The organism is Nostoc sp. CCY 9925, from assembly GCF_963920935.1.
GTDB lineage: Bacteria > Cyanobacteriota > Cyanobacteriia > Cyanobacteriales > Nostocaceae > Nostoc.
Genome location: NZ_CAWUDO010000048.1, coordinates 1 through 57,671, shown reverse-complemented (window position 1 = coordinate 57,671; position 57,671 = coordinate 1). Strand labels below are relative to the sequence as shown.

Sequence of the window (57,671 nt, the reverse complement as noted above, 5' to 3'; positions counted from 1 at the left end):
AGATCAGATACACAAGCAAAAGGTTGGATATATGACTATGTTGGTTACCTTGCGCCTGCTTGGCCGAATGGTATCGATGAGAAACAAGCAATTGTGGGTTCGGTGATTAGAACTGTTCCACATGATGGCAGGCCTGCTGGTGTAGTTGCTTCCTTCATTGCTGTTAAGAAGAGTTAACAACATTTACGCGAGAATATACAGCACAACAGATGCACAAAACAATTTTGCAGAAAAATATGAGATAAGTATCGCCTCGTTCCCAACTCATTCAAGGCGATAGGAGGAAACAAAATGGCACACATTGACGAGATCCAAACCAAAGTCAACGACATCCTGTCAGGTCACAGCAAGGGACAGCATCAGGACACACAGCCATCGCAACGCCGCTTCAGTTCGTATGTGAATGAGGACGTAGAAAAAGCTACTGCCTTAGCTTCTAGACTAATGCAAATTGCAGATAAAAAAGGTGGCGAAGCAGGCCTAACTGATGCAATTGAGGAAACCGAGAGAACACTCGGTACAGAAATTCCTGGACTAGTGCAGTATGCTCTCAAGCTCTTTATCACTCATTATCCGGAAGCACGAGCCAAGTTAAAACTTAGGCCTCTTGAGCAACGCCAACCGAACCTCGTGCGCCCCTCGAATCCAGCAAAAGACCAACAATCTAACCAAGAGGAATCAAAATGACACAGAGTAGCGATTTACAAACAAGAGTGAATGATATTTTATCAGGTCGCGGCAAGCACAAAGGAGTTCCTGTGCCAGTTCCTTTGGAGACAGCAGCTTTGCAACGCCATTTCAGCCCTTTTGTGAATGAGGATTTGGAAAGAGCAGTTACCTTAGCTTCCAGACTGATGCAGATTGCTGAAAATAAGGGTGGTGAGGCAGGAATAGTTAGTGCTTTAGAGGAAATTGAGCAACAAAGTGCGACTGAGATACCAGGACTGGTGCAGTATGCAGTCAAACTATTCATCACTCATTACCCGCAAGCACGCGCCCTGATTAAAGTTAAGCCACTTGAGGAGCGCCAGCCCAACCTCATAGCTCCATCGAAGGCGCTAAAGTTTGCTGGTAAAAAACCAGAGACAACCGCAGAGATTGAAGAAGCTGGTTCTACACCACCTGAAGACAAACTCGACTTCTGGCGAGAAGATCCACTGATCAATGAACACCACGAACACTGGCACATAGTCTATCCTACTAGTGGTCGCCCCACTTCCAGTGGTGGTTATGAACTAGGCGATCGCCACGGCGAACTCTTTGCCTACATGCACGAGCAGATGATCGCTCGCTACGACGCTGAACGCCTTGCTGTTGGTCTGTCACGGGTAGATAGGTTTTCTGACTACCGAGCAACCATTCCTCAGGGTTACAATCCAGGAGACCTGAAACTCCGGCAAGAAGATGGGACGTGGTATCAGTTTCGTGCCCGGCCCACAGGAGCGACAATTAGCGACCTGACAGGTGATTTTGCTGGGCGTCCTGGTGCTAAACTTAGCAATCAAGAAGCATTCCGCGATCGCTTATTTGAAGCTGCCAAAAGTGGGATATTCCAACAACTGCCGTCTCAGGAGCCAGTCAAAATTGATAATCTTGGCAACACAGAAGAGGCAAATATTAACTCTGTTGACTATTACGGGTCGGGGAATTCCAGCAATAATCAAATCTACGGCAATCATCACAATGATGGTCATATCCACCTGATGCTGTTTGATAATGTCTTACCCTTCGGCGTCATGGCAGACACAGCTACGGCTGTGCGAGATCCGATTTTCTGGCGCTGGCACAAGCATATTGATTCTATCTTCCACACCTGGAAAGAGCAGCAACCGCCTAATAATTTTTCCGATGCACCACCAGTCAAAATCCGCAAGTCTACTACAAACGGAAAGGGCACAAGTCTCGACATCATCCTCTGTCGCCAAGACGGACTCCCAACTGAGTTCAACGGAGAGCAAATCGCATCTGAAGCATTCGGTTATTCAGAGAATCCAGATCAGAACAACTGGAACAGTGACTTTGCAAACACGACGGTAAAACTTTCTAATGGCGAAACGGTGACCACAATCGATGAACTGCTCACACAGATGGAACAACGCCAGATTCAACTAGACGACCCTTCTCAGACAGTGACCATCGATTACTTGTCCCACGATGACTTTTACTATTTCATCCGAGTCGAAAATAGCTCCGATCAAATTCAAAGGTTAACCGTCCGGATCTTTCTTGCACCAGAGACTGAGCTTGAGGATTGGGCTAGCTGGATTGAGATGGATAAGTTCCTTTATCGGTTAGATGGTTTACAACGCGCCGTTATCTTCCGTCGTGCAGATCTTTCATCTGTGATTCGCAAACCTGCACTCAGACCACAGGATCTTGCTGACCCCAGTTCATCCTTAAGAGACCAACAACCTTGGTGTGATTGTGGCTGGCCTTACACCATGTTGCTACCCCGTGGTACAACCGAAGGTATGGAATTCCGGCTATTCGTCATGTTTTCGAGTGGAGACGACTTAAATTTGCCCGAACAACCTGAATGTTGTACCTCCATTAGTTACTGCGGTCTACAGGACACAGATTATCCCGACAAGCGCGATATGGGCTATCCTTTCAACCGACCGTTTCCCAACGGCATCTCGTCTGCGATCGCCCAGTACGATAATATGGCTTCAAGGACGATCAAGATCCGTTGCAAGAATCTTTAGGCATCATGTAAACGACACCTTTATTTCAACGTTAGGTCTCTCACCGACTGTAATTAAATCCCATCCTAACTACCAAAACCTACGAGCTTACGGCGTTATGGCTGCCTAATTTTGTCCGAAGTATTGATTAGTACGAATTCGAGTCATGTCGTCCTCTGTTTTTACCCCATCTTGTTCTGGCGGCAAACGCATCCCCGCATGAATTGTAGTGCGGGATAGCCCAGTTGCGATGCCTACGGCGGGCTACGGCTACGCAACCTGACTGATACCTCCCCGTCCCAGGCTTCGGGCTTCGATTGCTGCCCAAATACGCCGTGTTTTCTCGTTCAACTAGGGCAATAATGAATCATGCTTGTCTTGAATGCTTTCGACTACCTGGTTATCAGACATATAAGGCTTTAATTCCGTTGCATTTTAATACTCTAACTATTCGGCCAATTGTTCAAGTTATTTTTACATGAGTCCTAAACAACAGTCGATGCGATCGCTTTACCATAGGGCTGTCGCATTAATAATACCGGAAATTCACCATCAGCATCTGGGCGATAGATGTCTGCATCCAGGCGAACACCGTCGCGGGTGTGCATGGAGGCTGTTTGTTTGGGGAGAATTTTCAGCATGAATCTGATAATTTCGGACTTACAACCGGAGTCGGGGTTTAAATCCCCGACTCAAAATGTCTTTAATTTTGAATTTTGTTAGCGTAGCGTTAGCGAGTCCGCGAGCGTCATTTTGAATTTTGAATTGTTATCTCCCTACTTCCTTAAAACGTAAAAGTAGTCCGCAGGACACCTACCGTTGTTGTTTCGTTTCTGCTGTCACCCTCTGGGTTAAACAGAACAAATGCACCAGGGGTAATGCTAATGTTATCGCTGAGCTTGACGCGATAATACCCTTCTAAATGGTAAGGGGTAGCTCGGTTTGAACCAAGTACAGCCGCACCACTAGCATCACTACGGTAAAGCGGTTGACCAAAAATTATTCCCGCATTGTTTCCTGATTTGAATAAGTCAGTGAAGTGAACTCCCACCATCCAACTTGTGAAGGTAGTGGAAGCATCAACATCTCCAGAAGAATCATCAACAAACAGTGCTGCACCGTAGCCAGATAAGGCTATCTTGGGAGAAAATCGCCATGTCGCAGTACCGCCAACAGAGTTGAGCTTGACTGGTGTGCCAGCTGCTACACCACCTAAAGCACCGATGTCGCTGCTAATTAATCCTGTACCTAAAATATTGATTTCGTGGTAGCTGTTAGCATAGGTCAGACCAATATCAAGGTCACGGCTGGGCTTGAAGGTTAACTGTGCGGCTGCAACACTACTACCACTGAAAAAACCTCCTCCTAATGGTGTAGTGGAAACCCCTGGTAATGCTTCATTCGGAGATTTTTCAGGAAGGTTAGCATTGACGCTACCATATAAAGCTCTGAAATCCAGGTTTGGGGAAATAGTATAAATAAATCCCGCCGCCGATGCTAAACCAGAACCAGAAGTCCCACCAGACACACGCAACACAGGATTCAAACCTGCAAAACGAGAAATTGATTCTTGTCCCTCACCATAAAAAGGTGTAATTGTTGGAAAAGCATCTGATGTTTCCGCCGCAGTTCCCGCAAATAAGGTTAATTTATCAGCAACGGGAAAAATATACAGCAATTTGTAAAGCTGGACGCTATTTGCCCCAAAGGTAGACAAAGTATTGACGTTAAGCCCAGGAAATTGCGGTTCAAAACTGGTACGAGCGCTACTAGAACTCAGTATAGGCGAAGCTAATCCTAAACTTTGTTGCAGGCTACCACTACCATCTGTTCCACCTAAAAAGTTGTAAGCTTGCAAACCAGTAATTAATAAATCTTTACCTGTAAAGCTAGTGGTCAGATTTAACCGCACTCTATTAACTAGGATGATATTAGGATCGTCCGTATCAGGAGCGCCACCGGTAGCACCAATAGCAGCGATAATTGCCTCACCATTGAGTTTAGTAGTAGTAGAAAACTGATTTGCTTCTATTTCTGCTGTCCGCGCTTCTACAGCATCTGTGCGACTACGCAATGTTGTCAATTCCGCAGCAAATTGTTCTTGTAATTTTTGTAAGGTCGCTAAATCTTCTTTGCTCACCAAATCACCGGTTGCTGTAGCAATTAGCTCGTTGATTCTGTCTAGGCAAGCATTTAACCCAGCTGCAAATTCGTAGCGAGTCAGTGCCCGATTGCCGCGATAGGTAAGATTGGGATAACCGGCGATACAACCATAGCGCTCTACCACAGATTGTAGTGCTTGAAAAGCCCAATCATTGGGTTGTACATCAGATAATTGTGTTACAGATGTTACTTGTGCAAGTTTCTCTGATGATGGAGATGAATTTGCAGATTTTGGTACGATTTGCTGCAAATAATTAGCAGTATTATCTAAGCCTAAATTTTGATTTTTTTGTTCTTGATTGATTGAGGATAAATCTTTTGAAGTCAATTCCTGAGCTACAAAATAATCAGTTCCATCGTAGCTGACCGGATGGCGATCGATTAGTGCATTTCCGTCCGAAATATTTAATTTAGTAAGGGCTTGTGCAGGTAATAATCCGCCAATTATCCACAAAAAACCTGCTCCACCAGCAGAGGCTAGTAGATATTTCCTCATGAAATCTCCCAAAATATATGAAATGTGAAAAATTTTATTGCAATATTTTAATATGACTGATAAGTAAATTTAAAGTGTCTTTAGCAAGCTAATATTTTGAACTTTAAATATCAGGAATTTAGTTCGCTGATACGACTTATCAATACATAAATATTTATCGCAACCATTAAATAATAGTAAATACTATTTCAGAGAGAAAATTACAAAATTTACTATAGATAAATCTTATAATTAATATTAAAAATTATCAATGGTAATCGTATTGAAAATAATTCGTAATTAATAAGGTAGGGGATTTAGATCCCAACTAATTCTAGACCGCTAATTTTCAAAAAATTTAGCGGTGAATTCAACCCTTTTAATTACGAATTACATAGCTTGCTTGCCTATGCAGCGGGTATTACCAATTAGTAATTATTCTTGAAACTCCTCACCCACTCGCACTTTATTAGACCTTTTGCAAAAGTATTTTTTGCACTCTTGTGGGAAAAGGTTAAAGGGGAAAGGAAAATACCAAACCTTTCCCCCTTTCCCTTTCCCCTTTCCCCGACTTCTGCAAGAAGTCTATTGTTTAGCGATGGACAGAAACTCGCTTACCGGGGTCTTGCTTTCTTACCCAAGCCAAGAATTTTTGCATTTGCGGCTCATTGCTAAGCTTGTCTATTGTGTTGAGTTCTTTGGCAAGTAGTTTATTGTCGAATAAAGCATGAATCTGACGATGGCAGGCAGAACAGATATTGATTGTTGGGCCTGGGTCTTGTTTTTTGCGTTTGGTATTTTGCCGTGGAACTAAGTGATGGATAGTTAAATTTTCCATCTCTCTTTGACACAGTTCGCATTGCTGTTGTTGAATCTTAGACACCTTATTTTGCTAAAATCCTATCTAACTTATTTCTAATTCCTGAATTCTTTTAAAATCGATTTTCATACTCGACTAACAATGAACTATCATTATCCAAATTACTTGAGCCGCGTACAAGAACTTCGTCATTGAGACGGTAAAGCACATTGTAACGGAAAGACTCATTGGTAGAAAAAGCCCGTGATAAAGAAACAGAAAAATTCCGATTGACATTAAACACACCCTCCGCTGACAAATCAAGAACCGAAGATCTTCTTGCTTCTTCATTGGTGGTAGGGGTCGGAAATATGCGAAACTCATTAAAACCAACAGCCTGTCCGATCGCAGTTATAGTTCCTTGCAGACTACCTAAAATAGTAGAACTTGCGAAATTAGTCAATCCTTGGGTTAAATCTCCTGGTTGACTCAAAGAATTCAAAATCGAGCCACCCAGCAAAGCTACAATTTCTCCTCTACTCCGGCCAGGTTCGCTCGTCAGTTCGATATTATCTGCTAATTCACTAGCTGGGCCTGTCGCCCTTGCTTGGACGCGAACGGTACGTAAAGTACCAAAATTATTCACAGAAGCATCACTGATTTCCGCAGACAAAGGTGATTCCAAAATTCGATTGCTCGTTGCCGATGCTTCAGGTACAATTGCCACCAGTCGGACATCGAGGGTAGGGTCAAGTCCTTGACTGGGAGTAAATCGCGCAGTGTGTTCGTAGCCGCGCGCCAAGGTAAACTCTGTTGTAAATAAGCTCAGCCGTCCTCCTGTTAAACGGATGACTCCTTGAGGGAGGGGTTTGGCTAAGGTACCATTGATGGTCAAGTCGCCTTCGGCGTCAAAGCTGAGTAAAGGTTGACTCAACGCTGCTCCTCCTGGTACAAAGCCAAGTAGAGACTCAGTAGTAACTCGAACATCGTCGCCCAAAATCAACCGTAAATCTGCAAACTCTACAGGTAAGTTGGGTGTAGTTGGGGCGGTCGTGCTAGTTTGTGGTGTTGTTGCTGTATCAGTGTTAGTCTCTGGTGTATTTGTTTGTGATGTAGTTTCTGTATTAGTGTTAGCGTCTGGTTTATTGAGAGTAATAGTAGTAGTCTCTGGTGTAGTTGCTGATTTTGAAGTATCTGTGGCGGATTTTCCGATAATGACTTGACCATTACTCAGTTCAATTTCTCCACCAATTATCGGTTTTAGTGCTGTTCCCCGAATTACGGCATCACCGCTGACACCGCCTTCATATAATGCTGGAACTTTAAAATTGAGTTGTTTTTCTATCGATACAGTTAGAGGATTAGATGCACCTTGCTCAGGATTAAAAATCGGCAAGATTCCTGATGCAGCCACTAGCCCTTGATTATAATTGCCTTGAATATTCTCTACATTTAACGTATTGCCATCAAATACCAATCTACCTGTAACATTTGTTAGAGGTTCCGATAAAGCTTGAGCAGTAAAAGTAGCATTGTTAACTCTGACAATTCCATTGATAATTGGCTGGCTTAAAGTACCTTGAACGTTGACATCGACTTCACCTTCACCGTTTACCCAACTCACTTGATTGTTAGTAAATACATTTAACAGTGCCAAGCCTTCATTATTCACCTTGGCATTAACACTAATTTGATTACTATCTGGTTTGACTGCGACAAAAGGTAAAGGAGCAGGTATGCTACCTGTAATCGCAATGGGTTGTGTTCCCGTTAACAGCAAGGTACTATCAAAATTTGCGCGAGCATTGTTGTAGTCAAATTTTAGCTGTGCTGTTTGTACAGGTTGCTGATTTAAAGTGGCATTAGCTAGGGATGCCGAGCCATTAACTCTAGGGTCTTTTAAATTGCCTTGCAAATTAGCCGTAGCATTGAGTTGACCAGTAACATCTATAGGATATTTTTCAATAAACGGCTGTAAAAGTGATAGGGGTAAACTTGCTATATTCAAATTTCCAGATAGTTGTTCGGTTCCCAACTGTCCGGAAAAAGCAATTAATCCTTCATTTATTCCTACACTTAATGGTGAGAGTGTGACCACACCATCTGCAAAATTGCCTCTAGCAATAACTTGATTAATCGAGTATTGGCCCCATTGCCAATTATCACCTTGGATATTAAAGTCGGCATTGAGTCCAGATTTTAAGGAACCACTAGCTGAAATTCCCCCATTCAATGCACCTGTTAGTTGTGCAAGGGTCGGTAAAGGTGCTGGTTGTTGGGTATCTGCTTGCTGTTGTTGTGCTACCGATGTTTCTATCTTGGAGAAATATTCTAACTGGGTTTGTAAATCTGCATTTGGTAAACTAACAGGTGTAGTGTTGAGTGCTTCTGCTCCCGCTAAGGTCGGAGACTCTAACCCGCTACCAAGGTCTTGAAAGTCGTAGATATTAAATGCTTGTAAGAGTTGCTGGACTTGAATTTGGTTTACATTAGCTTTTACTTGAAATTTGGGGTCATTTCCAGTTTGTAAATTGCCACTTAAGGCTATATTGCCACTTCCTAACCGCAATACACCGTTAGTTAAGCTAGCAGCACCATCGGCATAGTTGATATTACCGCGAAATTCGTCTGCGGAAACTCTAGCAACACGCGGCTTGGCGATCGCTACGTCTCCACTCACTGCATAATTATTAAGATTAACGACTAAATTTCCCGATAATTGCCCTGCTAGAGGCTTCAATCTGTTATCAGGTAAAAAACCGCCAACCAGCGCTATGGGAAACTGTTGGGCGTTGATAATTAAGTTATCTCCCTGGGTTCTTCCTGTGGTCACCGCCTCATCGCGCTTGACTAAAAATGAGGTTGGGCGATAATCTGCACCCAGGTTTACCGCTATCCTGTCTTGCGTGCCAGCAAGTTGCAAGCTTGCTCCTTGTCCGCCTTGAAAATTCACATTTCCAGTTAAAACTGGGTCGAATGCCAAATTACTGACATTAAAATTCCGCAGCCGGATATTGCCAGTAGCCTGAGGAGTGTTAGGAGTGCCTGTAATTTGTCCATTAAAATCTAGTAACCCTGCTAGTGCTAAATCTCCAGGAACAAGAGCGCCTGTATTTTTGAGGTTGAAATTCTGGGCTTGGACGTTTAAATTAATGCCAGCAATTTCAGGTGTACCCGATTGGGGTAATTGTACAGCGATCGCACCACGAGCGCTCACTCCTGGTGTGGTTGCCCGTTCAACTATAATTTGCTGTCCATTCCACTGAAATTGCGCCGTCAGCGGTTGCCCTAACTGTGCTAATTGTGAAGCCCGAATTTGTCCAGCTGCGCGAATATCTGCAAGCTGGAAGGAGTTTGTTGTACCCGTCAACTTGACGTTAGTACTCAGTCGTCCCCGCAGTTGTGGTGAGAAACGACTCAGTTGAATTTGGGAAGCGTTAGCAACTGCTTGCCAACGACCGGCATTGAGGTTAATATCCCTGACGTTAAGCGTACCTCCCGCCACATTCAAGTTTACTCGTCCTGTGGCTTGAATGGTTGAGGGTTGAAAAGAAGCAGTGCTTCCTGATAAATTCAACGTCGCATTGCTGAGAACTCCCTGGAACTGCGGTGGTATCTGCCCAAAACGATTTAATTGCAATCTTTGGGCGTTGACAAAAGCTTGCCAGCGTTGTTGTACAACTCGTCCGGTGGCTGTGATTCTACCACCTGCGACGTTAAAAACAGCACTTGGTAATAGGATATTCTGCCCTTGTTGAGCGATCGCAACTTGTCCCGTAGTAGGATAGCTAGCAGTAGGCGCTTGCAGTTGCACCACTGTCCGCAGATTCCCAAGAGTACCGAAAACTCTGGCATTTGCCGATATTGCACCAAATTTGATGGGGGAGGAAGTATTATTTGTGTTGGCGAGGACATCTCCTGGTAAATTTTGGGCTTGAATGTTAAATAAAACGTTGCCTTGAGGCGCTAGCTGAATTTGACCGCTTCCCAGGATTTGCCCGCCAGCTGGTGGCTGCACTTGAACGCTGGAAACATTAAGTGCTAAGGGTTGTTTACCCAGTGAGCCAGTAATTTCTGCCCTTGCTGAGACATTGCCAACATTAATTGGGGGAGTGAAGCCGTAGCTGCGTGCCAGTACATCTCCGGAAACACCGTCAGCTATAATATTAAATTTTACGCGATCGTTGAGTGTGGCTTGACCGCTGCCAGTAATTTCACCACCTGCTGCGGGGACTAATTTCAGGTTCGAGACGGCAATTTGAGATGTCTTTTTCGATACACTTAAACGAAAATCAGTGTTGACACTTTTAAATTGAACGCGGTCAACTTGAACCGGCTTGGTGTTGCTTGCAGTACCGCTGAGAACAGGCTGCTGGAATGGTCCCTGCAACTTAATATTTGCTTGCACTTCACCGATAGCCACCACCGGCGAACTTATTTTCAGCGTGTCTAAGATATTTCTGGCACTGACTGGTTTTATCTGGGCCGAGAGATTAAAACCTGTTTGAGTATTAAGTGCTCCATTTGCGATGATGGGGACTTTGCCAAAGTTTGTGGTTAAATTATTTAAAGCGATGCTTTGACCTTGAAATATTAATCTGCCATTGGCATTAGCAAACTTTTGGGGCAGATTTTCAATTTGAGCAGTAACTTGATTAGGAGTAGCTGTACCAGTAATAGCTATTTCTGAGACATTTGATGGAATTGCAACTCCTAAATCAGCGTCTATTTGCCCAGCTTGCAAAACAATTGGCAACTCAATTAAACGACTGACATCAGATGCTTGTAAACTTTGCGCTACAACTTTAAGATTAGTTTGTTCGGTTTTAAATTGTGTTTCACCAGAGATTTTAACAGCACCGCCTCTAGTGAGTTGACCATTTATTTCATAACCAACCCCTTGGTTTCTTGGTAAAAATTTGGCAACACCACCAAATTGATTTATGACTACAGAACCTTTCGGTTTATTTGGTGCGGAGGCTGGTGATAACTCTACATTTCCATCAACAATCTGGAGTGTTTGTAACTCCGTTTGAATGGGGCCTGCGCCTTCTCCACTTTTAACTTGTGCCGTCACCCAGCGATCATCTCGATCCTGTTCAATGTAGACATTGGGCTGGACTAATGTGACATTTAATGGTAGTTTTCTAGTTAAAATAACTTGTAAAGGCGAAAACTCCACATCTACAGCTTTTGCTGTCAATTCGTCTGCATCGGTAGAAGTTGCGGGTATTGACAGCGAAGAAAATCTCAAAGTTGAAAGTGAAAAACGTTCAACTTTGCCTAATTTGATGGGACGCCCAAGTAATTGTTCGAGATTTTGCTCGACTAAAGGTGCCAGATCTTTATATACATAGTTTCTAGTCCACCAAACACCAGCTGCAATTCCTCCAAGCAAGATAAATCCTAACACCAAACTGGCACGTTTTAAAAGCAGGAGATTTAAACGAGGATTCCTTGGTTCTTGGTCATTTCCTTGATTTGGAGAGCTAGTCATTTTCGTTACTAGTACCGCTATTGAGTAACAAACAATTTATTACCCGACAATACCATAGTTGTTTTTAACAATTTCTTAAAACTTTCTCTAGATAGATTAATAATTCATTCTTGTGAGTGTTGACATTTGGCCTTCTAAAAGCTTGTGTGGTAAATCAACGTAGAGCGTATATAGCTATTACTAATTTTGTTAATTATATTCAATAGATGAATCTGCTGTAGGGTGTACAGTTGTACGCCGATAATGGCATCAGTGTCGCGTTGTGGCTGTTGTTCGGCTATAGTTTTAGCGATCGCTAAAAAAATTTCACATACTACTGCATAATAAGTAACGATTAACCTGATGTATTCAACGAGGGTTTAACCTCAAGCATCATCCCATACATAATTGGGAACTGAGCTATATAAAAAATGCTAACTCAGCCTTAGCGCCTAGTACCGCAAGGCGGAAGTCAAAAGTGTTTGTTATAGAATAAGCCCTTTAGGGATTTTCAATGGTTGCTCTATTTACGCGGCCTTGTACTAGATGAAAGTCTTAAAGTCCGGGTGTTGTTTCCGTTCGAGTTATTCAACAATAGTTTTGAGCAATGCAAATCCCAAAATTAAAGTTAATCAGCCACGAACTTTGTCCCTACGTTCAACGGGCAGTAATTGTGATGCTGGAAAAAAACATTCCTCATGAAAGGGAATACATCGACCTTGCAAACAGACCAGCTTGGTTTTTGGAAATTTCACCTTTAGGCAAAGTTCCGGCTTTGCTAGTTGATAACGAAGTATTATTCGAGTCAGTCGTTATTTGTGACTATCTTGATGAAATTACTCCTGGATCTCTTTATCCTGATAATCCGCTGACAAAAGCAAAATATCGTTCTTGGATAGAATTTGGCTCTAGCATTCTTAACAGTATTGGAAGTTTTTATAGTGCAAAAGAAGAAAGCTTGTTTGAAGCTAAAACCCAGGAACTAATTCAGAAATTTCAAACCTTAGAAGGGCAATTACAGGAAAGCCCTTTTTTTGGTGGTGATAAGTTTTCGTTAGTTGATGCAGTTTACGGGCCGATTTTCAGATATTTCGTGGTATTCGATCAATATAAAGACTGGAGCTTCTTTTCCCAAACTCCTAAAGTTAGGACTTGGCAAAATAACTTACTAAAACATCCCTCTGTTATTGATGCAGTGTTACCAAACTATCCTGAGCTTTTACATCAATTCTTGTTAAAAAGAGATTCTTACCTTTCCCAAATTATTCAAGTGGCGTAATTGTAGAATTTTTCTTCATTTGTAGGTGTAGGGTGTGTTATGCCGTAGGCTAACGCACCTGAAATTGTTGATATTTCGCTAATCTAGACAATCTAAGCTAGGAAAATTTAGTTTTAGTTCAATAGCTTTAAGCATTATTATACATCTATTTAGTGAAGACGCAATAACCAAAATAATTTACGGTTTTGCATAAATATTCTAATTAAATCTGATAAGTTTACAGAAAGCATTGCTTTAGTTTATTGAGCATATTAGGTTACTTAATTTTTTAGATTAAACACCTCATATTTTGTAAATTTCAAGAGTATTCTCTATGACACTAAATACTAGTTTGCTTAGCAATTATCAATCAGAAGAAGTCTGGTTACCTTTTTCAGAAAGTATCTTAGAATGGGATATAGATTTTCATGAATTAATGCTTGGCGATCGCATCAGAATGGCTGCTTATAAAAAAGCTATCCAAGAAGTAGTAAAACCAGGAATGGTAGTTTTAGACCTTGGTACTGGAACAGGAATTTTAGGATTGTGGGCTTTACAAGCAGGTGCAAAACATTTGTATGCCATTGATGTTAATAAAGACATACTTGCCATTGCCAGCGAAAATTTTGCACAAAACGGTTTTACCGGAAAATATGATATTTTTCACGGTATGTCCTATGACATAGATCTGCCAACACAGGTTGATTTGATTATTTCCGAAATTATGGGAAATATCGCAGATAATGAAGATTTTGTCCCAATTTTAACGGATGCATATAAGCGTTTTCTCAAACAATCAGGAATAATGTTGCCGTCTAAAGTGTGCAGTAAGTTAGTACCAATAAGCTCACTCAAAGCTCATCAGCAAGTTCAATCTCAAAAAGTCAAAAGAATAAATGCAAACTACAGTATAGAAAAACTTTTGCAAAGACTAGCAAGTCAAAGTCCGTTTGATACTTATTACGATGCGATTATTCCAGGTACAAGTTATTTGAGTACTCCTCAGGTAGCTAAACAATTCAAAATGGATGGAAATGATAAAGCTGTTTATGAAACTAATCTGACTTTTATTGTAGAAGTAGATGGTATTTTTACAGGATTTAAAGGAAGCTTTAGTGCTAGCCTTTCTGATTCAGTTACTTTAGATATATCAGGCTCTGATATTGCGTCTCATACCACATCAGACAGTTGGAAACACTGCTATTTACCTGTAAAAAGTCCAGTAAAAGTCAAGCAAGGAGATGAAATTTCTCTAGTTTTTAGCCGTTCTTATCCCGAACAGAAAGATTCACAATTTCGTCAATGTTATAAGTGGAATGGAACTATTAAAAGCCAAGGTAAAATCATCAATGCGTTTTATCAAAGTATGGAAAATGAAAATTCAATAAACTAGCGATCGCCCCAATGAAATTCAGCTTCAATAGACAATACAGTTCAGTGAGTGCCAAAAACCTTGCGTAGGTTGGGTTGAGGAAGGAAACCCAACATTTGCGGGGTTTGTTGGGTTTCACTTCAGTTCTACAATTATCCTTAACTGAACCGTATTGCTTCAATAGATAATTTACGCTGTTATCTATTAAATAAAATAATTTTGTACATTTTAATTAATAAAGGAGCTTGTTTATGAATATCTCTCAAACAGAATTAATTGATTCATCATTGTTTTTAGGAATGCATAGTATTGATGAACGAACTAGAATTGTATGTAAAAATTACTTTATTGAGCGTTTACAGACAACAATAAGCATGAGCTTAGAACATGTAGGAGGCTGCGACAATATTATCTGGCTGTATCCACGAGAATTACAAGATGCTTACTATCCTTTCATGGATACGCTACATACAATTATGAATATCAAAAGGCTTCCCTATGATGAAAACGACATCATAATAGCCCTGACAGATTCAGAATTACAAGCTTTATCTATGTATGATAAACTATTAATGGGATTTGCCAAAAATCGCAAAAAATTAGTCTATACAGTTAACAAAAAGCTTCTTAATAGCGGTAATTTACCAATTCATAATCCCCAGCTTTCTGAAGAAAAAAGTTTTCCTGAATCATTAGAGAAGTTGTACCAAGTATCTTTGCAATTAAGAATACCAGACATTCAACTTACTAGCGATTATTACAGCAATTATAATAGCTAGTGAAATATATAGGATTGATATTTGATTTTTGCAAAAATTAAGTAAAATTACAAGAGACTTTTTTACTATTGCCTGTTGCTAAGCAAATTCAGAAATCAAAGTACATTCTTATATCAGCAATACTCTTCTATTTAAATATTAAGGAAATGCAACATGAAGAACGGTAAAGAACTATTTCTATATAACCGCAGCATTTTAGATGCAGATGCTTATAAAAAAATGCTGGAAATTGAAAATTCATGGATAGATGAAATTTTTGATTCTATTGAAAACAAGATAAAAATCATTAAATCAAGAGCAGAGTTTAAAGAAACATTTAATAATTTTCTCCTGGAAGAACGTAATGCATCTCCAGATGATTATGATTACATATCAACACAGATAAGTCTGAAGGAGTTTCAGGTAATTGTCCAAGAGTTTGCTATTGATGGCTTAACTGAAGCTCAATCCTTCTTATCAATAATTGGTAGACTTCCACTAACAGCCCAAATGCCTATATTAAGAGTATTAATTGATGAATTTGGTTGTGGAAATTATGAATATTCACATTCTCATCTCTACCATAAATTACTATGTGAATTAGGAATGCCTACTAGTATCGAAAATTATTTAGATATTACCAATCCTGAAAGTTATGCATTTTTAAATATATTCTATTGGTTAACAATGAGGGCACCATGTGTTGAATATTTTTTAGGAGCTTTAGCATATTTAGAAAGTATGATTCCTTTTACCTTTAAATGCTTTGCGGATGCGTGCGAAAGACTGAATATTACGAATAGTAAATACTATACGGAACACATCCATATTGACAATTTTCATGCAAAGGATATGTTACGTACATTATGGGAAGTAGAGTCTGCTGTTGGTATTGACTATACAAAAGTATGGACAGGTATTCAGATAGCAAGTTTAATTATTGCACAAGCTTTTGATGCGGCTCTTAAAAAAGCAAAAAGAGCAGTTGTAGAAACTATAGAAAGTAAGAATAAAAATTTGATCCCAGCTTCAGAATTTATTTCTGCTGATGTAGATAATTATTCTGAATATTTTGCTATTAACCTCAAAGATAAAAAATATCTACTTCCCAAAAAATGTCCTCATAGAGAAGGGAGAATGTATTGCGGTTCTATTAATGAAAATGGTGGTACTATTATTTGTCCTTTACACTTTTCTAAATTTGATATTGCCACAGGGCAAGTATTATCAGGGCCTACATCTGAACATCTTGATATTATTGAGGTAAGTAGCTAGGCTAAAACTTACGCAAAAACTCTCTGAAACTCTTATTTCTACCGAAGTTCAGAGCGGCGGAAGCCGCCGCTCCGACTTCTCTCCGTGCCCTCTGTCTTGAAAAGTGACGCTCCTACGTCGCTAACGCTGCGCTAACAGAGCGCCGGAAATCGGCGCTCCGACGCAAGGCGACAGGAACGCACTGGCTCGACTTTTCGCTGCGTCGCGCCAGTTGCTACCCTGCGGGAACGCTAAGAGCGAACAAGTCGGGGAACCGCAAGGGCGCACTGGCTTCTCTGTGGTATCCTTCGGGAAGCTGCTTCGCGTCTACGATTTTCCGTTACCTGTGCGTATAAAGTGATGTATAGCCGTAGTCACACAGGTTAGGACATTTTAAAAGCATGGAAGCTAGGAATAGTAATACTTTTACCTCCTGCCTCCTGCCTTCTGCCTTCTGCCTTCTGCTATATCTACTTCAAAGTAGAGTTTAAAAAATTTAGTTAACATAAAAAATCTGTTTTTCACATATTTTCTACAGATATGTGAAAAACAGATTTTTTCGTCAATTATTAAAAATAAAATTGTTAATATCCATTTAAAAAAAATACTAAAACTATTAGTGAGTTTGCATAAATCTCTAATTAATGGTGATAAGTATATACAAGCTATTAATCAAGCATAAAGCCTTGTAAATTCAACAATCATAAATAGTGTGATATCTATGCAATCTTTCGATATTACTTGGGCACGTGCCCAATTTCCAGCACTTGCACAACAAACCAAAGGACAAGCAAATATTTTCTTTGACGGCCCTGGTGGAACACAGATACCTCAACAGGTTCTTGATGCGATTACCAATTATTTGATATATGCAAATGCTAATACTCACGGTGCCTTTGGTAGAAGTATGCAAACTGATGAAACAATAATTGCAGCTCGCACTGCAATGGCTCAGTTTTTGGGATGTGATAAAGATGAGATTGTATTTGGTTCTAATATGACTTCCCTAACATTTGCCCTCAGTCGGGCGATTGGTCGTCAGTTAAATTCAGGAGATGAAATTATTGTCACTAAACTAGATCATGATGCTAATTTTGCACCTTGGTTGGCCTTAGAAGAACGTGGTGTTGTTGTACGTGTTGTAGATATCAATATCGAAGATTGCACACTCGATATGACTAGCCTGATAGAACAAATTAATGAAAATACTCGACTAGTTGCAGTAGGCTATGCTTCTAATGCTGTAGGAACTATAAATGATGTAGCTGAAATAGCGCGAGTAGCCCATAATTTTGGTGCATTAGTGTTTGTTGATGCTGTGCATTATGCTCCTCATGGCCCTATTGATGTGCAGACGATTAACTGCGATTTCTTGGCTTGTTCACCATACAAGTTTTTCGGGCCACACATAGGTGTTCTTTACGGAAAACGCGAACATCTTGGTCGTTTTCGTCCTTATAAAGTTCGACCGGCTTCAGACAATATTCCTGATTGTTGGGAAACTGGTACACAAAATCATGAAGCAATGGCTGGCACAATAGCAGCTGTTAATTATATTGCTGAACTTGGTCGTCGGATTGCTCCAAATGCTTTAGGCTATCGCAAACAGATACTAACAGCAATGAGAGCAATCTGTAGTTACGAAAGAGAGCTTGCTGAGCAACTGGTCGCTGGATTACTCAAAATTCCTAATTTAACCTTTTATGGTATCCGTGATTTAGAAAATTTTGATTGGCGTACCCCAACAATTGGAATTCGTTTAGCAGGTTATACTCCGGGTGAATTAGCCCAAATATTATGTGAGCGTGGTATTTCCACTTGGGATGGCAATCATTATGCCATTAACTTAACTGAACGCTTAGGTATTGAGACAAGTGGAGGCCTATTACGTATTGGCCTGGTTCACTACAACACGTCTGAGGAAATTGAGTTTTTACTAGAACAGTTGAATGAAATTAGCACTGCCAAATTAGTCCCAAGTTTAGTGTCTAGATAATTGAGTAGTATTTAGCTAGTTTAACAGGTTATCAATGCAAGTTTAAGAGTTGATTGAATTCAAACTGATAACCTGTGGCAGCTTAAATAACTAAAAATACTAAGCTTAAGTAAATTATTAACAAATACAACTAGGAGAAATGTCATGCGTAAATTAATACTTACTGAGCCTAAAATTAGTAGTGATGAAGAACTTAATATAGCTTATCAAATTATTTGGAGCATAGAGCATAAAAAATTGAATGATGCCATACTATTACTCGATCGCCTTAGTGAAGGAAGACAGTTTCCTCAATCTTGGATTCAAGCAACCAAATATGCTTTAAAAAATGAAGATTGGTCTGTTTTGTCTGAAGGTTTTATTAAGAAAGAGTTTATTGGGACAGATGGCTACTTTCTTTTAATTGCTCCCCATCAACTTTCTTCTGATAAATGCGAAGTTATTAAGCTGAGCGCTATTTTGGGTAAGGTGATGTCTATAGACTGTGTACCACTTAAAGATATAGAGGAGCAAGCATTAAATATTTTTGGAAAATTATTACAACCAATTACAGAGATTATTCCCATTACATGTGTTTTTGCTTGTAACCGCTTTTATGGTGAAAATAGCGAAGCTTTTATTTTACCGGAATCATGGATGATTCCTGGTAGTTTGGAAGGGCCAGTTATTAACAACATGGCACGTCATCGACAACGATTTCATCAAGTTGTCCGTAGAAATATTCCCCGTATATTTGAGCCGGACACAGCTAATCTCTTGTTAGATTCTCTAGCAGATGAAACTATAGGTTTACAGCGTCAACACATTGAATATCAATATCATGATGCTGGTCATGCAACAGGTTTAGGTATTAAACGTAAAATACAAGATAACTTATTATCTACATATTGGTTTGCTGGGATTGAAGAATGGAGAGCGGATAGCGTAGAATTTGAATTAGCAATTCGGACACTCCCAAATGCAGAAGTTGGCAAATTAATAGCTGCTAATTTTTGTCTGCGTTTTGGTATAGATGCTCAACGCTGGGGAGGTTATGATTACGATACTCATGCAACTTCTAGTTTGTTTAATCTAGAATATCTTTTTAGAAGTTCAGCTTTGTGCATTAAAAAAGATAAGCTTGCACTTCGGAATCCAGATTATCAAAGCTTAGTTAAGGCTATAGAAATGCAGCGTGCAGAGGCTGTATCCATTACAAGAGAAGAGTTATCTCTTGAACATCCTACAGGAATCTTAGGTTGTTATCATTCGATTCAAGTACATCACTCAACTAAAGAGATTTTTCGGAAATTCATAGTAGGAGCGTCAGAAGATATGCAAGAAAATTGATTGTGGGCGGCAAAATTTATTTAGCGATCGCTCCATCTAAATATCCTCCAAAATCAACAATTTACGAGCTATAGTAGTGTACTCTATCCAGACAAAAACTGTTGTCAACTTTATTCCCATTTCCTAATAAATTACAGTACAAATGAAGCTATAGGACTAGTATTTGATTTTTGAAATTACTCGTAGAGTCAGGGAACAGGCAATAGTGAAGAAGGGGATTAGAAGTGTACGGATTTTTTTCAGAAATAATATCGGATTCCTATAAATATGTTAAGTATATAAAAAAAGACAAAATAAGGATATTTTATGCAAAGAATCGTTTCCGCAAGGCAATTAGAATCTCCCAAAAATCTCAATTGGGTCAGTTTGATTGCTGACATTATGCTAGCGGGGATGGTTGTTGGCCCTGTAACTGCTCCTTTTTTGGCTGCATCTGGGGTGTCTTTGCTTGGGGCGATCGCCAATATCATTTACTTTATGGGTAATCATGTATGTCCCCAACCAACTTTGGGCTTAGATTTGGCATCGCCGTATATTATGGCTGTGTGTATGCGCTGCTACGGCACTGTTACAGGTTTACTGATTACTCGTCTGTTGTATGGGGTTACAGGTGGTAAAGGTTTTTACTGGTTAAGTCAGTATGGCTGGAGTGGTGTAGCATTAGCTAGTGTGCTAATGATGGCTTATCCGTTGGAATTAGCAGCAGAGGTTTTCGGTTTGTGGAGTTTTAATAATTATCTGGTTACGCCTTTTGGGTTGATTACGGGTTTGGCGTGGGGATTGTTTACCATGCCGATTTTACACGGATGGCAGGCTGCTAAAACCAGCTGAGATCAATTGTACAGATGTAGAGCGATCGCTTGAGATAAAAATGCAGCGATCGCCATTTTTCATCAACATGTCAAGAGTCTAAATAGCAAAGCTAGCGGATTGTTGAAAAAGGTTGTAAAAAATCGAGTCTCGCCGCATGACGGATTTTACTAACCTAGAAGGTATACAGGGATCGCATCCTAGTTGCAAACTCGGAAAATAGAAGTATAATCAATTGCTATCTCTCTACTAAAAAAACCTCCTGTTTGGGAAATAAATAAATGTAAAAGATACAAGGTAAAAAACTCAAAGATTTTACTTTGATTTTTTGTCACTTGTTTTTCCAGAATCTGTGAGTCTAAGATAACAATTTATTTCATGGTATATATTACAGGTAAATTGCTTCAAGTATCCAGGTTCTTTGAAAACATCATTCCCCTACTAAGCCTTAGAGAAAATTAACCTGAATTGACAACCTAGTTGTAGGACAATTGCATGAAGAAACTGTTAATAAATTTGACTACCAAAACCGCAGCGTTTATGTCTTTGGCTTCAATGCTAATGACCAGTAAAGTTACCACAGCCGGCGAACCAGTAAATACGCAACCAGTAGACCGTCCTGACGCCGCTACTACACCAGTATCAGCAGAAGACCAAAAAGCTTGTGTCAGACATCCGAAACTCGGCCAATTTTTCTGCGCTGGTGCTAAAGAATTATCTCATTTGCAGAAGGGTGCAGCAGAGATTGATGTTACTGATGCTGACCTGGAGAAAGCTTTACTTGGGGTTACAGATGCAGAAAGTGATGCAGCAGTAGCTTTATTTGGCTGTGATTGTGCTGCATCAATAAATTGTTTGCGTCGTCTGCGGAATATTCTTCCTTAGAAAATATTTGTCAAGTCTACCGTTGTATCAAAATCCCGCTAGCCTGCTCTTTAAAAAGGGAGAATAACCTTCTCAAAGTCCTCTTTAAAATCGAGGACTTTGAGAAGAATAGGACTTACGCAAAAACTCTATGAAATTCTTATTTCTTTGCATCCTTGGCGGTTCGTTTTTTCATAATTTTGCGTAAGTCCTGAATAAGCTAAAATTTTGGATACCTCAGCCACTAGTTTTAAAATATCAATACTATTATGCCAGATGGTGAAGTCGTAACTTAACCAAATCAGTATGACTGAGCAATAGAGATAAAAAGCATTGGCTCAATATTTTTCGACTCTGCCATTAAAAGACGGTAGTTTGACAGACTGTCTTTTGACGATATCAGCTAGGAACCAGAAAATTGGAATTGGTAAAGCACTTAAAGCTTTATATTAAACTGGGGAATTGATGAGAATCCTTCTTTGTGAACAGAATTGAGGAGGATTTAAAGGTTTTAATACATCAACCACTACTTTTAACATATCCCGATGGAGTTCGCTTAATTACTGATAGTTGGAAACTCTGCGTACATTAGACCTAATTATAGGTTTTGATCCGAACTTGATATTACGTACTATTTTGGTTCTGTTAGCAATGCGAGATATCATTATGAGTCGCTTTTACCGATTCATGCTCAATTTTGGTATTGCCTTCGCACTCGTCTGTATTTTTATCGCTTCACCTGGGTACTCGCTACCCAATGCCAGTACAGAAATTACAGTCAAAGATTTTTTCAAGTTAGGAATTGAAAAAATGCAGCATGGCAGTTATGGGGAAGCTATTGAAAATTTTACTGAGGCAATTAAGCTCAGAAATGATTTTACTTGGGCTTATAACCATCGCTGTCTTGCTTATCTCAAAGTAAAAGATTATCAAAATGCGATCGCCGATTGCAACCAAGCTCTAAATTTTACACCCAACAATGTGGAAGCATACCTCAATCGGGGATTAGCATACTACAGACAAGGGAATTATCAAGCAGCGATCGCAGATTATAATCAAGCCATCGCCCTCAAACCTAATAATTTTAGATCTTACTACAACCGAGGCGTGGCCCGTTCTATGTTGGGTAATCACCAACAAGCAATATCAGATTACCAACTGGCACTAACCAATATTCCCGAAACATCTAATGTATTGAAAGCAGATATCTACAACGAACGAGGAATCGCTCGTTTTGGGTTATCGGATTTAACAGCAGCTATGCTCGATTTCTCAAAGGCAATTGCTGTCAATCCCAATGATTACAGAGCTTATTATAATCGGGGTTGTGCTTGCGCCAGAAGTGGCGATCGCTCTTGTGCTGTTAGGGATTTTACTGAGTCACTCAAATTTAAGCCAACTAATGCCCAAGCTTACCTGAATCGGGGTATAGCTTACCATCAGCTTGGTCACGAACAAGCCGCAATTGCAGACTTACGAAGGGCGCTGGAATATTTTGCCCAACAGGGAGAAATTACAACCTATGAACTAACTTTAGGTTTACTGAAAAATTTACAGCAGCAACTCTCATCCATATCAGAAATTGCTCTGCTGAAAGAAGAACGGCAATCATTCCTCCCAGTTTGAAGCAAAATTAGTTTTGTCAACAGTAATTAAGCTGCAAATGAACTAAGTTACTAGTACAAGGCGGCGTAAATAGAGCAACCATTGAAAATCCCTAAAGGGCTTATTCCATAACACTTTTGACTTTTGACTTTTGACTTCCGCCTTGCGGTACTAGGTATCTAATTTAGCTGATTAATCAGTTATCGAGGTTTGGGCTGATTTATGTTTACGCTTTAGCCGTAAGCCTACACTTAAGACTCCACAACTCAATGCACCCAATACAAAATTAGGTTCGGGAACACTGGTAAAAGTAGACTTATTTTCGTTTGTGATCCCATTCCAAGCACCAAACTCGTACAACTCTAAGGCATAGCTAAACAAACCATCTGAATCACCAACAAGTTGCAGAGGGGCTGAGAATTTGAGGACAGTACCATCAAGAGTGTATGGTACTGAACCCCGAATATTACCCCAGCCTCCTGAATTTGGTTCCTCCGATCCTATTGGGAAGACATTACGTATCCGCACATCACCTCCAACGTTGATTTCTTCTCCTCGAATAATTGTCTCAAGGCTGGCATAGAAAGGCGATGTTTCACTAAAAACAGGAAATTTCCCATCTATGTTGATAAAGTATTGAAAAGAGTCGGCTTGCCTATCAAACTCATCAACTGAAAAAAAGTCTGGAACCCTATTAAAATCTATAGTAAATAAAACTTCTTTAGTATCAATATTTACAACTGCTGACTCTGATTCTATAAATAGTTCTGCTTGGGCTATTGGCCCTGTCCCCAAAGCAATTAAAGCTGCTCCTGCGATAGATACTGATAAATTTCTGGAATGGGCCATAATTATTACTTCAATAACCCTAATATCGCTATATATAATACAGCAGATAACGTGTTATCAGAAAAAGATTACAGTAATTTCACGTAAAATTTATGAAAATTTACATTAATAATCATAGTTATTCACCTATGTCAAGATGTTGACTGGAAAAAGTGCGTTAGCACGCAACAATTAGCGATCGCTAGTATCCACAATACTAGCGATCGCATGAGGATATGTTTGCGATCCCTATAGTTTTATAGCGCCTGTACTTACCTCCAGATTCTTCGATCCTTCAACAATTTGGTAGAGTTTGTCTTCAAATTTTTCCATACATGCCGACCAATCGAAATCGATTATCGAGGGGCGAGCGTTTCTAGTCATATCTGCCTTCAAGTCGGGATTTTCTAGAATCGCAATCACCTTTTGGGCAAAGTCTGTTGGGTTGTTAGGTTGAGCAAGAAAGCCGTTGCGGCCTGGACATACCTGTTCTGAGGTTGAGGGTGCAACAACAGCAACCAGAGGGGTTCCAGAGGCTAGAGCTTCGTTATTTGTGGTGCAGAAGTTTTCGGTGATAGAGGGGTTAACAAAAACATCTGCTCTAGCAAACCAACCTAAAAGTTCCGTACCGTGGGACTCACCCCAGACGGTAATACCGGATGCAAACTTTTGGGCACGCTGACGGATTTCTTTATCCTGTGGGCCACTTCCAACAATCACCAGATGGACATCAGGGATTTTGGCAGCAATCAGCGGATATATATCAATCAGTTGGTTGACATTTTTTTCCGCGGTGATACGTCCGACAAACAACAAAGTTGGTCGGTCATCGTTGGGAATGGGGTCATAACAAATATTTCTTGGGTGAAATTTCTCGCAATCTATACCTTGATAAGGGAGATATTCAGCACGTTGGCATTTGAGATCTTTGTATTTATTGAGCTGTTCTTTAGAAGAAAAGAAATTGAAATCGTAAGAGTTGCTAAACTGTTTCACCAAAATGGGAATGATTGGACGAATCAAGCTGAAGAATTGATTGCCAAAGTAATATTTGATGTACTCAACAATATCAGTATGGAAGAGTGATATTATTGGCGTACCTGTTCGTTTTGCGTATTGCGTCCCCACAGCACGGCCGTAACCTTGCAAGAAAAATGAGTATAAACCTCTCATTTGTGGTGCTTCTTCAACCACTATAATGTCGGGCTGAAACTTCTCCAGCAGCTTGGTATCACTCCAATGTCGATAGTGCAATGGTTGAGGAAGAGACTTGTAGAATATTAATGGTTTTGTGGGGAAGGCGTAAGTAGATAAGTTGGGAAAAGATTGAATTTCATTTAATCCCTGCATAGGACGATCGCCAACATTTTTGGGGTAGCGATCGTTAATTTGTGGATGGATCAAAAAAACCTCATGTCCCTGTTGCAGTAACCAACGAACTCGTTGATGTACTGCTACAGATACTCCAGTTAAGAAAGGAGCATACAATCCTGTAAATAGCGCAATGCGGAGTCTTTGCTTAGTCATATGAAAAAGGAATTATTTCACGAAAATGCTGGTTTTGGATTTAGGACTTACGCAGCAATGTTTCATGAACATCCTGATTATTCGGCTCAGCAATTCCCCACTAAGATCGAGTTTCGATGAATACTTGCAATTACGTCTGGTGCTATGATACAGACAGATTTGAATTACAAGTAATTAAGCGAACTCGATATATTAAATTTAGATTCAGGATTTACGCATTTACAAACAGTCTCAATTGGAGATTCTGAAAATCATATTTCCGTTCCTTAGTCAGAAATTATCAAAACACTGATAAATTCCAATCAAAATTCCCCTTAATATATTTTGATAACCCTTTGTTCTTAATTCAAGAACATGTATATTAGTTACAAGGGTTATAGTTAATATAGTCTACTAAAAATAAGGTAATATAAATTCAGCACTAGGGAATGTTTAGTCTGATAAGTTTCATGCCCTAGTTTAAGAATGCAAAAGTAAAAAGTTAAAAAGCAAAAGAAAGAAGACTGAAAAGTCCTAAATCATTTGCATAAATAAATTAACCGCAGAGGCACAGAGAGCGCAGAGAGAGGGATCAAAGATTTTCACGGCTGATTGAGGGTTGCTATAGCGATCGCTTCAAAGAGAAACCTTGCTATTAATAGGCTGATCCAACCATTGATAAGGGCGATATTCCACTAGGCGGATATTCCAAGCTCCTCGAACCCGATAGCTGATACCGCGCCAGGTGACTGTTGAAATCCACAGAGATGATAGCATCGCTAACCCATAAACCCATTGTGTTAGCGGAATCCCAATCAACATTTTAATAATTGTAGGGGCTGATAATTTGTTTCTTGGCTGGTCATTCAAGCGAACTACTTGCTGTATGCCTAACTCCAAGACGAGCATCAGCAGAAGTAATCCTGCAATATAGACGTTATAGCAGACAAACAATAGACCTGCGGCTTCCCATTTTCCCTCTAACAATGACTCTAAAATTAACATAATCACTGTAGTCGGAAACAGAATGCTAGAAACAGCTTCACTAACTATAGCCAACCAACGCGGGTGATAAAGTCGAGAACAAAGTATCAAGCGCTTGAGAGAGTCTAGTAAGCTTGCTAAATCAATTTCTTCACGATTAACTGTTAGTAAAGTAGGTACAAACTTAACCTTTAATCCATGTATTTTTAGAACATCATGAATCATCAAATCTTCGCTTAAAGCTTGTGCCCACTTATCTAAAAGTTCTGTTTGGTGAAGCACTTCTGTTTTGATGGCTAAAGTTCCACCCCAAGGAATTTGGAAGAGAAACATTTGAACTACTGTGGATACATTACCTATATATCGCACTAAAGATCCCCAATACCTACCTGTTGGCACATACCAACGGTTACCAGTCGTTGCGCCTACATTAGCATCACCGAGAGGACTGACTAATTCTCGCAGCCAATTGCGATGAACTATAGTATCAGCATCTACTAAAGCAACCACTTTATAGGAATCGTCCAACTCACGGACAGCTTGCACTAAAGAACTACATTTGAGACTACAATTATTGCGTACTATCCTCAAAGGACTGATTTGAACATTGGTCGCTTCTTGCTCTATGATAGTTTCGCTGGCAATTTTCCAAGCAGGATCTTCCTGACTATCAATAACTAACTTTAAATCATAATGTGGATAGTTCTGATTTAGGAGCGATCGCAAACAGCTATGTAAAAACGGATCTGCTCCCCGTAGGCAAAGAATCACCGCTGTTTTAGGCAACTGCTCATCTGCTAATAAAGTTTTTGGAGATGAGCGCAGATACCAAACAAAGATTAGCGTTAAACACACCTGAATAACTAGCCAACCCATCAAAGACTTAGACAGAAATATTGCCAAATCTTCCATTAAATTCTCCGAGAATAGGGCATTGGGAATTGGGGATTGGGGATTGGGGATTGGGGATTGGGGATTCTTCTTTAGTCCCCAGTCCCCAGTTCCTATTCCCCAGTCCCTTTTATGAATCCAACGAGTATTTCATAATGATGTTAACTGTGGTATTATTATTGACTACAAAACTGGCATCACGAAACTTCGGCGTGCCTGTTTGTATGGACACAGTTGGATTTTTAGAAATGCCAAAACCTTCTGTGGGAATGCCAAAAAAGTCTTTGTTGAGTTTGCGATCGCCATTTTGATCGTCAACTACAGCAATAGCATAAGTACCAGGTTTTAAACCAGAGAATTCTTTTGTTACAGAAGTGCCTGTAATCTTAGCGCAGCCACTTTGAACTTCACTAGTACTACTCATGGGAAATCCTTTTTCACCTCCAAAAACCCGGAAGCAAATCTCGCCTTTTTGGTGACGAATTCCATTAACTACAACACTAAGTTTTGCTGTTGATTCAGCGTTCACTGTTTTTACAAAGCTGATGCTTAATAATCCAGCAAGCAAAAAGTGAGGTAATTGAGATAGTTTCAGCATAATTTTGTAGTGATAAATAATTTGGACGCTGAGAAAAATTGCCAAAATTCAAAAATCAACATTTGAAAGTAAAAAGAGAATAGCAAATAAATAGATTTGTTAATACTTAATCTCTTTTTACTTTTCGATTCTACTATTAGAAATTAATTCAAAATGTGATTTTTTGTTCTGAAAATAATATTTTTTGCCAATAAATTGCCAGCATTTGCAACATTTTTAGCAAATCTTTCAGTAACAGATATTCCGTGCCTTTCAACTTCTGTTGTAGACTTATATGGCAACATAGGCACTCATACAAACTTAGGGGACTACACCATATCGAAAGGAAATACTCCCATAATATTCTCCAATGTGGCAATAAAACTTTCCCTTCTTTTGCTGAATCAAACCACACTGTATACGCATAAAAATCAGGTAATATGCTCAATGAAGATGCTTGATTGTTGTTTGACAACAACAAATAATTGGGAAAAAACATACTCATTGATTGTTGCGGATGGTTTCTGGCAAAAAACAAGTATTCAGGAATTTCATAAAATCGACCCAGAAGACCAAGCCTTGACAATAAAATACCATCTCCATAAGCGTAACCACCCATAGGCGGTATTTTTTTCAGAGCACTAGCGCGAATTACACCATAACATTGATAACATAGATGTTTAGTCAGTAATTCATGAAAGCGATCGTGTGGTTTTAGAGAATCTGTCTTGAGTTTGATATCGTAATTTTGGAGAAACTTTCCTTGTTCGTCAATAAAATATACCTGGGTGTGGCACAGAATGACGGTAGGGTCTTCATCAAGTACTTCAACGCATTTACTGATAAAATCAGGAGCGTGTAGATCGTCATAGGCTGCCCATTTAAAATACTCACCCGAAGACAATTCAAAAGTACGATTAAAGTTATGAGCGCAACCAATGTTATGCTCATTCCGGTAGTAACGAATACGTTGGTCTTGCTTGGCGTATGCTCTACAAATTTCCTCAGTTTTATCTGTAGATGCATTATCTGAAATAATTAGTTCAAAATCTTCAAAGGTTTGAGCCAAGAGTGAATCTACGGCTTGTTGAAGAAATTTTTCACCATTGTATACAGGTAATCCAATACTCAATCGTGGCTGATTGCTACTCATATAAAACAAGTATTCAGACAATCTGTAGATTATTTTAGGCGTAATCGTAGCTAATTGTTAGTCAAATGCAACTAGAGAATTCAGGAGTCAGGAGTCAGAATAATTTGATACCCAAGCTAAATAACTTCAGGGTAATTAATTGATTTTCTAATTCTTACTAAATCTTGTACAGACGCGATTAATCGCGTCTGTAATCCCTACTCCTACTATTTCACCAAATTTTCAATCTCCGTTTTTTGCAGCCATTCATGTGTAAGCTGCATACCTTCTTCTAGGTCAATTATTGGTTTATAATTTAACAGACTTTGAGCTTTAGCAATAGAACATGCATAAGGACGACTCATAAAATCTACAGATTCCGGTAAAATATCGGCTTTTTTCCGGAAAAGTTTTTGTCCTTGAGCGCGTAGTTTGAGAAACAATTTCATTTCATCTTTTGGTAATGAAAGAGGTGCTGGTAAACCTTCCATTGCTGCTAAACGCATGAAATACTCTTTCCAAGAAGTTTGTTGTCCGTCGGTGATATTAAATATTTCTCCGTAAGCCTGTTTTTCTATCGCCAGAAAGATGCCATCAATCAGATTGTCTATATACACATGATTGATTACTCCTTTACCATCATTGGCATAAGCGAATAATTTTTGGCGCATCATCAAAATTGGTTTGACTATCCAAGGAATACTTCCAGGGCCGTAAATATCACCTGCTCGAATGATAATAATACCAAAATCTGGCGAATTATTTAATTCTAAAAGTGCTGTTTCTGCTTCTATTTTTGTTTGACAATAGGGATTATTTTCGCCAGAAAGTTGCCCGGTTTCTGTAACGCTATCAGGATAGTTGAAACCATAGACCATTACACTGGAGAGATGCACAAAAGTTTTAACACCTGCTTGCTTAGCAGCTTTAGCAATGTTAACAGCACCTTTAACATTGATATCACGAAAATGATTAATTTGACCGGCTTCTTGGGCAATTTGCTCTGTATGGAAAACGATGTCTATTCCCTGACAAGCTTTTTGGGCAATAGTAGGATCTGTGATACTACCAGTTATCACTTCAATGCCTAAATTTTGCGCTTTTTGATTCTGTTCTTTAGAAGTTTGTAATCCACGGACTTTTATTCCCTGTGCTGTGGCTAATTCGGCTGCACGCAACCCGACAAATTCATTAATTCCGGTAATCAGGAGAGTTTGGTTTTTGAGGTTCATAGAGGAAAAATTATACCGATTTGGGATTCAAGTTTTGGTTTTATCTCACGCAAAGGCACAGCGAAAAGTCGAGCCAGTGCGTTCGTGTCGCCTTGCGTCGGAAAGCAACTGGCGTCGGAGCGTCGGCTTTTGGCAATCTGTTAGCGACGTAGGAGCGTCACTTTTCAAGACAGAGGCGCAAGAGAGAAAGGGAGTGAAAGAGAATGACTGTTTAGAAAATATCTCCTGGATCTGCGGAACGGAGTTTATTGATAGCAAGTCCTCCGGAAGTTATACACATTAAAACTGCTGATGTTAAGACCAATAATGCATTGTTAGTGGTCATAACTATTGGCAATTTAGTTGCTTCCATTGCAAAATCGTATAACAATATAGAAGTCAAAAAGCCTGGAATATAACCTAAAATTGCCAATATTAAAGCTTGTTGAAATACTACATTCAACAGATATGTATTGGCATAACCTATGGCTTTTAATGTCGCATAAGCAACAAACTGTGTAGCAATGTTGCTGTAGAGAATTTGATAGACAATCACTACACCCACAACAGAAGCCATTGTCAACATCAGGTTAAGTATAAAACCAATAGGCGTTCTGACAGACCAATATTTCTTCTCAAAATCAATAAAGCCTTGGCGTGTAAAAACCTGCACATCATTTGGTAAGCTTACCTGCAAATCTTTGAGCACTGTTTGGGCATCAGCACCAGGTTTGAGGGTAATCAAACCGACATCTATCATATCTGCTGGACGAGTATTAGGGTTTATCCTCAAGAAAGTTGAATCACTGACAACTAAGTTGCCATCTACCCCAAAGGAAGGCCCTAAACTGAATAAGCCACCAATCCTGACTTTATAGCCAATTAACGAATTATAGGGAAATATTTCAATTGTCTGCTCTGTATCTCCGGCATCAAATTTTTCTGCGATTGGGCCAAACTCTGTGCGAGAACTCCGGTCAAAAAGCATGACATCGGGAATTTTGAGTTTATCTAAATTTTGCTCAATTTCTGCGATGTTCATCACGGGTCTGCCTGGGTCAAAACCAATAACATATATTGAATATTTCTCACCAGTTACCGGATTTTTCAGTTTGGCAAATTGCAAATACATTGGGCTAACTGACTCTACGCCATTAAACCCCAAAGCTTGATACAAACGAGTCCGGGAAAAGCTTTGATTTGAGGTCAAAGACTTATATTGGGAACTCACTAAAAATAAATCTCCTTTGAGATTTTGATGGACTGCGGTTGCACTAGAATAAAGAGCATCTTGAAAACCAAGTTGCACAAACATCAGTAGCACAATAAAAGCAATCCCGGCTACAGCTATTATTAGACGAACTTTTTGCTGGGCTAGCTGTAGCCATGCTAAAGGAATTTTAAAATTCATAGATTTATTTTTTATTAGTCATTAGTCATTAGTCATTGGTTATTAGCCATTGGTCATTAGTCATTAATAAATAAATGGCCAATGCCCAATGCCCAATGTCCTAAACTAAATTTGTATGGCAACATCTACTTGTAAGTTGGTTAACCGCGCAACTCTTTCGCTCTCTGCGGGGTTATCGATGGAGACTTTTACTTCAATTATTCTGCGGTCTGTGTCTGAACCTGGGTTGAGACTGAAGATGCTTTGTTTGTCAACTTGCCAACCAATTTCTTTGACGGTTCCTTTTAATGTTCCAGTAAATGCAGGGCTGGTGATGGTCGCTTTTTGTCCGACACGCACTTTTTGAACGTCGGTTTGATACACCTCTGCAATCACATACATTTGCGATGTTTTACCTATCTCAGCAAATCCTGTGCTGGTGCTGATTACTTCTCCGGTTTTGGCATGAATTTTCAAGATTTTGCCATTGATGGGAGATTTAATGTAACTCAAATCCAAGTCTGCTTTTGCTTGTTGAACGGAAGTCGTTGCACTGTTGACTTCAGTTTGCGCGACTTGAACATCTACGCTACGCACTTCGCTAATACTCTTGAGTTGCGCTTGTGCTTGTTTGAGTTGTTCTTGGTATGTGTCTTGGGTACGTTGTTTGCCGGCTTGGGCTTCTGTGAGTTGCTGTTGTGTAGTTTTGAGTTGTAAAGCTTTGGTGTCTGCTACAGAAGCTGCGATCGCACCTTGTTTATATAATTGCTGATAGCGATCGTTTTCGGCTTGAGCATTGTCTACCTCTGCCTGGACGCGGGCGATTGTCGCTTCTTGGGTAGCAATGTCTCCTTTATATTGTGACTCTAAACGCGCGATCGCTGCTTTTTGAGCATCAATATCTCCAGTTTTCGCCCCAGATTTCACCTGCGTTAGTTTAGCTTTAGCAACTTGCAGTTGGTCTACAGCCTGTTGTAAAGCTGTTTTAGCGCGACCATAATTTTCTAGATACGCTAATAATTGCCCAGTTTTAACTGCATCTCCTTCTTTAATTAACAGTTTTTCGACTCGCACACCGTTATTTGCATTGGGAGCATTCAAAGAAGTAACTTCACCGTCTGGCTGCAAACGTCCTAAGGCTGTGACAGCAATTTTTGTCGGGGTGGTAGCTTTTGGAGGATTCGCTGGTTGTGTCTCAACTTTAGATTTAGGCCAAAATGCTGCCAAACTATATAAACCGATTAATCCGGCCGCTAACGTGAGAGAAGCTGCTAAAATTACTCGCGATCGCACGACGGATTTTGTAAATAATCGGCTTTCTTTATTTACTGCCATATTTTCATTCCAATTCTTACTAGGGGATAGCTGAAATGGCTATATTTAGTCGATAACAATAGACTCATCTGCTAATTAACTAAGAGGGCTTTTCCTCTCCTTGATGCTTTTACCCTCAGCAGGCGGATAGGCCTAAGTGGTTTTATATGAATTGTTTTAGGAAGAAGAATTCAACAAGAAGAATTCAGAATTTAGAATTCAGAAGGAGTTGAGTATAATTGGTATATCGATTAATCAAATGTTTTCCTGATTCTTTAACTATTCTGAACTTCTGATACCTGCGGCGGGTTGCACCAAGGGCGGAAAAGGCCGCTCAGAGTTTTCTCGAAATTCTAACTGCTGAATTCTTATGGTAGTGTTACTTGAAAGCTTCTTTAGTTATATCGTCATTTGTTCTCGAATCCAGTAGCGTAAAATACAATATCGCTAGCCAGACAACTTAACTCTCAAGAATAATGAAGCGCCGAAAAATCAAATCAAAAAACTTGAATAAGCTTGTTCTGAAGTATGACTAAAAAATTTTAATTTGTCAACCATTGAGCTTGGCATAAATCCTGGTTTTTTGATCATAATATTTCTCACAGTAAGTTCCAACTATCGTAGGTATACACTACCAGAAGTTTTTAAATCAAGCTTTTCAGCATCACTAAATAGTACTTACTCTACAAAAATACTAACAAAATATTATTGGCAATGTTGTGTAATCTAAGACATTATTATGCTTTTTACTAACAACATCCTAATGGCGATGTCTACGACGGGCTACGCCAACGCAAGCTTCTTGGATTATGTTTACTATGCAACATATTCAAAATTAACAATTGCTTTATAGATAACCATTTTTCTTTTTGTTTATATTTATATTAGTAAATCATCAAAAAGATTAGTTGAATTATGATATTTCCCTGAAAAAAATACTTATAGCTCTCTTGTGTCTAAATGTATCCATGGAATTTTTACTTAATAACCAAAAAATTGATACTGTGATTTATAGAGACAATTTCCATTTAAAACTGAGATAATTCTGTTATTTAGACATTTTTGAAGTTGCAAATTATACTAAAACACTAAATTTGAGACTAAATAGATAGCAACAATAAGCTAGTTCTTTATAAAAAAAGTTTAAAGTAATCATTTAGTTTATATAAAGCATGTTATTGTTTTTATTAATTCAATGCTTAAAAAGTGTGAGGTCAATTAGTTATTTAATTAAGATTTTGAAGGTAGAAATAACTAAATCTAACTGCTTGGTCATCACCTAATGAAGGTTTAATTACTTTTTCACATTGCATAAATTCCGATTAAAGGTGATGTTTTCTGTAACGAAATTGTCAACTTTTCTGGGTCGAATACCATAAAATGTATTATCCTGGACGTTGAAACTGGCTATGACATTTATCAAGAAACAGAACGTTGTCATTAATACCAGCTACGTTGCTGCGGTTAGACTTGATAATCAAACTATTGCGGGCGAAAAAAACGTTTCTGTTCTCTTAGCTACTCTTCAATTTCTACTGTTCAGCAGGATACCATTGTTCAAAATATTAACCATCACTAGGATTTTGGATTTTGGATTATTTTTTGGTTTTATGTCCGACTTTTGGCTGTTTGCGAGTGTAAGCAATCTAAAATTGCAAATCTAAAATCCAAAATTGTTCGATCGCCACATTTCAAGAATCAAGCATTGCATAACATTTTTACACGATCGCTGTGTGCCAAAAATGCCTGTAAACCTAAGGCTTTATTAGGGCAGTATGTCGTGTGGTGTTGATTGGGAGAACAGCAATTAGCGCAGATAACATGATGTTTGGTTGAAGACTTATTATTAGGACTGACGCGGGGAGACGGAGACGCGGGGACGCGGAGAGATTTTAATAATAAGTAATTATCCGAACTTGAGATAAAGAGCTAATTGCTCACAAGACAAGAGATTTTCATTAATTAGTAGGCAACAGAAATTACTGTATCTACGCAATCCACAGTACTCACTATGCCCTATGTCTGCTCATTCAATTGATACTGCCTTAGCAGAGTTAGAGAGCCTGATTAACAATTGTGAAAAGGCTGTGATTAGGTCTATAGAGGAAAAAAAGATGAGTTCAGAAAAACCAGTGTCAATCAACAAACTTAACAGACAATTACAACACAATCCTATCGCCATTGTTGGCATGGCTTCTCTATTACCTCAAGCCAGAAATTTACGGGAATATTGGCAAAATATAGTAAACAAAATTGACTGCATCACTGATGTTCCTTCCACCCACTGGAGCGTCGAAGATTATTACGATCCAAATCCCAGAACACTTGAAGATAAAACTTACTGTAAAAAAGGTGGATTTATTCCAGAGGTGGATTTTAACCCGATGGAATTTGGCATTCCACCCAGCATTTTAGAAGTTACAGATGTATCGCAACTATTAAGTTTAGTAGTTGCAAAAGAAGCGATGGAAGATGCTGGCTATGGCGACCAACGCGAATTCAATCGCGAAATGGTTGGCGTAATTTTAGGCGTAGCCATGGCCAAGCAGTTAGGAATGCCACTTTCTGCCAGGTTAGAATATCCGATTTGGGAAAAAGCGCTCAAAAGTAGTGGTTTATCTGACGAAGATACACAAAAAATCGTTGAGAAAATCAAAAGCGCCTATGTGAAATGGGACGAAAACGCCTTCCCTGGAATGCTGGCTAACGTAGTCGCGGGGAGAATTGCCAATCGTCTCAACTTTGGCGGGATGAACTGTGTAGTTGATGCCGCTTGTGCTAGTTCCTTCGGTGCTTTAAAAATGGCAATTAGCGAACTAGTCGAGTATCGTTCTGACATGATGCTGACTGGTGGCGTTGACACCGACAACACCATCATGGCTTACATCTCCTTCAGCAAAACACCAGCCGTTTCTCCCAGCGAGAATGTCAAACCTTTCGATGCTAAATCTGACGGGATGATGCTGGGTGAAGGTATCTGCATGATTGTCCTCAAACGCCTGGAAGACGCAGAACGGGACGGCGATAAAATCTATGCAGTTATTAAAGGTATTGGTACCTCCAGCGATGGACGCTACAAGAGTATTTATGCTCCCCGTAAGGAAGGCCAAGTCAAAGCCCTAGAACGCGCTTATGAAGATGCAGGGTTTTCTCCCGCCACTGTTGGGTTAATGGAAGCACATGGTACGGGCACAATGGCTGGAGATCCGACAGAATTCGGTTCTTTACACGACTTCTTTGCTTTGCATGACTCGAAAAAGCAGCATATCGCTTTGGGTAGCGTGAAATCCCAAATCGGACACACCAAAGCGGCTGCGGGTGCGGCGAGTTTGATTAAAACCGCTTTGGCGCTACATCACAAAGTATTACCGCCGACAATTAATATTACTGAGCCGAACCCCAAACTTAATATTAAAAATTCCGCCTTTTATTTGAATACCGAAACCAGACCTTGGATTCGTGCTGAAGGCGAAGCACCGAGACGCGCAGGTGTGAGTTCCTTCGGTTTTGGTGGCACCAACTATCACGTCGTCTTAGAAGAATATCAAGCCGACCAAAACCACGCCTACCGCTTACACAGTGGTGCTCATGAAGTGCTGGTGTTTGCAGCTACACCGTCCCAATTGCTGGCTAAATCTGAAGACCTTTTAGCTAAATTGCGTTCACGAAGTGACTCCGCAGGAGTATCGCCAGAAGCAGCAACACATTACGCAAAATTAGTCAATGAGTGCAAATCTCTAGAAATTCCCGTTTCTGCTGCCAGATTTGGATTTGTGGCACAGAACCTCGAAGAAGCTTGCAAATTACTGCAAGTTAGCATTGATTTGCTGAAAAACAAAGGGTCAGCAGCATCTTGGGAACATCCCCAAGGGATTTATTACCGTGCCTCTGGTATGGAATTGGGTGGAAAAGTTGTCGCCTTATTCTCCGGCCAAGGTTCCCAGTACTTGGAAATGGGACGGGAATTAGCGATGAATTTCCCCATGATGCAGCGTCTACATGGTTATATGGATAGCTTGTTGCTCAAAGATAACTTGCAGCCGCTATCGGAAATCGTTTTTCCCCATCCTGTGTTTGAAGAGGCAGAAAAAAATGTCCAAATTGCTGCCTTGCAACGCACAGAATACGCTCAACCAGCCATCGGGGTGTTGAGTGCAGGGATGTACACCATACTGCAACAAGCTGGATTTAGGTCAGATTTTGTTGCTGGTCACAGCTTTGGAGAAATCACAGCATTGTGGGCTGCGGGAGTTTTGACTACCGAAGATTACTTGTTCTTGGTGAAAGCTAGGGGTCAAGCAATGGCGGCACCCGAAGATCCAGACCACGATGCAGGTAGTATGCTGGCTGTCAAAGAAGACATCAGCAAAGTCGAAGCAGTGCTGAGACATTTTCCTCAAGTTGCGATCGCCAATCAAAATTCGCCAAATCAATATGTCTTGGCTGGGCCCACCGCAGAAATCGCCAAAGTCCGTCAAGCTTTACAAGACAAAGGATATACGGCTGTATTGTTGCCCGTATCGGCAGCATTCCACACACCGCTGATTGCCTTTGCTCAGAAATCCTTTGCGATCGCTACCAAGTCTGTTAAATTCCAAAGTCCCAAAATCCCCGTTTACAGCAACGTTACCAGCAAACAGTATCCCAAAGAACCACAAGCGATTCAAAAAATTCTCGAAACGCACCTTTCCAATTCTGTGCTGTTTAAGCAGGAAATTGAGAATATCTATGCAGCCGGTGGTACTTGCTTCGTGGAATTTGGGCCGAGAAGAATTCTCACCAACTTGGTAAAAGAAATTCTTGGCGATCGCCCTCATCTTACCGTAGCTTTGAACCCTAGTACTCAGAAAAATAGCGATCGCTCCTTGCGGGAAGCAGTTGTACAGTTGCGGGTAATCGGTATGGCTTTGAGTAACCTCGACCCCTACCAAGTTCCCCAAACCATACCTGCAATTGAACAGAAAAAGGCTTTAAATGTACGTTTAAACGGCATCAACTACAGATCCGAAAAAACGAAAAACGCCTTCGCCCAAGCTTTGCAAAACGGACACAAAGTTACATTACCTGCGGTTTCATCTGAGAATTCAGCTAAACCAAATCAGCCCATCCCCGAATCTTCTGAAACAGCGGCTCCTTTATTTACCAGCCTAGATGTGGCTCGAACTCTGCCAACCACAGAGACTAACGGACATAAAAAAACACCCCCTATCGCTACCCCATCAATGAACGGTGTGACTTCTCATATCGCTACCCAACCTGAGCAGCAAATGAGTCCTGTGACCCTCTTAAGTCAACCAGCCCAGGAATCTAAGATGCAACCAACACCCGAAAAACTTACAAATTACCAAAACCTTTTAGAAAGTTTAGAATACCTCCTGACACAGTTCCAGCAAAACCAATCTGAGAATTTACAAGTTCACGGAGCTTACCTCAACCATCAAATGGAATACGCCAAAGCGTTCTTCCAACTGATGCAGCAACAAAATTTGCTCTTGAGTGAAAGTAAATCCACAGCCGAAGCCACCAAGCTGAAGCAAGTTGTCATGGAAAGCTTGGAACGCAGCATGATGCAGTTTCACTCCCAACAAGGTGAAACCCTACGCATCCACGAGCAATATCTCCAAGAGCAACTGGAATATACAAAAAACTTTTTCCAACTCATACAGCAAGAGTATTCTCAAATCATCTCAGAAGATGGAGTGACTCAACTCACTGAGAAACTCAGCAACGGTGCAGGACATAATTTCATCCCCTTCACCACACAAACAACTGTCACCGAAGAGGCACTAGTACCTCCTACTACCAAAATAGTAGAAGCTTTACCCTCACCTGTAACTGAGCCAGTAGCGAAAAACGGCAACGGCTTAATACATACCCAAGCACCCCTCCCTGCTCCCAAGGTAGTAGAGCCTGTAGCTCCTGTACTTCCCCAAATAGTACAGCCTATAGTCGAAACCCCTGTACTCCCTCAAATAGTACAGCCTGTAGTCGAAACTCCCGTACTCCCCACAGACGCGATGAATCGCGTCTCTACCCAGTCCCTAATTCCCAGTCCCCAATCCCCAGTCCCCAATGCAACCATTGATATTGTTGACTTGGATAAAAACCTCCTAGCCATCACCAGCGATAAGACCGGCTACCCAGTCGAAATGCTGGAAATGGATATGGACATGGAAGCAGACTTGGGGATTGATTCCATCAAACGGGTGGAAATCTTGGGGGCGTTACAGGAAATGTATCCTAACTTACCCAAGCCCAATTTAGAAGAACTCGCAGAAAAACGCACCATCGGTCAAGTTGTAGAATATCTGCAATCCTTTGCTGCTAAAAGTGTTTCTGTAGAAGTTGCAATTCACGAAGTACAACAACCAGTAGAAACTCCAGCACCGGAAGTACAACAAGTAGTAGAGACTCCAGCAGAAGTTACACCTGAAGTCAGCGTAGTTGTTGCATTCACTCCACAACCAGAAGCAGAACCCGCAGCAACAACTAATGAATTTCCAGACTTAGCCCAAACCCTACTAGCCATCACCAGCGATAAAACCGGCTACCCGGTAGAGATGCTGGAACTAGAAATGGACATGGAAGCCGACTTGGGGATTGATTCCATCAAAAGGGTAGAAATCTTAGGGGCGATGCAGGAAATGTACCCCGACTTACCCAAACCGAATATCGAGGATCTGGGAGAACTCCGCACCATCGGTCAAATAGTTGATTACCTACAGCAGCTAGCTGGAGGTGAAAAAAAAAAGTATGAGTCTGAGTTTGTCCAGCAGCCACCGGAATTAGAGCATAGTATCCAGCGCTATCCCGCCAAACTCAGAACTCTACCAAAGCCAGATTACTTGGATTTCACGTTACCAGAGGGACACATCACTTTAATTACTGATGATGGTTCCCTCACTACTTCCAAATTAACTGAATCCCTAATCGCCGAAGGCTCGAAAGTAGTAGTTATCAGTTTTCCCCAATCGCTGATTCCCCAACAATCACCCTTACCCGCAGGAGTAACCCGCGTCACCTTGGCAAACTTGAGCGAAGAACATCTGCAACAACAACTACAAGCGATCGCCACTCACTGCGGTAAGGTTGGGGCTTTCATCCATCTACATCCTATTTTCGTCGCAAGTAACACTGGAACAATTCCCTATATCGAACAGGAAAAGGCGATCGTCAAGCACGTATTTTTGATGGCGAAACACCTCAAACCTGCTCTCACCACAGCCGCACAACATGGACGTAGTTGTTTCTGCACGGTCGCTCATCTCGATGGTGCCTTCGGTTTAGATTACAAAGTCAACTTCGGAGCGATCGCTGCTGGTTTATTTGGACTAACCAAAACTCTCAGATGGGAATGGCCAAAGGTGTTTACACGAGCGATCGACCTCAGCCCCAGAATTGACGCTCAACAGTCAGTAAACCACATTATCGCCGAACTTCACGACCCCAATCTTTATATCGGTGAAGTTGCCTACGGCTCACAAGGACGAGTCACCTTAATCGCCAATCCAAAAGTAGGCGGCTAATCCCTCCATCTCTCCTCTCTACGCCTCTGCGGTTCGTTTTTTAAATAACCGCAGATGGATAAAAAACAACTTTTAACCAGCTTTCTAAAGCATCTTCCAATTACGAATTACGAATTAAAATCAGAGGATTTATGACCCAAACAGCCCAGCTTAGTCCATCATCTGTTTTTGTCGTTAGCGGCGGTGCAAAAGGGATTACGGCTGAGTGTACTATCAAATTAGCCCAGCAACAACCCTGCAAATTTATTCTTCTTGGTCGCTCTGAACTATTAGAAACCGAGCCAGATTTTGCTCAAGGTTGCGAAGAATCAGCATTGAAAAAACGCATCATGGAAAATCTTCTTGCCCAAGGAGAGAAACCCACACCCATGAATGTGCAAAAAATATATAACAAAATTGCCTCCAGCCGCGAAATTAAAAAGACCCTCGCAGCAATTGAAAAAGCAGGAGCTAAAGCCGAATATATTAGCGTTGATGTTACAGATACACAGGCTTTACAAGCAAAGCTGGCTAATGTTGGGTCAATTACAGGTATTATACATGGTGCTGGAAATTTAGCCGACAAATTAATTGAAAAGAAAACAGAAGATGATTTTGAAAAAGTTTATACTGCCAAAGTTAAAGGATTAGAAAACCTATTGGATTGTATTAATCCTAGTCAACTTCAGCATTTAGTTTTGTTTTCTTCCGTAACAGGATTTTACGGAAATATTGGTCAATCCGATTATGCGATCGCCAATGAAATCCTCAATAAATCAGCACATATTTTCAAACAACAATATCCCTCATGTCACGTAGTAGCAATTAACTGGGGAGCTTGGGACAGTGGCATGGTGTCACCAGAACTCAAAAAGGCTTTTGCCGAACGAGGAGTTGAAGTAATTCCCGTAGAAGCTGGGACACAAATGTTAGTCAACGAATTGCATCCCGCCTATCAAGACAATACACAAGTCGTCATTGGCAGCCCCCTAGTACCCTTAGCTAGAGAATTAGATTCCGAACTCCGCAGCTATCGTCTGCGCCGCCGCATGACAGTAGAAGAAAATCCATTTTTATTGGATCATGTAATCGCTGGTTCTCCAGTATTACCTGCTACATGCGCTCTCTCATGGATGATTGATTATTGCGAACAACTTTATCCAGGATACAGATTTTTTGCTGCTCGAGATTTCAAAATTTTGAAAGGAATTACTTTTAATGAGACTCTAGCAAATGAATATATTGTAGATGTCGAAGAAATTTCTAAAACTAGCGGACAACAGATTACATTCAACACCAAAATATCGAGTAAAAATCCCGCCGGCAAAACATTTTATCATTTCAGTGCCCAAATCCAACTCTTACTAGAATTACCCCAAGCCCCAACTTACGATGCAATTAATCTAGAACCAGATAATATCATCACTCTCACTGGTAAATCTTTTTATCAAAATGGAGAAGCTACATTATTTCATGGCAAAGCTTTTCAAGAAATCGAAAAAGTTTTAAACATCACCACAGAAAAAATCACCACACAATGTTTGTGGCAACCAATCTCACGCGAACAACAAGGACAATTTCCAGTCCAATGGGTCAATCCATACACAACTGACCTAAGTATGCACGCACTCTGGGTTTGGACACAACACTTTCATGAAGAAGGTTGCCTACCCGGACAAGTCGCAAAATACGAACAATTTGCAGCCACACCACAAAACGAACCCTTCTACGTTTCCTGCGAAGTCAAATCCAAAACCCCCAGTAGCGCAACCGCCGACATCATCATCCACAACCAACAAGGACAAATCTACTCACGCCTCCTCGGAGCCAGAGCAATCATCTGGTCAATGAAACTCCTCAGAAGCTAATACCAATTCGTAATTCGTAATTCGTAATTCGTAATTAAGAAATTCAGATTGTATTTAGCTTTCAAGCTTTGAATCTGTTGCCAAATTTTAGAGAATTGGTATAGTTCTCTTCTCCTTTGCGTCTTTGCGCCTTTGCGTGAATCTTTCAAGTTTGGGGAACAGCGTAAATCCTCCCGTCTGCTCGTTATCCGTAGCCTAATACCCAAACCTTGAGGATAAAAATAATGGAAAAAATCGCCATTATCGCATTGTCATGTCTATTCCCCGATGCCAAAAACCCCGAAGAATTCTGGCAAAATATCATCAATAAAAAAGAGTCTACCTCATCTGCAACCATCCAAGAATTTGGAGTAGACCCAGAAATCTTCCATCATCCACTCAAAGGTACACCAGATAAAACCTATTCCCTCAAAGGTGGATACATCCGCAACTTTGAATTTGACCCATCTGGTTACAATCTACCACCAGAATTACTTGAGAATTTAGATAACACCTTCAAATGGTCATTGTACGCTGCCAAACAAGCAATTCTCCAAAGCGGTTATTGGGATAATCAAACCGTTCTCTCCAAATGCGGTGTAATTTTGGGAAACCTTTCATTCCCAACAAAACTTTCCAATCAATTATTTTCTCCCATCTACCAAAAAACCATCGCACCTGCCCTCAAAGAGCTTCTGCAAGTTCCAGATTTAGATTTACCTACTCTACCAACCGCCAATCAAGCATCGTTATATAATGCGATGATTTCGGGCTTACCAGCAGCAATAATCGCTCAAGCCTTATCATTATCCCGCATTAATTTATGTCTCGATGCTGCTTGTTCTTCATCATTTTATGCCATAAAACTGGCTTCTCATTATTTGCGATCGCACAAAGCCGATGTGATGTTAGCAGGAGCCATCAGTAGTGCAGATTCCCTATTTGTGCGGATGTTATTTTCTGGGGTACAAGGATTTCCAGAAAACGGTATGAGCCGTCCCTTAGATAAATCATCCAGAGGTCTAATTCCCGCGGATGGTGTTGGCATAGTGATGCTCAAGAGATATTCTGATGCTGTCAGAGACGGCGATAAAATTCTCGCCACTATCTGCGGTAATGGACTATCGAATGATGGCAAAGGTAAGCATCTACTCAGCCCTAATCCTAAAGGACAAGTCCTTGCTTTTGAGAGAGCTTATAACGAGGCGAAAATTAATCCTCAAAGCATCGATTATTTAGAGTGCCATGCTACCGGCACATTATTAGGAGATACCACAGAATTTAATTCTATCGAAACATTCTTTGGACAACATCAAGCTGCACCATTAATAGGTTCTGCTAAAGCAAATACCGGTCATTTATTAACTGCGGCTGGTATGGTTGGCTTGACCAAAGTAATTTTGAGTATGTCCAACGGTGTCATTCCACCGACTTTGAACGTAACCGAACCGATAGCTACTGAAAACAGTAAAATTCCTGCCGACAAAATCGTTACAACCGCAACTACATGGCCTAATAATAACGCTGCAATAAAACGGGCTGCTATCAGTGCTTTTGGTTTTGGCGGCACTAATTCTCATCTGATTTTAGAACAAGGAACGACAACAGAATTAGACAATTCAAGCGAACCCGTTCCACCTGTAAAACTTGCCATTGTCGGTATGGATGCCTTTTTCGGCAACTGTAATGGCTTAGATACTTTTGAACGTTCGATTTACGATGGCACTCAGCATTTTGTTTCGTTACCGCCGCAAAGATGGCAGGGTATAGAAAACCAAGAAAATTTACTCAAAGAATATGGTTTACCAGAAGGTAAAGCACCAGTAGGGGCATACATTCAAGATTTTGAAGTCGATACTTTTTCATGCAAAATTCCACCGAATGAAGTAGACAAATTAAATCCACAGCAATTGCTACTTCTGAAAGTGAGCGATCGCGCCCTCAAAGATGCGAAAATCCCAGAAGGTAGCAACGTCGCAGTTATCATTGCCGCTGAAACAGAATTATCTGTACATCAACTACAGCAAAGGTGGAATTTGCCTTGGCAGGTTAAAGAAGGCTTACTCGCTCAAGAAATCTCTTTGCCTAACGAACAGCAAACTCAACTCGAAACTATCGTCAAAGATAGCCTCCATCACCCCGTAGAAATTGGCGAATATGTCAGCCACATCGCCAACATTATGGCCAGTCGCATTTCCGCTTTGTGGAACTTCACGGGGCCAGCATTTACAATGACGGCTGGCGAAAATTCTGCCCTCAAAGCTTTAGAAGTAGCACAAATGCTACTAGCTGCTGGAGAAGTCGAAGCTGTGGTTGTTGGTGCCGTTGACTTAGCTGGCGGTGTCGAAAACGTCTTACTGCGAAGCCAAATGGCTAAGGTGAATACGGGTATCAATACCTTGAGTTACGACCAAAACGCAGACGGCTGGACGGTAGGCGAAGGTGCGGGTGCAGTTGTTCTCAAACGTCATGACACCGCCCTAGAAAATGCGGAACGCATCTATGCAGTTATTGACGCCGTTAGCATCGGACAAGCTAATTCCACTGTTGTTGATGGCGAAACTATCAGCCAAGTCTGCAAACAAGCTTTCGAGATTGCAGGTATCCAACCCACAGAGGTGAACTACCTGGAAGTTTGCGGTAGTGGTATTCCCCAGGAAGATGCAGCAGAAATCACAGGTTTACTGCAAGCTTATCCGCCAGTAGGAGATGGGTTGCACTGTGCAATTGGTAGCGTCAAAGCAAATATCGGTCACACCTACGTTGCTTCGGGAATTGCCAGCCTGATTAAAAATGCTCTTTGTTTGTATCACAGGTACATACCCGGTACTCCCAATTGGTCTGGTGTGAAAACGCCGCAAGTATGGCAAGGCAGTCCTTTCTACGTGGCTACAGAATCAAGACCTTGGTTTTTAGGTAAAAACGCTAAATCGAGAGTCTCAGCACTTAATAGTATTGGGTTTGATGGCAGTTTTGCTCATGTCATCTTATCGGAAGAAGGTAGCCAAGAAGAACGCACCAGCCGATATTTAGAGGAAAAACCTTTTTGTCTTTTCCCCATCCCGGCTGATGATAGCTCAAGTTTATTTGCAGCTTTAGATAATTTCCAAAAAACTATCGAAAACTCTGCTTCTTTAAAAGCAACTGCTAGCCAATATTTTGAGAACTTTCAAAAACAATCGGCTGCAAAATATGTCCTATCAATTACAGGACGTAACCAAAAAGAATTACTCAAAGAAATCGAATCTGCGCGTAAAGGTGTAAATAATGCTTTTGAACGCGGAACAGATTGGCAAACTCCTGCTGGTAGTTATTTCACATCTAAACCACTGGGTAAACAAGGTGAAATTGCTTACATTTATCCGGCAGCAGTCAATTCTTATCTTGGCATCGGTCGCACGCTATTTCGGTTATTTCCAAGAGTCTACAACGACTTAATGGTTAAAAGTATCTATAAACGTGCTGCTGATGTTGAACCACTAGTTTTTCCCAGAAGTTTAAAAAAATTAACTACTAGGGAACTAGAAACACTAGAAAAACGATTGCTAGATGATTCTCTAGCAATGTTTGAAGCCGAAATGTTTTGCACCAGATTACTCACGACGATTATTCGTGATGATTTCCAAGTTAAACCTAAATATGTTTTTGGGTATAGCTTGGGTGAAACAAGTATGATGGTTGCTCAGGGAGTTTGGAGCAATTTTTATGAAGGTAGTAGCAGCTTCAACTCATCAGCTTTATTTGGCGATAGATTATCCGGGCCAAAAAATGCTGTGCGTGAGTATTGGGGACTACCAAAAATTTCCTCGGCTTCCGACAATAATCTTTGGGGTAACTATGTTTTAATGGCTAGCCCAGAGCAAGTAAGGGAATGTCTAAAAAATGAACAGCGCGTTTACTTAACTCAGATTAATACACCGGAAGAAGTATTAATTGCTGGCGAACCAGAAGCCTGTCAGCGAGTAATCAAAGTCTTGGGGTGTAATGCTTTTCCGGCTCCCTTCGACCATGTGATTCACAGCGAAACGATGCGTTCTGAATATGGTGAATTGGTGAAATTAAATACTTTACCATCACAAAATATTCCTGGCATTGTATTTTATTCTGCTGCTGAATATCAACCAATTAAACTTGAGAGTGGCGAAATCGCTCGTAGTATTGCTACAGGTCTTTCTCAACAATTAGACTTTCCGCGATTAGTTAATTGCCTGTATGCTGATGGTGCCAAAATATTCATTGAAGCTGGTGCAGGTAATGTCTGTTCTCGTTGGATTGATAAAATTCTCCAAGGTAAAGAACATATTACAGTATCCCTAAATCGTAGAGGTATGGATGACCATGCTTCTTTTGTCAAAGCACTGGCAAAACTGGTTAGCCACCGGGTAGATGTGGATTTATCACCACTGTATAATGTTGCACAAACTACCAATCAAAGTAAGGCAACTCTGAGAACTGTAACGTTGGGTGGACACTCAATTACCGATGTTATTTTGACTGAAGAGAATCGCCAAATATTTGAAAATGTGGTAGAGAAACGTAAAGGCGATCGCACCAAAAAAGAACCTCAAATTTTACCTGACTCTTCATTAGAAATTCGCAGCGCAATATTCTCCGAAACAAGTAATCCTGATAACATTCCATCCCTCCCTGTTCAGCCTGAAAAAGTTGCAGTGAAAGATATCATTAATAACGGTTTTGAATTTAAAGAAGAAGTAAAATCTTCTGAGTCAACTGCAATTGAACAGACAACCAGTCAACCTAGCTTTTCCCCTCCAAACACCACTCGGAAACTTCGTAAAATCATCCAGATGTCTGATTTAAATAAGTCTCAGTATCAAAAACTCAACGCTAACAATTCAAAAATAACTAAAGCACACACAGCCTTTCTAGAAGCTAGACAAGAATTTAGCAAGCAAATGAGTGAAATCATTCAACTCCAATTAGCTTGCGCCCAAAATTTACTTGATGAAGAATCAAAATAACAGCCTAAGTTCAACCATCAATATCTTTCAATAGGGGAAAACTTCCCTTTCCCCTTTCCCCTTTCCCTTTCCCCTTTTTTGTTAACGCTTATAATTTGAGGGATAACTGCTGTGACAACCGTAGATACGGTACTAAATAAACACGATAACGGTCTGAACTTCTCTACTTGGTCTCCTACTCAAAACCAAGTTTGGAAAGGTTCTTTAGAATCTATATCTTTTGAGCAAGAAGCCATCAAAAATAAATTGATGGTATTAGATAAACCTTGCTACGTCGTGAAAGTTGCCGGAAAAATCGGTGTCACTAACGAGGGGTATTTATCTCCTAATGATAATGGCACAGCAGCACAAGTAGAACTCTTGACATTTGTCACACCAGTCAGAATTCAACAGTTAGGAGATCCTAATTTTCTCTCCTTTCATGGCGTGAGATATGCCTATTCTACTGGTGCAATGGCTGGTGGAATTGCTTCTGAAGAAATGGTAATTGCACTGGGAAAAGCGCAAATTTTAAGTTCTTTTGGCGCAGGTGGTTTAAGCCCAGACCGTTTGGAAGCAGCTATTAAGAAAATTCAACAAGCCTTACCTCAAGGGCCTTACGCATTTAATTTAATTCACAGTCCCAGCGAACCTGCAATTGAACGCCGTGCTGTAGATTTATATCTCAAATATCAGGTAAAAACCGTAGAAGCATCTGCATTTCTAGATTTAACTCCAAACATTGTCTACTATCGCGTAGCAGGTTTGGGATTAAATGACGCTAACCAAATTGAAATCAGAAATAAAGTCATTGCCAAAATTTCCCGCCGAGAAGTTGCTACAAAATTTATGCAACCGGCGCCACCCAGAATTCTCAAAGAACTTCTGGAACAAGGGTTAATTACTGACTTGCAAGCAGCTCTCGCCGCTAAAGTTCCGATGGCTGATGATATCACCGTCGAAGCTGATTCTGGCGGCCATACAGATAACCGTCCCTTGGTTTGTTTGCTACCTTCTATTGTTGCTTTGCGCGACGAAATTCAAGCCCAATATCATTACCAAATACCCATTCGAGTGGGAGTAGCAGGTGGAATTGGTACCCCAGAATCAGCATTAGCCGGTTTCATGATGGGTGCAGCTTATGTAGTAACTGGTTCTATTAATCAATCATGCATTGAATCTGGGGCTTGCGAACATACCAAAAAGTTACTTGCTCAAGCAGAAATGGCTGATATGATGATGGCACCAGCCGCAGATATGTTTGAAATGGGAGTCAAATTGCAAGTCCTCAAACGGGGTACAATGTTCCCCATGCGAGCGCAAAAATTATTTGAACTCTACCGCGCTTATGACTCAATTGAAGACATTCCTCTGGCAGAAAGAGAGAAATTAGAAAAACAAGTTTTTCGTAAAACTCTTGCTGAAGTTTGGGAAGGAACAGCGGCTTATTTGTCCCAAAGAAATCCCGAAAAACTGGGTAAAGCGGTCAATAATCCTAAGCTAAAAATGGCGTTGATTTTCCGCTGGTATTTAGGATTATCTTCTCGCTGGTCTAATTCTGGTGAAAAAGGTCGAGAAGTCGATTATCAAATTTGGTGTGGGCCGGCGATGGGTAGCTTCAATGACTGGGTAAGAGGTTCTTACCTGTCTGACCCAAATAATCGCCAGGTAGTTGATGTTGCTAACCAAATAATGAATGGCACAGCCTTTTTATATCGTATCCAAAGCTTGAAAATTCAAGGGCTGCAAGTCTCTGATTATTACAGTCAATATCACCCAGTACGTTCTACATTAGTGGAGATTTAAAAATGACTTTAAAACAGTCTTTTACCGCAGCAGATATTCAGAAGTTTTTGGTATCCAACTTAGCAGAGTTGCTAGGTGTAGAAACTGCTGAAATAGACATCGAAGAACATTTAGAAAACTATGGCTTGGATTCTGCTCAAGCAATGATTCTAGTCAGTAAATTAGAAAAATTGCTCGGATTTCAACCATCTCCACTGCTGCTATGGCATTACCCAAATATTGCATCACTTTCACAGCGTTTGGCTGAAGAAGTACAAGACGATTCAGGGATTCAAGATACAAAATCAGCATCTTCTAACGCCAATACTACCCCATTGGTTTTAGATTTAGGTGCTGAGGCTGTTCTTGACCCTACCATTAATCCTGGTGCAGCTGCTAATTTACCTCTAGGTGAACCAAAGAACATCTTTTTAACTGGAGGAACAGGCTTTTTAGGAGCTTTTATCATCCGGGAATTACTACAGGAAACCAAGGCCGATATCTATTGTTTAGTCCGTGCCGATAATCCGGAAGCAGGCAAGACTAAACTGCAAAATAATCTCCAACAATATGCAATTTGGCAGGAAGAGTATAACTCTAGAATTATTCCTGTTGTCGGCGATTTATCTCTGCCATTGTTAGGTCTTGGCTTAGAACAATTTCAAATCTTAGCTGCCAAAATTGATAGTATCTATCATAGCGGTGCTTTGCTGAATTATGTTTATCCCTACTCGGCATTGAAGGCTGCTAACGTTCTGGGAACTCAAGAAGTTTTAAGATTAGCTTGCCAAGTTAAAGTCAAGCCCGTACATTACGTTTCCAGCGTTGCTGTTTTTGAATCGCCGGTTTATGCTGGTAAGGTTGTCAAAGAACAGGATGAATTCAGCCATTGGGAAGGTATTTATCTTGGTTACTCTCAAACAAAATGGGTAGCTGAAAAGTTAGTTAAAATCGCCCGCGACCGAGGACTTCCTGTAACTATCTATCGCCCACCTCTGATTTCTGGAGATAGTAAAACAGGTATTTGTAACACACATGACTTTATCAATTTGATGGCTAAGGGCTGTCTACAAATGGGAAGCTTTCCCGATGTAGAATATATGTTGGATATGTCTCCTGTAGACTATGTGAGTAAAGCCGTTGTCTATCTATCACGCCAAAAAGAATCCGTAGGTAAGGCTTTCCATTTACAACATCCCCAACCTGCACCTTTGAAAGTTTTAGTTGACTGGATACGCTCTTTTGGTTATTCAGTTGAGATGATTTCCTACGAAAAATGGCAATCAGAGTTAATCAATAATGTGTCTTCTGTAGACAATCCTTTATACACTCTGCGCCCATTTTTACTGGAACGCTGGTCTGATGAACAACTGACTATTCCCGATTTATACCTGCAAGCTAGAAGACCCCATATCAGCTGCCAAGATACTCTCCATGCGCTGGCAGGAAGTTCTATTGCTTGCCCAACCATTGATTCTCAATTGTTTATGACTTATACCGCTTATTTGATTCAAAGCGGATTCTTGAATCTCGCTTAGCAACCCATATAATTTTAGATTTTGGATTTTGGATTGAATATTCAAAATCCAAAATTGTTTGACAAATTTTGTAGCGTGCATTTAGATACCTGACTTATTGAATAAATTGGGTATCTGAACATTAACAGTGGCAAGATGATTGCCCTATTTTTTTATTTACAAATGTAAATTTTAAAATTAACCTCTTGACAAAAAAACAGTCTACAATGGTTATTATAAGATATAAAAATTTGAATTTACGCACTTTTGTGAGTAATGAAAATATATGTATCTACAGGGATGTCTCTTGATTTTTCCTTATAGATTAAGGCTTAATTTGTAATCAAAGAGCAAATTACAAATTATTTTTGCTCAAAACGTTTATCGTAAGTTGAGATATTACGCATACTTAATTGTAGAACCATAAGCACTGTCAATGCAAAGTAGTTTAATTCAGTTGAATTCACCAATATTCTTACATGAACACAACACATCAAGGACAGGGCAAAAAAACTGCTCTTATTACTGGAGCAGCAAGTGGAATTGGCTATCAATTAGCGTGTCTTTTTGCTGCTGATGATTACAATCTTGTCTTAGTAGATAAAAACGAACTAAAGCTAGCAGAAATTGCGGATAAATTCCAGTCAAAATTTGGAAATTTTGCCAAAGCTCTTGTTAAAGATTTATCTATATCAACTTCTCCAGAAGAAATTTTCACGGAGTTGCAACAAGCCAATATTCAGGTTGATGTACTAGTAAATAATGCTGGATTTGGTACTTATGGTTTATTTCATGAGACAAGCCTAACTGCTGAATTGGAAATGCTACAGGTAAATTTGGTGTGTCTCACCCATTTAACTAAGCTATTTCTCAAGGATATGGTTAAGCAAGGTGAAGGAAAAATATTAAACGTCTCTTCGGCTGCTGCTTTTCAACCAGGCCCTTTGATGGCGGTTTATTTCGCGACTAAGGCTTATATCTTATCGTTTTCTGAAGCGATCGCCAATGAATTAGAAGGCACAGGTGTCACTGTGACAGTTCTTTGCCCAGGTTCTACAGAATCAGCCTTTCATCAAAGAACGGGAATGGCAGACTCTAAAATGCTCAAGGGTAAGAGAATGATGGATGCCCAAACAGTAGCCGAAATCGGTTATCGTGCCTTAATGAAGGGGAAAACCATTGTCATTCCTGGTTTTATCAATAAACTACTAGCAAAAAGCGTCAGATTTGTACCCAGAAAACTAGTGACGAAAATTGTCAGAAGTATGCAGGAAGAAAAGTAGGCACACGGATGAGGGGGATGAAAAAGACGCAGGGAGGCAGGGACGCGGGGACGCGGAGAAAAACTAATGCCCAATGCCCAATGCCCAATGCCCATTAATACTGCCAACATTTTAAGTTACAGCCAGAATTCGCTACAGCAACGGCAGCAACATAATTGTTAGCAGGTACTAATTCAAAAAGACTCCAGTCTTCTGAAATCTGTAACTTGGCTGGTTCTGTGGGAGTGAGGAAGACTTCAACTTTCTCTAGCTGGGCTAGTCCGTCTCCGGTTGCTTTTAAATAAGCTTCCTTGCAAGTCCAGTAACGGAAAAATGCCTCTTGCTGTTGAGCCAGAGATAGCGATCGCAACATTTCATATTCTCTCGGTAAAAAGAACCGTTTGGCAAGAGCTTCTAAATCTGAAACCGGACGAATAGATTCTAGATCTACACCAATTTCGCGCTGAAAATTCACCGCACACAAACCTAACTCTTGGGAGTGAGATAAGTTAAACTCTATTCCACTCCCAGCAAATGTCTCTGCTAATACTGGTTTGCCACGCTGTTGATAATTAAACTGAACTTCTGATGTCTTAATACCCAAATAACGACCTAATATAGTTCGCAGAATACCACGCCCAGCGATGAAACGCTGGCGATGTTGCTGAAAATAAAATCGTTCAGCGCGAGCAATTTCGTCACTGGAAAGGGTTGTTCTCAAATCTTGTAACTGTGGTTCTGGTTGGTCAAGGTTTATACGCCATACATGAATTTCATCCGCTAACAAAGTTAAATCTGTCGGTGCAGGTAGCCAAAGATGATGAGTAGCAGTCACGTCGCTTCGCTCCGAATTCAAAATTCAAAATTCAAAATTCAAAATTCAAACATTTTTGATCCCCATAAATAATGGGGCCTAATTGAGGACTTCGTATTTCTCGACGGCAGTCGCCTCAAGTCGGGAAACCCGCCCACGGGGCTGCCTCCGCTGTGCGTCTCGAAATATATTTTTTTGCTTCTCCATAAAAAAATTCTGGGGCTTGTATCCTTTGCTTTTTCGGTCATTGAGTGAGAAAGTTAAGGGAGTTTGACTATAGTAGTTTGTTTAATTGCGACAATTATTAGCAATATTATACTAATGCGCTAGAACAACGCGATCGCTTTGCAACTTCACAGCTTTCTCGGCTAAGAGCCGTTTACAGCGTTGGGACTAACCTCGCTCTAAAAATCACGCCTTTGTTATCTTAAATCTTTCCATCCAGCTTTAGTAAATTTGCAAACAAGAGATAGGAACTATTTATGTTTAACCAAAAGTTTAAATCTACTTAAAGATATATTATTACAAACGTAACCTTACAGAAAGTTCGATCGAGGAAAATCATTTTTCAATTTACAGTCACAAGTAATAATCAAAAAAATTATACTTCAAAAAATAAATATCAAACCTAATATTTTGCACCCTTAGCACGAGCGATCGCGCTCACCATACAATAATTACACCTGTTTTTCCTAATATCTGCCAAAAGAGTTATTAGATGTTAAGTCAGGCTGTAAAGACAACTACTAAATACTGAGTTACAGTAGCTGGGATCGCTGATGCTGAGCAATATCATGATTCATTACTCTAAATGTACGTACTTTTTTTATTACTCTAGAAGTAGGATGCTTAACTCAACGTTAAATCCTCTGAAAGAGAATACGTTAAAACCCTTGACAGAGAATAGCAAATATTCTTTTGGTTACAACATTAGCTATTAGAGTATTACTCAAAGGAACTACGAATAATGCCTGCAACTGTTTTGGCACAGCCTAAGTTTTGTAATGGTCAGATAGTAAGTTTTGTGGGTGGGGAAGGCGTCATCAAAAACTATCGATTTGAGTCAAGTAGCTGGGAATATTTGCTGGAGATGCCTATGGGACCGGAGACAGAAATGGGTCGCGTTGGTTATGAAACCATGATTTGGCTATGTGAACTAGATATTTATTCACTGGTAAATAATTTTTCTCATAAAGTGTTACATCTGGAACAAAAAAACCTTGCTAAAGCTTGTTAAAAAGCTATTAGAACTAATTTTTTTTAGAGATAGTGAGGATAAATGATCGCTAATTTTGGATACCTTGCATTTTTTGTGGTGCTACTGACAGCACTACTATCAGCAATTAAGCAAATGAGCGTTGCTTTGGATGAACTAGATATCGAGCGCTTTACTCTCTGGACAGGTATTGCTTCTGTCATTGCTGGTATACCAACTATATTGTGGTAATACTTGATTATTGAACTTCTTGGCAATTTTTGTGTAAATCTGCAACTTCAAAAACGAACACACCAGCGCTGACTATTCACCTTTTCAATCTTATGCAATTGCTTGTTGAAAAAGTGAATGTAGTCACTCTATTTCAAGCAATAGGATTACATCCGTCGAGTATTCTAGCAGCCAGAATATCGTCTCGCCTACTACCCTGTTCGCTTTTGCTCCAACCATTCTAAAATCCGATTCCATGCCCACCAAATATCAGGGTCTTTTATTTGCCGTTGGCACTCTTTACTACTCAAATAGCCAACGTGACCGCCGTACTGAGTGAGTAACAAATCTATGGTCGGATTATTATCACAGGCTTCTTGCAATTCCGGTATGATAGCTGGGTCAAAAAGTGGGTCATCGGCAGCATAAATAATCAAAGTTGGTTTTGAGATTTGGGGCAATATTTTTAAAGCACTACTGGCTTGGTAATATGCTTCCACAGAAGAAAAACCTAATCGGTTAATTACCAGTTCATTATCAAAACCCCAGATACTATTAGCCCGTTCAATTGCCGCAGGGTCAAAGCTTCCAGGATGTGCATCATGTAGTCGCCACGCCAATTTTTTTAGATCTCGTGCAATTCCCACTTCCAAATATCTGCCAAAAGGTTTTGTAACTAGATAAGATAGCGATCGCTCTGAATCCAAACTCGGGCAAATCACCATACCACCACCAATGTCGCTATCTTCTAACCCTAAATCTTCATACTCCCTAATTACTTCCCCAGCAACTTTTACCCCCCACAGCGCTAATTGTCCCCCTAAAGAAAACCCTGTAAACCAAAATTTTCCTGGACAGCCCATAGCCTTAGCAGCCGCAGCAATGCGAACATAATCTTCCCCCTCGTAAAGACCATCGGAAGTTAAAGTCGGCGACAATTGGGCTGTTTTGCCGTGGGCACGCCAATCAAATAACACCACAGCATAGCCTTGAGCGAAAGCCTTACGTCCTAGCACCCTCAAATACCATTGTGTTTCTAACTCTCCCGTAATCCCATAAGTGCCGATAATCGTACTATGAGCATTTTCCGGGATGGCAACCAAGCCAAAAATTGGCACACCTTGGCCACCGATAAAGATTTGTTCGTGATAAGAAGGTTCTGGATCGTCAGTTGTAGTTTCCCAATAACGTCTTCCCCACAAAGCAGTGTGTACAGTCATCATTACACCGTTTTGTAAAAACCAAGACGGATTGTAGGGGGGAGCATAACACATCATAGACTATAAGATTTCGTTTAATTGAGTCTTGATTTCACCGTCATTTAATCTTAATATTTATGTAAGATTTAAAATCTTTTTTAGAATCGATTCAAAAATCTTTGTATCTATCAAAGGTTGTTATTTATCCTTAATAAGTAGTAATAATTTTTTAAGAATGCCGAGGATTCTTGTCATAGACGATGACCCAGCGATTTCAGAACTAGTTGCCGTCAACTTGGAAATGGCTGGCTACGATGTTAGTCAAGCTGAAGACGGCATCAAAGGTCAAGCGCTGGCTCTCCAGCTACAACCAGACTTGATCATGCTCGATTTGATGCTGCCCAGAGTAGATGGATTTACAGTTTGCCAACGCCTGCGCCGGGACGATCGCACCGCCGAGATTCCCGTGTTAATGTTGACGGCCTTGAGCCAAACTCAGGACAAGGTGGAAGGCTTTAACGCTGGCGCAGATGACTACCTCACCAAGCCCTTTGAAGTTGAAGAAATGCTAGCACGGGTGCGGGCACTTTTGCGGCGTACCGATCGCATTCCCCAAGCAGCCAAACACAGTGAAATTCTCAACTATGGCTCACTTACCCTCGTTCCCGAAAGATTTGAGGCCATATGGTTCAACGAGACAGTGAAATTGACTCACTTGGAATTTGAGCTACTTCACTGCTTGTTGCAACGTCACGGCCAAACAGTTTCCCCCAGCGAAATCCTCAGAGAAGTTTGGGGTTACGATCCTGATGACGACATTGAAACGATTCGAGTCCATATTCGTCACCTAAGAACCAAGCTAGAACCAGATCCCCGCCATCCCCGCTACATCAAAACAGTGTATGGTGCTGGATACTGTCTTGAGTTACCGAGTATACCTCCAGCAGCCGAGGGAGCTTCCGTAACAGCGGTGGAATGAGATTGCCGCAGTAGTTCTGAGTAGTAATTGTCCAAGTTAGTAGGGTAGCACATCTGTGCTACCCTACGAATTATTGTATGTACTTCATTGAAGTCATTTAAATAGTATATGGAACCTTTAACTACTGCGGCGATCGCTCTTAGCTCTGTAATTGCCATCAAAGCCTTAGAGAAAACGGGCGAGAAGATAGGTGAAGCTTTATGGGATCGGGCTGGCAAGTTTCTCACCACCCTCAAAAAACACTCTCCCCACACTGTAGCAGTTATCGAGAAAGCACCAGAACAACCACTCGATTATGGCAAAGCTGTACTAGAAGTGGAATTAGCGGCTAAAGCTAATCCTGAAATTAATCAAGCCATGCAGGATTTAGCATTATTAACAGAAAATAATCCACCGTCGAATTTGGCACAAATCCTGAAGGAGATAAAAGCAGCTGTGGAGAAATCACCACAATCACCTCCTTCAAGTTTTATTCAAAATATAGAAAAAGCTATTAATGCAGCTCAAAACCAAACCATCGACCAAAGAGGCAGTACTTTTTAAAGATGATTCTCAACCCTGGACAACCTTATCAAAATTTCATGCTTATAAATTGAGTTATGGTCGGCAAGAAGGGCAATGTAAACTCCAAGTTATGGAAGTTGGAACTGTGAGAAATGGCAAGGCTTACTATATTACTTATACAGCAGATGCTACAAAATATTCTCAATATTTACCTACTGCTAAAGCCATGATTCAGTCATTGAAAATTCTAGAAATTAATTAATCAATCTATATAAACTTGAGTTAGAGCAAAACTGATTTTTTGAGAGTAGGTAAGATACAGTATTGATTTCTTAAGTTAAAATTTTAATTATCACCTTTGCTATCAAAAATTACTGATTTATGGATTGGCGACAGTATATCGATTCTGACCCAAAAATTTTATTAGGTAAACCAACGGTAAAAGGCACACGATTATCTGTTGAATTTATACTTGGTTTATTGGCTAACGGTTGGACAGTAAAGCAAGTTTTAGATAATTATCCAACTTTAACACCACAAGCTCTGCAAGCTGTGTTTGTGTTTGTTGCTGAGTGTATGCGAGATGAATCTTTGTATATGCTACCGTTTTTATCTGAGTCAGCGTGATGCGATTTTTAGCAAATGAAAATTTCCCGATGATGAGTGTAGTACGTTTGCGGGATGCTGGTTATGATGTAGCTTATGGTAGTGAAGATGCCCCAGGTGCGGAAGATTCTCTAGTTTTGGAACGGGCTGTACGCGAAGAAAGAATTATTTTGACTTTTGACCGAGATTATGGTGAATTAATTTATAGGCTGCGGATGGCAGTACCAAAAGGTGTGGTTTATTTTCGCTATTTTCCTGCAACACCGGAAGCACCTGCACAAGATTTATTACATTTGTTGAGCCTTGAAGGATTGGTTTTGGAAGGATATTTCACAGTTTTTGAGCGTACCCAATTACGTCAGCGTCCGCTAATTTAATATTGGTTTATTTGAAAGCTGTTGACTCAGACAATCGCCAAATTGTCATGGTCGCATCCTAGCCCTATGTTATTTTGTTATTTTTTATGTACGCCTAGCAATACCACGGCCAAAATTACAGTATATTTACTGAAGTCAAAACTTTAAATACTCCTGGTGGGAGCAACGCGATTTTGTGAGGTTGGGCGAAAAAGGTGCGATCGCTAAAACTTA

The 57,671-nt window shown here is 40.4% G+C and carries 38 protein-coding genes and 2 pseudogenes (1 of these 40 running past the window's edge); 25 read left to right on the top strand and 15 right to left on the bottom strand.

All coding sequences use genetic code 11. The annotated features are described in order from the left end of the window. The 3 genes from ACM0OY_RS22610 to ACM0OY_RS22600 all read left to right on the top strand — a co-directional run. A protein-coding gene (locus ACM0OY_RS22610) for a hypothetical protein (protein ID WP_414571081.1) crosses the window boundary here: on the top strand, nt 1–177 show its 3' portion. It extends 258 nt beyond the left edge of the window; only the last 177 of its 435 coding nucleotides appear in the window; its start codon lies beyond the left edge, outside the window; its stop codon occupies nt 175–177. Between the two features lie 114 nt (nt 178–291). Then, the gene (locus tag ACM0OY_RS22605; RefSeq protein WP_414571080.1) at nt 292–687 is read left to right on the top strand and encodes a hypothetical protein; all 396 of its coding nucleotides are present in this window, start codon (nt 292–294) and stop codon (nt 685–687) included. After that, nucleotides 684–2,705, top strand: a complete 2,022-nt coding sequence (locus tag ACM0OY_RS22600) for a tyrosinase family protein (protein ID WP_414571079.1) — start codon at nt 684–686, stop codon at nt 2,703–2,705. Before ACM0OY_RS22605 ends, ACM0OY_RS22600 begins: the two co-directional genes overlap by 4 nt. A 126-nt stretch (nt 2,706–2,831) precedes the next feature. On the opposite strand, the pseudogene ACM0OY_RS22595 reads toward ACM0OY_RS22600, so the two are convergent. From ACM0OY_RS22595 to ACM0OY_RS22575, 5 genes and pseudogenes are all read right to left on the bottom strand, one after another. Next, nucleotides 2,832–3,035: pseudogene (locus tag ACM0OY_RS22595) on the bottom strand (hypothetical protein); the annotation flags it as partial. A gap of 137 nt (nt 3,036–3,172) precedes the next feature. Next, nucleotides 3,173–3,325: pseudogene (locus ACM0OY_RS22590) on the bottom strand (CocE/NonD family hydrolase); the annotation flags it as partial. 143 nt (nt 3,326–3,468) lie between these two features. After that, on the bottom strand, nt 3,469–5,343 hold the full coding sequence (locus ACM0OY_RS22585; RefSeq protein ID WP_414571078.1) for an iron uptake porin: 1,875 nt from the start codon (nt 5,341–5,343) through the stop codon (nt 3,469–3,471). 571 nt (nt 5,344–5,914) lie between these two features. Next, on the bottom strand, nt 5,915–6,205 hold the full coding sequence (locus ACM0OY_RS22580) for an HNH endonuclease (RefSeq protein ID WP_414571077.1): 291 nt from the start codon (nt 6,203–6,205) through the stop codon (nt 5,915–5,917). Nucleotides 6,206–6,254: 49 nt separating this feature from the next. Next, nucleotides 6,255–11,618 (bottom strand): translocation/assembly module TamB domain-containing protein, encoded by a 5,364-nt coding sequence (locus ACM0OY_RS22575; RefSeq protein WP_414571076.1) that lies wholly within the window; start codon nt 11,616–11,618, stop codon nt 6,255–6,257. Between the two features lie 586 nt (nt 11,619–12,204). Between ACM0OY_RS22575 and ACM0OY_RS22570 the strand changes: the two genes are divergently transcribed. From ACM0OY_RS22570 to ACM0OY_RS22530, 9 genes are all read left to right on the top strand, one after another. Then, on the top strand, nt 12,205–12,876 hold the full coding sequence (locus tag ACM0OY_RS22570; RefSeq protein WP_414571075.1) for a glutathione S-transferase family protein: 672 nt from the start codon (nt 12,205–12,207) through the stop codon (nt 12,874–12,876). A 313-nt stretch (nt 12,877–13,189) separates the two neighbouring features. Then, a complete protein-coding gene (locus ACM0OY_RS22565; RefSeq protein WP_414571074.1) occupies nt 13,190–14,248 on the top strand; it encodes a 50S ribosomal protein L11 methyltransferase in 1,059 nt (352 codons plus the stop codon). Between the two features lie 230 nt (nt 14,249–14,478). Next, entirely contained in the window at nt 14,479–15,006 is a 528-nt protein-coding gene (locus tag ACM0OY_RS22560; protein WP_414571073.1) for a DUF6190 family protein, read from the top strand. Between the two features lie 153 nt (nt 15,007–15,159). Then, nucleotides 15,160–16,260 (top strand): iron-containing redox enzyme family protein, encoded by a 1,101-nt coding sequence (locus tag ACM0OY_RS22555; RefSeq protein WP_414571072.1) that lies wholly within the window; start codon nt 15,160–15,162, stop codon nt 16,258–16,260. 700 nt (nt 16,261–16,960) lie between these two features. Continuing rightward, nucleotides 16,961–18,235 (top strand): cysteine desulfurase-like protein, encoded by a 1,275-nt coding sequence (locus ACM0OY_RS22550; protein WP_414571071.1) that lies wholly within the window; start codon nt 16,961–16,963, stop codon nt 18,233–18,235. Nucleotides 18,236–18,379: 144 nt separating this feature from the next. Continuing rightward, complete coding sequence (locus ACM0OY_RS22545) at nt 18,380–19,564, top strand: DUF6014 family protein (protein WP_414571070.1); 1,185 nt, start codon at nt 18,380–18,382, stop codon at nt 19,562–19,564. 306 nt (nt 19,565–19,870) lie between these two features. Continuing rightward, nucleotides 19,871–20,395 (top strand): DUF2085 domain-containing protein, encoded by a 525-nt coding sequence (locus tag ACM0OY_RS22540; protein WP_414571069.1) that lies wholly within the window; start codon nt 19,871–19,873, stop codon nt 20,393–20,395. Nucleotides 20,396–20,869: 474 nt separating this feature from the next. Continuing rightward, nucleotides 20,870–21,259 (top strand): hypothetical protein, encoded by a 390-nt coding sequence (locus ACM0OY_RS22535; RefSeq protein ID WP_414571068.1) that lies wholly within the window; start codon nt 20,870–20,872, stop codon nt 21,257–21,259. A 645-nt stretch (nt 21,260–21,904) separates the two neighbouring features. After that, nucleotides 21,905–22,864, top strand: coding sequence for a tetratricopeptide repeat protein (locus ACM0OY_RS22530; RefSeq protein ID WP_414571067.1), 960 nt, complete (start codon nt 21,905–21,907; stop codon nt 22,862–22,864). A gap of 171 nt (nt 22,865–23,035) precedes the next feature. Here the strand turns inward: ACM0OY_RS22530 and ACM0OY_RS22525 are convergent, their stop codons facing one another. From ACM0OY_RS22525 to ACM0OY_RS22490, 8 genes are all read right to left on the bottom strand, one after another. Beyond that, a complete protein-coding gene (locus ACM0OY_RS22525) occupies nt 23,036–23,692 on the bottom strand; it encodes a hypothetical protein (RefSeq protein WP_414571066.1) in 657 nt (218 codons plus the stop codon). 228 nt (nt 23,693–23,920) lie between these two features. Further along, nucleotides 23,921–25,198, bottom strand: a complete 1,278-nt coding sequence (locus tag ACM0OY_RS22520; RefSeq protein ID WP_414571065.1) for a glycosyltransferase — start codon at nt 25,196–25,198, stop codon at nt 23,921–23,923. Nucleotides 25,199–25,813: 615 nt separating this feature from the next. Then, nucleotides 25,814–27,073: a glycosyltransferase gene (locus tag ACM0OY_RS22515; protein WP_414571064.1), complete on the bottom strand. Its 1,260-nt coding sequence runs from the start codon at nt 27,071–27,073 to the stop codon at nt 25,814–25,816. Between the two features lie 109 nt (nt 27,074–27,182). Then, nucleotides 27,183–27,650, bottom strand: coding sequence for a DUF2141 domain-containing protein (locus tag ACM0OY_RS22510; protein ID WP_414571063.1), 468 nt, complete (start codon nt 27,648–27,650; stop codon nt 27,183–27,185). 148 nt (nt 27,651–27,798) lie between these two features. Continuing rightward, entirely contained in the window at nt 27,799–28,782 is a 984-nt protein-coding gene (locus ACM0OY_RS22505) for a glycosyltransferase family 2 protein (RefSeq protein WP_414571062.1), read from the bottom strand. Between the two features lie 206 nt (nt 28,783–28,988). Then, nucleotides 28,989–29,993, bottom strand: a complete 1,005-nt coding sequence (locus tag ACM0OY_RS22500; RefSeq protein WP_414571061.1) for an NAD-dependent epimerase/dehydratase family protein — start codon at nt 29,991–29,993, stop codon at nt 28,989–28,991. Nucleotides 29,994–30,204: 211 nt separating this feature from the next. After that, the gene (gene devC / locus ACM0OY_RS22495; RefSeq protein ID WP_414571060.1) at nt 30,205–31,383 is read right to left on the bottom strand and encodes an ABC transporter permease DevC; all 1,179 of its coding nucleotides are present in this window, start codon (nt 31,381–31,383) and stop codon (nt 30,205–30,207) included. A 105-nt stretch (nt 31,384–31,488) separates the two neighbouring features. Continuing rightward, nucleotides 31,489–32,697, bottom strand: coding sequence for an ABC exporter membrane fusion protein (locus ACM0OY_RS22490; protein WP_414571059.1), 1,209 nt, complete (start codon nt 32,695–32,697; stop codon nt 31,489–31,491). Nucleotides 32,698–34,694: 1,997 nt separating this feature from the next. Here ACM0OY_RS22490 and ACM0OY_RS22485 point away from each other — a divergent pair. The 6 genes from ACM0OY_RS22485 (at nt 34,695) to ACM0OY_RS22460 (ending at nt 51,574) form a co-directional block, all read left to right on the top strand. After that, on the top strand, nt 34,695–40,202 hold the full coding sequence (locus ACM0OY_RS22485; protein ID WP_414571058.1) for a beta-ketoacyl synthase N-terminal-like domain-containing protein: 5,508 nt from the start codon (nt 34,695–34,697) through the stop codon (nt 40,200–40,202). A 131-nt stretch (nt 40,203–40,333) separates the two neighbouring features. After that, nucleotides 40,334–42,049 carry an SDR family NAD(P)-dependent oxidoreductase gene (locus ACM0OY_RS22480; protein ID WP_414571057.1) on the top strand — a complete coding sequence of 572 codons (1,716 nt, stop codon included), beginning with the start codon at nt 40,334–40,336 and terminating at the stop codon, nt 42,047–42,049. 224 nt (nt 42,050–42,273) lie between these two features. Then, a complete protein-coding gene (locus ACM0OY_RS22475) occupies nt 42,274–47,010 on the top strand; it encodes a PfaB family protein (protein ID WP_414571056.1) in 4,737 nt (1,578 codons plus the stop codon). Between the two features lie 111 nt (nt 47,011–47,121). Continuing rightward, complete coding sequence (locus ACM0OY_RS22470; protein WP_414571055.1) at nt 47,122–48,795, top strand: PfaD family polyunsaturated fatty acid/polyketide biosynthesis protein; 1,674 nt, start codon at nt 47,122–47,124, stop codon at nt 48,793–48,795. Between the two features lie 2 nt (nt 48,796–48,797). After that, nucleotides 48,798–50,312, top strand: a complete 1,515-nt coding sequence (locus ACM0OY_RS22465; RefSeq protein ID WP_414571054.1) for a thioester reductase domain-containing protein — start codon at nt 48,798–48,800, stop codon at nt 50,310–50,312. 458 nt (nt 50,313–50,770) lie between these two features. Further along, nucleotides 50,771–51,574 carry an SDR family NAD(P)-dependent oxidoreductase gene (locus ACM0OY_RS22460; RefSeq protein WP_414571053.1) on the top strand — a complete coding sequence of 268 codons (804 nt, stop codon included), beginning with the start codon at nt 50,771–50,773 and terminating at the stop codon, nt 51,572–51,574. Between the two features lie 94 nt (nt 51,575–51,668). Here the strand turns inward: ACM0OY_RS22460 and hetI are convergent, their stop codons facing one another. Next, on the bottom strand, nt 51,669–52,388 hold the full coding sequence (gene hetI, locus ACM0OY_RS22455; protein WP_414571052.1) for a 4'-phosphopantetheinyl transferase HetI: 720 nt from the start codon (nt 52,386–52,388) through the stop codon (nt 51,669–51,671). Between the two features lie 946 nt (nt 52,389–53,334). Between hetI and ACM0OY_RS22450 the strand changes: the two genes are divergently transcribed. Further along, entirely contained in the window at nt 53,335–53,604 is a 270-nt protein-coding gene (locus ACM0OY_RS22450) for a hypothetical protein (RefSeq protein WP_414571051.1), read from the top strand. 42 nt (nt 53,605–53,646) lie between these two features. Continuing rightward, the gene (locus tag ACM0OY_RS22445; RefSeq protein ID WP_414571050.1) at nt 53,647–53,814 is read left to right on the top strand and encodes a hypothetical protein; all 168 of its coding nucleotides are present in this window, start codon (nt 53,647–53,649) and stop codon (nt 53,812–53,814) included. 191 nt (nt 53,815–54,005) lie between these two features. Here the strand turns inward: ACM0OY_RS22445 and ACM0OY_RS22440 are convergent, their stop codons facing one another. Then, nucleotides 54,006–55,070 (bottom strand): YheT family hydrolase, encoded by a 1,065-nt coding sequence (locus ACM0OY_RS22440; protein WP_414571049.1) that lies wholly within the window; start codon nt 55,068–55,070, stop codon nt 54,006–54,008. Between the two features lie 157 nt (nt 55,071–55,227). On the opposite strand from ACM0OY_RS22440, the gene ACM0OY_RS22435 reads away from it, so the two are divergent. The 5 genes from ACM0OY_RS22435 (at nt 55,228) to ACM0OY_RS22415 (ending at nt 57,458) form a co-directional block, all read left to right on the top strand. Continuing rightward, nucleotides 55,228–55,971 carry a response regulator transcription factor gene (locus ACM0OY_RS22435; RefSeq protein ID WP_138497428.1) on the top strand — a complete coding sequence of 248 codons (744 nt, stop codon included), beginning with the start codon at nt 55,228–55,230 and terminating at the stop codon, nt 55,969–55,971. Between the two features lie 108 nt (nt 55,972–56,079). Next, on the top strand, nt 56,080–56,514 hold the full coding sequence (locus ACM0OY_RS22430; protein WP_414571048.1) for a hypothetical protein: 435 nt from the start codon (nt 56,080–56,082) through the stop codon (nt 56,512–56,514). After that, nucleotides 56,468–56,737, top strand: a complete 270-nt coding sequence (locus ACM0OY_RS22425; protein ID WP_414571047.1) for a hypothetical protein — start codon at nt 56,468–56,470, stop codon at nt 56,735–56,737. The genes ACM0OY_RS22430 and ACM0OY_RS22425 overlap by 47 nt, the downstream gene beginning before the upstream one ends. A gap of 119 nt (nt 56,738–56,856) precedes the next feature. Continuing rightward, the gene (locus ACM0OY_RS22420; RefSeq protein ID WP_414571046.1) at nt 56,857–57,102 is read left to right on the top strand and encodes a DUF433 domain-containing protein; all 246 of its coding nucleotides are present in this window, start codon (nt 56,857–56,859) and stop codon (nt 57,100–57,102) included. Next, entirely contained in the window at nt 57,102–57,458 is a 357-nt protein-coding gene (locus tag ACM0OY_RS22415) for a DUF5615 family PIN-like protein (RefSeq protein ID WP_414571045.1), read from the top strand. Before ACM0OY_RS22420 ends, ACM0OY_RS22415 begins: the two co-directional genes overlap by 1 nt. The last annotated feature ends 213 nt before the right edge of the window (nt 57,459–57,671 follow it).

Coding starts and splice junctions, on each gene's coding strand:
- ACM0OY_RS22605 (WP_414571080.1), top strand. CDS start 292: ATGGCACACATTGACGAGATCCAAACCAAAGTCAACGACATCCTGTCA.
- ACM0OY_RS22600 (WP_414571079.1), top strand. CDS start 684: ATGACACAGAGTAGCGATTTACAAACAAGAGTGAATGATATTTTATCA.
- ACM0OY_RS22585 (WP_414571078.1), bottom strand. CDS start 5,343: ATGAGGAAATATCTACTAGCCTCTGCTGGTGGAGCAGGTTTTTTGTGG.
- ACM0OY_RS22575 (WP_414571076.1), bottom strand. CDS start 11,618: ATGACTAGCTCTCCAAATCAAGGAAATGACCAAGAACCAAGGAATCCT.
- ACM0OY_RS22570 (WP_414571075.1), top strand. CDS start 12,205: ATGCAAATCCCAAAATTAAAGTTAATCAGCCACGAACTTTGTCCCTAC.
- ACM0OY_RS22565 (WP_414571074.1), top strand. CDS start 13,190: ATGACACTAAATACTAGTTTGCTTAGCAATTATCAATCAGAAGAAGTC.
- ACM0OY_RS22560 (WP_414571073.1), top strand. CDS start 14,479: ATGAATATCTCTCAAACAGAATTAATTGATTCATCATTGTTTTTAGGA.
- ACM0OY_RS22555 (WP_414571072.1), top strand. CDS start 15,160: ATGAAGAACGGTAAAGAACTATTTCTATATAACCGCAGCATTTTAGAT.
- ACM0OY_RS22550 (WP_414571071.1), top strand. CDS start 16,961: ATGCAATCTTTCGATATTACTTGGGCACGTGCCCAATTTCCAGCACTT.
- ACM0OY_RS22545 (WP_414571070.1), top strand. CDS start 18,380: ATGCGTAAATTAATACTTACTGAGCCTAAAATTAGTAGTGATGAAGAA.
- ACM0OY_RS22540 (WP_414571069.1), top strand. CDS start 19,871: ATGCAAAGAATCGTTTCCGCAAGGCAATTAGAATCTCCCAAAAATCTC.
- ACM0OY_RS22535 (WP_414571068.1), top strand. CDS start 20,870: ATGAAGAAACTGTTAATAAATTTGACTACCAAAACCGCAGCGTTTATG.
- ACM0OY_RS22530 (WP_414571067.1), top strand. CDS start 21,905: ATGAGTCGCTTTTACCGATTCATGCTCAATTTTGGTATTGCCTTCGCA.
- ACM0OY_RS22525 (WP_414571066.1), bottom strand. CDS start 23,692: ATGGCCCATTCCAGAAATTTATCAGTATCTATCGCAGGAGCAGCTTTA.
- ACM0OY_RS22520 (WP_414571065.1), bottom strand. CDS start 25,198: ATGACTAAGCAAAGACTCCGCATTGCGCTATTTACAGGATTGTATGCT.
- ACM0OY_RS22515 (WP_414571064.1), bottom strand. CDS start 27,073: ATGGAAGATTTGGCAATATTTCTGTCTAAGTCTTTGATGGGTTGGCTA.
- ACM0OY_RS22510 (WP_414571063.1), bottom strand. CDS start 27,650: ATGCTGAAACTATCTCAATTACCTCACTTTTTGCTTGCTGGATTATTA.
- ACM0OY_RS22505 (WP_414571062.1), bottom strand. CDS start 28,782: ATGAGTAGCAATCAGCCACGATTGAGTATTGGATTACCTGTATACAAT.
- ACM0OY_RS22500 (WP_414571061.1), bottom strand. CDS start 29,993: ATGAACCTCAAAAACCAAACTCTCCTGATTACCGGAATTAATGAATTT.
- devC (WP_414571060.1), bottom strand. CDS start 31,383: ATGAATTTTAAAATTCCTTTAGCATGGCTACAGCTAGCCCAGCAAAAA.
- ACM0OY_RS22490 (WP_414571059.1), bottom strand. CDS start 32,697: ATGGCAGTAAATAAAGAAAGCCGATTATTTACAAAATCCGTCGTGCGA.
- ACM0OY_RS22485 (WP_414571058.1), top strand. CDS start 34,695: ATGTCTGCTCATTCAATTGATACTGCCTTAGCAGAGTTAGAGAGCCTG.
- ACM0OY_RS22480 (WP_414571057.1), top strand. CDS start 40,334: ATGACCCAAACAGCCCAGCTTAGTCCATCATCTGTTTTTGTCGTTAGC.
- ACM0OY_RS22475 (WP_414571056.1), top strand. CDS start 42,274: ATGGAAAAAATCGCCATTATCGCATTGTCATGTCTATTCCCCGATGCC.
- ACM0OY_RS22465 (WP_414571054.1), top strand. CDS start 48,798: ATGACTTTAAAACAGTCTTTTACCGCAGCAGATATTCAGAAGTTTTTG.
- ACM0OY_RS22460 (WP_414571053.1), top strand. CDS start 50,771: ATGAACACAACACATCAAGGACAGGGCAAAAAAACTGCTCTTATTACT.
- ACM0OY_RS22450 (WP_414571051.1), top strand. CDS start 53,335: ATGCCTGCAACTGTTTTGGCACAGCCTAAGTTTTGTAATGGTCAGATA.
- ACM0OY_RS22445 (WP_414571050.1), top strand. CDS start 53,647: ATGATCGCTAATTTTGGATACCTTGCATTTTTTGTGGTGCTACTGACA.
- ACM0OY_RS22440 (WP_414571049.1), bottom strand. CDS start 55,070: ATGATGTGTTATGCTCCCCCCTACAATCCGTCTTGGTTTTTACAAAAC.
- ACM0OY_RS22435 (WP_138497428.1), top strand. CDS start 55,228: ATGCCGAGGATTCTTGTCATAGACGATGACCCAGCGATTTCAGAACTA.
- ACM0OY_RS22430 (WP_414571048.1), top strand. CDS start 56,080: ATGGAACCTTTAACTACTGCGGCGATCGCTCTTAGCTCTGTAATTGCC.
- ACM0OY_RS22425 (WP_414571047.1), top strand. CDS start 56,468: ATGCAGCTCAAAACCAAACCATCGACCAAAGAGGCAGTACTTTTTAAA.
- ACM0OY_RS22420 (WP_414571046.1), top strand. CDS start 56,857: ATGGATTGGCGACAGTATATCGATTCTGACCCAAAAATTTTATTAGGT.
- ACM0OY_RS22415 (WP_414571045.1), top strand. CDS start 57,102: ATGCGATTTTTAGCAAATGAAAATTTCCCGATGATGAGTGTAGTACGT.